This window comes from Undibacterium sp. GrIS 1.2, assembly GCF_040544435.1.
GTDB lineage: Bacteria > Pseudomonadota > Gammaproteobacteria > Burkholderiales > Burkholderiaceae_D > Undibacterium.
Window position 1 is genome coordinate 1 of sequence record NZ_JBEONP010000036.1, and the last position, 51,559, is coordinate 51,559.

48 protein-coding genes and 1 pseudogene are annotated in these 51,559 nt (G+C 46.0%); 17 read left to right on the forward strand and 32 right to left on the reverse strand.

Annotated features, from left to right (window positions below; genetic code table 11):
* Positions 1–170: 170 nt before the first annotated feature.
* Complete coding sequence (locus AAKU61_RS15275; RefSeq protein WP_354333603.1) at positions 171–752, forward strand: malonic semialdehyde reductase; 582 nt, start codon at positions 171–173, stop codon at positions 750–752.
* 263 nt (positions 753–1,015) lie between these two features.
* On the opposite strand, the gene nth is transcribed toward AAKU61_RS15275, so the two are convergent.
* Positions 1,016–1,663 (reverse strand): endonuclease III, encoded by a 648-nt coding sequence (nth, locus tag AAKU61_RS15280; protein ID WP_354333605.1) that lies wholly within the window; start codon positions 1,661–1,663, stop codon positions 1,016–1,018.
* Between the two features lie 50 nt (positions 1,664–1,713).
* Positions 1,714–2,412, reverse strand: a complete 699-nt coding sequence (gene rsxB / locus AAKU61_RS15285; RefSeq protein ID WP_354333607.1) for an electron transport complex subunit RsxB — start codon at positions 2,410–2,412, stop codon at positions 1,714–1,716.
* Between the two features lie 514 nt (positions 2,413–2,926).
* On the opposite strand from rsxB, the gene AAKU61_RS15290 reads away from it, so the two are divergent.
* Entirely contained in the window at positions 2,927–3,526 is a 600-nt protein-coding gene (locus AAKU61_RS15290; RefSeq protein ID WP_354333609.1) for a DUF4114 domain-containing protein, read from the forward strand.
* 203 nt (positions 3,527–3,729) lie between these two features.
* On the opposite strand, the gene AAKU61_RS15295 is transcribed toward AAKU61_RS15290, so the two are convergent.
* The 6 genes from AAKU61_RS15295 to AAKU61_RS15320 form a co-directional block, all read right to left on the reverse strand.
* The gene (locus tag AAKU61_RS15295) at positions 3,730–4,074 is read right to left on the reverse strand and encodes a ComEA family DNA-binding protein (protein ID WP_354333611.1); all 345 of its coding nucleotides are present in this window, start codon (positions 4,072–4,074) and stop codon (positions 3,730–3,732) included.
* 130 nt (positions 4,075–4,204) lie between these two features.
* Positions 4,205–5,050: a peptidylprolyl isomerase gene (locus tag AAKU61_RS15300; RefSeq protein WP_354333683.1), complete on the reverse strand. Its 846-nt coding sequence runs from the start codon at positions 5,048–5,050 to the stop codon at positions 4,205–4,207.
* A 178-nt stretch (positions 5,051–5,228) separates the two neighbouring features.
* On the reverse strand, positions 5,229–6,644 hold the full coding sequence (gene moeA / locus AAKU61_RS15305) for a molybdopterin molybdotransferase MoeA (RefSeq protein WP_354333613.1): 1,416 nt from the start codon (positions 6,642–6,644) through the stop codon (positions 5,229–5,231).
* A 33-nt stretch (positions 6,645–6,677) separates the two neighbouring features.
* Entirely contained in the window at positions 6,678–7,337 is a 660-nt protein-coding gene (gene mobA / locus AAKU61_RS15310; RefSeq protein WP_354333615.1) for a molybdenum cofactor guanylyltransferase MobA, read from the reverse strand.
* A gap of 269 nt (positions 7,338–7,606) precedes the next feature.
* Complete coding sequence (gene moaA, locus AAKU61_RS15315) at positions 7,607–8,734, reverse strand: GTP 3',8-cyclase MoaA (RefSeq protein WP_354333617.1); 1,128 nt, start codon at positions 8,732–8,734, stop codon at positions 7,607–7,609.
* A gap of 308 nt (positions 8,735–9,042) precedes the next feature.
* Entirely contained in the window at positions 9,043–12,264 is a 3,222-nt protein-coding gene (locus tag AAKU61_RS15320) for an Rne/Rng family ribonuclease (RefSeq protein ID WP_354333619.1), read from the reverse strand.
* Between the two features lie 685 nt (positions 12,265–12,949).
* On the opposite strand from AAKU61_RS15320, the gene AAKU61_RS15325 reads away from it, so the two are divergent.
* The 4 genes from AAKU61_RS15325 (at position 12,950) to AAKU61_RS15340 (ending at position 16,297) form a co-directional block, all read left to right on the forward strand.
* Entirely contained in the window at positions 12,950–13,972 is a 1,023-nt protein-coding gene (locus AAKU61_RS15325; RefSeq protein ID WP_354333621.1) for an RluA family pseudouridine synthase, read from the forward strand.
* Positions 13,973–14,210: 238 nt separating this feature from the next.
* Entirely contained in the window at positions 14,211–14,870 is a 660-nt protein-coding gene (locus tag AAKU61_RS15330; protein WP_322118198.1) for an HAD-IIIA family hydrolase, read from the forward strand.
* Positions 14,871–14,905: 35 nt separating this feature from the next.
* The gene (locus AAKU61_RS15335) at positions 14,906–15,271 is read left to right on the forward strand and encodes a Rieske (2Fe-2S) protein (RefSeq protein WP_354333623.1); all 366 of its coding nucleotides are present in this window, start codon (positions 14,906–14,908) and stop codon (positions 15,269–15,271) included.
* 42 nt (positions 15,272–15,313) lie between these two features.
* Positions 15,314–16,297, forward strand: a complete 984-nt coding sequence (locus AAKU61_RS15340) for a S49 family peptidase (RefSeq protein ID WP_354333625.1) — start codon at positions 15,314–15,316, stop codon at positions 16,295–16,297.
* A gap of 501 nt (positions 16,298–16,798) precedes the next feature.
* On the opposite strand, the gene mnmH is transcribed toward AAKU61_RS15340, so the two are convergent.
* Both mnmH and AAKU61_RS15350 read right to left on the reverse strand, forming a co-directional pair.
* A complete protein-coding gene (gene mnmH, locus AAKU61_RS15345; protein WP_354333627.1) occupies positions 16,799–17,863 on the reverse strand; it encodes a tRNA 2-selenouridine(34) synthase MnmH in 1,065 nt (354 codons plus the stop codon).
* Between the two features lie 4 nt (positions 17,864–17,867).
* On the reverse strand, positions 17,868–18,746 hold the full coding sequence (locus tag AAKU61_RS15350; RefSeq protein ID WP_354333629.1) for an arylesterase: 879 nt from the start codon (positions 18,744–18,746) through the stop codon (positions 17,868–17,870).
* A gap of 34 nt (positions 18,747–18,780) precedes the next feature.
* Here AAKU61_RS15350 and AAKU61_RS15355 point away from each other — a divergent pair, with 34 nt between their 5' ends.
* Positions 18,781–19,485, forward strand: a complete 705-nt coding sequence (locus AAKU61_RS15355; protein ID WP_354333685.1) for an ABC transporter ATP-binding protein — start codon at positions 18,781–18,783, stop codon at positions 19,483–19,485.
* A 210-nt stretch (positions 19,486–19,695) separates the two neighbouring features.
* Here the strand turns inward: AAKU61_RS15355 and AAKU61_RS15360 are convergent, their stop codons facing one another.
* The 14 genes from AAKU61_RS15360 to fliF all read right to left on the reverse strand — a co-directional run bounded on the left by AAKU61_RS15360 (position 19,696) and on the right by fliF (position 33,512).
* A complete protein-coding gene (locus AAKU61_RS15360) occupies positions 19,696–21,363 on the reverse strand; it encodes an NAD(P)H-hydrate dehydratase (RefSeq protein WP_354333631.1) in 1,668 nt (555 codons plus the stop codon).
* Between the two features lie 43 nt (positions 21,364–21,406).
* Positions 21,407–22,192: a flagellar biosynthetic protein FliR gene (gene fliR / locus AAKU61_RS15365; RefSeq protein WP_354333633.1), complete on the reverse strand. Its 786-nt coding sequence runs from the start codon at positions 22,190–22,192 to the stop codon at positions 21,407–21,409.
* A 63-nt stretch (positions 22,193–22,255) separates the two neighbouring features.
* On the reverse strand, positions 22,256–22,525 hold the full coding sequence (gene fliQ / locus AAKU61_RS15370) for a flagellar biosynthesis protein FliQ (protein ID WP_322118204.1): 270 nt from the start codon (positions 22,523–22,525) through the stop codon (positions 22,256–22,258).
* Between the two features lie 40 nt (positions 22,526–22,565).
* Complete coding sequence (fliP, locus tag AAKU61_RS15375) at positions 22,566–23,297, reverse strand: flagellar type III secretion system pore protein FliP (protein WP_503012622.1); 732 nt, start codon at positions 23,295–23,297, stop codon at positions 22,566–22,568.
* A 125-nt stretch (positions 23,298–23,422) separates the two neighbouring features.
* A complete protein-coding gene (gene fliO / locus AAKU61_RS15380) occupies positions 23,423–23,932 on the reverse strand; it encodes a flagellar biosynthetic protein FliO (RefSeq protein ID WP_354333635.1) in 510 nt (169 codons plus the stop codon).
* Positions 23,929–24,363, reverse strand: coding sequence for a flagellar motor switch protein FliN (gene fliN / locus AAKU61_RS15385; RefSeq protein ID WP_322118206.1), 435 nt, complete (start codon positions 24,361–24,363; stop codon positions 23,929–23,931). The genes fliO and fliN overlap by 4 nt, the downstream gene beginning before the upstream one ends.
* Before the next feature lie 12 nt (positions 24,364–24,375).
* On the reverse strand, positions 24,376–25,371 hold the full coding sequence (fliM, locus tag AAKU61_RS15390; protein WP_354333637.1) for a flagellar motor switch protein FliM: 996 nt from the start codon (positions 25,369–25,371) through the stop codon (positions 24,376–24,378).
* 29 nt (positions 25,372–25,400) lie between these two features.
* The gene (gene fliL, locus AAKU61_RS15395) at positions 25,401–25,913 is read right to left on the reverse strand and encodes a flagellar basal body-associated protein FliL (RefSeq protein ID WP_354333638.1); all 513 of its coding nucleotides are present in this window, start codon (positions 25,911–25,913) and stop codon (positions 25,401–25,403) included.
* A 461-nt stretch (positions 25,914–26,374) separates the two neighbouring features.
* Complete coding sequence (locus AAKU61_RS15400) at positions 26,375–27,799, reverse strand: flagellar hook-length control protein FliK (protein WP_354333640.1); 1,425 nt, start codon at positions 27,797–27,799, stop codon at positions 26,375–26,377.
* 78 nt (positions 27,800–27,877) lie between these two features.
* Positions 27,878–28,315 (reverse strand): flagellar export protein FliJ, encoded by a 438-nt coding sequence (gene fliJ, locus AAKU61_RS15405; RefSeq protein WP_354333642.1) that lies wholly within the window; start codon positions 28,313–28,315, stop codon positions 27,878–27,880.
* 35 nt (positions 28,316–28,350) lie between these two features.
* Positions 28,351–29,664, reverse strand: coding sequence for a flagellar protein export ATPase FliI (gene fliI / locus AAKU61_RS15410; RefSeq protein ID WP_503012623.1), 1,314 nt, complete (start codon positions 29,662–29,664; stop codon positions 28,351–28,353).
* 429 nt (positions 29,665–30,093) lie between these two features.
* Positions 30,094–30,792: a flagellar assembly protein FliH gene (locus tag AAKU61_RS15415; RefSeq protein ID WP_354333646.1), complete on the reverse strand. Its 699-nt coding sequence runs from the start codon at positions 30,790–30,792 to the stop codon at positions 30,094–30,096.
* Positions 30,785–31,780, reverse strand: a complete 996-nt coding sequence (fliG, locus tag AAKU61_RS15420) for a flagellar motor switch protein FliG (protein WP_322118213.1) — start codon at positions 31,778–31,780, stop codon at positions 30,785–30,787. The genes AAKU61_RS15415 and fliG overlap by 8 nt, the downstream gene beginning before the upstream one ends.
* Positions 31,773–33,512, reverse strand: a complete 1,740-nt coding sequence (gene fliF, locus AAKU61_RS15425; RefSeq protein WP_354333648.1) for a flagellar basal-body MS-ring/collar protein FliF — start codon at positions 33,510–33,512, stop codon at positions 31,773–31,775. The genes fliG and fliF overlap by 8 nt, the downstream gene beginning before the upstream one ends.
* 324 nt (positions 33,513–33,836) lie before the next feature.
* Between fliF and fliE the strand changes: the two genes are divergently transcribed.
* Entirely contained in the window at positions 33,837–34,202 is a 366-nt protein-coding gene (fliE, locus tag AAKU61_RS15430) for a flagellar hook-basal body complex protein FliE (RefSeq protein WP_354333650.1), read from the forward strand.
* 600 nt (positions 34,203–34,802) lie between these two features.
* Complete coding sequence (gene katG / locus AAKU61_RS15435; protein ID WP_354333652.1) at positions 34,803–37,004, forward strand: catalase/peroxidase HPI; 2,202 nt, start codon at positions 34,803–34,805, stop codon at positions 37,002–37,004.
* A 43-nt stretch (positions 37,005–37,047) separates the two neighbouring features.
* Here the strand turns inward: katG and AAKU61_RS15440 are convergent, their stop codons facing one another.
* The 8 genes from AAKU61_RS15440 to AAKU61_RS15475 all read right to left on the reverse strand — a co-directional run bounded on the left by AAKU61_RS15440 (position 37,048) and on the right by AAKU61_RS15475 (position 44,634).
* Positions 37,048–37,809 (reverse strand): flagellar brake protein, encoded by a 762-nt coding sequence (locus AAKU61_RS15440; protein WP_354333654.1) that lies wholly within the window; start codon positions 37,807–37,809, stop codon positions 37,048–37,050.
* A gap of 40 nt (positions 37,810–37,849) precedes the next feature.
* Positions 37,850–38,200, reverse strand: a complete 351-nt coding sequence (locus AAKU61_RS15445; RefSeq protein WP_354333656.1) for an EscU/YscU/HrcU family type III secretion system export apparatus switch protein — start codon at positions 38,198–38,200, stop codon at positions 37,850–37,852.
* Entirely contained in the window at positions 38,187–39,350 is a 1,164-nt protein-coding gene (fliK, locus tag AAKU61_RS15450; protein ID WP_354333658.1) for a flagellar hook-length control protein FliK, read from the reverse strand. The genes AAKU61_RS15445 and fliK overlap by 14 nt, the downstream gene beginning before the upstream one ends.
* Positions 39,351–39,358: 8 nt before the next feature.
* Complete coding sequence (locus tag AAKU61_RS15455; RefSeq protein ID WP_503012621.1) at positions 39,359–39,700, reverse strand: flagellar protein FliT; 342 nt, start codon at positions 39,698–39,700, stop codon at positions 39,359–39,361.
* The gene (gene fliS, locus AAKU61_RS15460; protein WP_354333662.1) at positions 39,700–40,179 is read right to left on the reverse strand and encodes a flagellar export chaperone FliS; all 480 of its coding nucleotides are present in this window, start codon (positions 40,177–40,179) and stop codon (positions 39,700–39,702) included. Before fliS ends, AAKU61_RS15455 begins: the two co-directional genes overlap by 1 nt.
* 76 nt (positions 40,180–40,255) lie before the next feature.
* Positions 40,256–42,265, reverse strand: a complete 2,010-nt coding sequence (gene fliD / locus AAKU61_RS15465) for a flagellar filament capping protein FliD (RefSeq protein ID WP_354333664.1) — start codon at positions 42,263–42,265, stop codon at positions 40,256–40,258.
* Between the two features lie 107 nt (positions 42,266–42,372).
* Positions 42,373–42,750 (reverse strand): flagellar protein FlaG, encoded by a 378-nt coding sequence (locus AAKU61_RS15470; RefSeq protein ID WP_354333666.1) that lies wholly within the window; start codon positions 42,748–42,750, stop codon positions 42,373–42,375.
* Positions 42,751–42,837: 87 nt separating this feature from the next.
* The gene (locus tag AAKU61_RS15475) at positions 42,838–44,634 is read right to left on the reverse strand and encodes a flagellin N-terminal helical domain-containing protein (RefSeq protein ID WP_354333668.1); all 1,797 of its coding nucleotides are present in this window, start codon (positions 44,632–44,634) and stop codon (positions 42,838–42,840) included.
* A 694-nt stretch (positions 44,635–45,328) separates the two neighbouring features.
* Here AAKU61_RS15475 and AAKU61_RS15480 point away from each other — a divergent pair.
* The 8 genes and pseudogenes from AAKU61_RS15480 (at position 45,329) to AAKU61_RS15510 (ending at position 51,490) form a co-directional block, all read left to right on the forward strand.
* Positions 45,329–45,982 (forward strand): tetratricopeptide repeat protein, encoded by a 654-nt coding sequence (locus tag AAKU61_RS15480; protein ID WP_354333670.1) that lies wholly within the window; start codon positions 45,329–45,331, stop codon positions 45,980–45,982.
* Positions 45,937–46,209, forward strand: a pseudogene (locus AAKU61_RS22660) (tetratricopeptide repeat protein); the annotation flags it as partial. The gene AAKU61_RS15480 and the pseudogene AAKU61_RS22660, both read left to right, overlap by 46 nt.
* 63 nt (positions 46,210–46,272) lie before the next feature.
* A complete protein-coding gene (locus AAKU61_RS15485; RefSeq protein WP_503012624.1) occupies positions 46,273–47,931 on the forward strand; it encodes an O-linked N-acetylglucosamine transferase, SPINDLY family protein in 1,659 nt (552 codons plus the stop codon).
* 54 nt (positions 47,932–47,985) lie between these two features.
* Complete coding sequence (gene vioA / locus AAKU61_RS15490) at positions 47,986–49,104, forward strand: dTDP-4-amino-4,6-dideoxy-D-glucose aminotransferase VioA (protein WP_354333674.1); 1,119 nt, start codon at positions 47,986–47,988, stop codon at positions 49,102–49,104.
* Positions 49,104–49,805 (forward strand): WbqC family protein, encoded by a 702-nt coding sequence (locus AAKU61_RS15495; protein WP_354333676.1) that lies wholly within the window; start codon positions 49,104–49,106, stop codon positions 49,803–49,805. Before vioA ends, AAKU61_RS15495 begins: the two co-directional genes overlap by 1 nt.
* Positions 49,802–50,440 (forward strand): class I SAM-dependent methyltransferase, encoded by a 639-nt coding sequence (locus AAKU61_RS15500; RefSeq protein ID WP_354333678.1) that lies wholly within the window; start codon positions 49,802–49,804, stop codon positions 50,438–50,440. Before AAKU61_RS15495 ends, AAKU61_RS15500 begins: the two co-directional genes overlap by 4 nt.
* Positions 50,433–51,092: an acetyltransferase gene (locus AAKU61_RS15505; protein WP_354333679.1), complete on the forward strand. Its 660-nt coding sequence runs from the start codon at positions 50,433–50,435 to the stop codon at positions 51,090–51,092. Before AAKU61_RS15500 ends, AAKU61_RS15505 begins: the two co-directional genes overlap by 8 nt.
* A gap of 8 nt (positions 51,093–51,100) precedes the next feature.
* Positions 51,101–51,490 carry a hypothetical protein gene (locus AAKU61_RS15510; RefSeq protein WP_354333681.1) on the forward strand — a complete coding sequence of 130 codons (390 nt, stop codon included), beginning with the start codon at positions 51,101–51,103 and terminating at the stop codon, positions 51,488–51,490.
* Positions 51,491–51,559 lie beyond the last annotated feature (69 nt).

Genomic DNA, 51,559 nt, shown 5'->3' on the forward strand with positions numbered 1-51,559 from the left:
ATGTCACATGTGCCGCTTCAAACAAGAAAACCAATCGCAACAGTGGCCACACCCATGCTCGACTTTACTGGTTTGGGTATTTTGCAAGAAGCTCACTTGTCTCACTTAATTGCCTCAATCACGCATCTCAATTAAGTCATCCCTTTGTATATCTAAACAGGAGAAACACCATGCTGACAACAGAACATCTGGACACCTTATTTACCAAAGCCCGCACCCATAATGAGTGGTTGGATAAGCCGGTTAGCGACGCTCAATTGCAGCAGATTTATGATTTGATGAAATGGGGCTCGACCTCGGCAAACTGCTCACCGGCACGGGTGGTTTTTGTGAAAAGCGCAGAAGAAAAAGTCAAGTTGCTCGCTTGTATGGCACCGGGTAATGTTGATAAAACTAAGGCCGCACCAGTGACCGCCATCATCGGGATGGACATGGCGTTTTATGAGCAATTGCCAAAGTTATTTCCGCACGCAGATGCACGGTCTTGGTTTGTTGGTAATCAGGGATTGATTGATGCGACTGCGTTTCGCAACTCGTCTTTACAAGGCGCTTATCTGATGCTGGCGGCACGGGCAATTGGTTTAGACTGCGGCCCGATGTCGGGTTTTGATCCGGATAAAGTCAATGCGACCTTCTTCGCTGGGACCGAGGTCAAGGCCAATTTCATTTGCAATCTTGGCTATGGCGATATGGCAAAAGTATTCCCACGGTCGCCACGTCTGGATTTTGATGAGGCTTGCAAGATCGTTTAAAGAGTCGGTTGGTGTGGCAAATATCACCGTCGTTACGGGATAGTGAAAAAGGCGCAGGCGGCACAATACTAATGTGTTACCTGTGCTTTTTTATCTCTGGGAATTGAAATACTCTCTATTAGTATATTTTAATCGTCAATGAAATCATTGGGTAATTAAGGGTTTTTATTAGAATTGATGGGGAGTATATGAAAAATAGGCTATCTTCGGATTGTTTAGCCCGGACTTCTTATGGCTCCAAGTAGGGCGTATTTTGTGTTCCTTTACGCCCCTTTTGGCTGCGGCGTCTTTTGTTTGTAGTCGCATAAATCAGCAATCATGCAGTTCCAGCATTTAGGCGTGCGCGCCAGGCAGGTATAACGGCCATGCAAAATCAACCAGTGATGCGCATCGAGCTTGAATTCTGCCGGAACAAATTTGAGTAATTTTTCTTCGACAATATCGACGTTTTTACCTGGCGCAATGCCAGTACGATTACTCACGCGGAAGATGTGCGTATCTACCGCAATTGTGGGCTCACCAAAAGCGGTATTCATCACGACATTCGCCGTTTTTCTGCCGACGCCTGGCAATGCCTCTAATGCAGCACGTTCTTTTGGTACTTCACTGCCATGTTGCTCAATCAGGATGCGGCAGGTGGCGATCACATTTTTAGCTTTGGTGCGAAACAAACCGATGGTCTGAATGTAGGGGATCAGACCATCGACATCTAGCGCCAATATTTTTTCTGGCGTATTCGCGACCGGATACAGCTTGCGCGTGGCCTTGTTGACCGACACATCGGTGGCTTGCGCCGACAACAGCACGGCAATCAAGAGTTCAAACGGACTGGTGTATTCCAGTTCGGTGGTTGGATGCGGATTTTGCTCTTTGAAACGGCTAAAAATGATCTGGCGTTTGGCTGCGTTCATGTCGGTTCTGGATTTATGTTTTGATCTGAGTTTAGGACTTAGTTTAGGACTTAGTTTGTCTCTAGCTTTTTAAGCCGCGCGCGTTCTATCGCAGCGGTGATGATGGCTTTTTTGCGATCACGATCAGCGATTTGTTCGGGAGTTAACGCGGGTTCGTCCATCAAGGCATTTAATTTGGTCGTTGCTTTGGCGGCGAGTCTGTCGTCGTTTTCTTGTTGTTCTTTTTTGAGTCTAGCCTGACGAAAGTGATAGGCCTCGCGTGCCTGATCCGCCTGTTCTGACGACCATGCATCCCAGCCTGTCTTGCCTGGCGTAAGCTCGACCATGCTGATGCAATCAACCGGGCAGGGCGCAACGCACAGGTCACATCCGGTACATAGCATAGGCAATACTGTGTGCATCTGTTTGGCCGCGCCCATGATGGCGTCGACGGGGCAAGCTTGGATGCAGAGCGTGCAGCCGATGCAATAGGCTTCATCTATCAAGGCGACAGGTCGTGGTCTTTCATGTCCGTGGCTGACGTCTAGCGCGATCACGGGCTTACCGAGTAAGTTTGCCAAGCGCCGTATGCCTTCTTGACCACCGGGTGGGCATTGATTGTAATTGGCGCTGCCATTGGCGATCGCCTCGGCATAGGGGCGGCATGCGGGGTAGCCGCACTTAGTACACTGAGTTTGCGGCAGTAAGTCTTCAATCTGATCGGCGAGTGTGTGTAGCATTTCTGATTTATCTAAGGCAGAGGCGATCATTATCCTAGATAACTCGGCTGCGCTGGTGGATTGATGCGCATTGCTGGAATTGTACGATTTGGACGCGATGAAAATGCATCTTGACTGGTTGTCGAAAACTTTTACATCTCAAGAAATTAAAGACTTTTTTCTGAAAAGATTGAGATTTTGAATAATTTTTATCGATCATTTATAAATTGAAATAAAAATAGAAATTGCCCAAGAGAATAATTGAATCTCAAGCAAAGGTCTTTTAGAATCCAAAAAACTGAACCATGTCCTTGGAGAGCTAAGCCAGGCAACGGTTGTTAGATATTTTCGAATCCCACTCGCAGAAAAAAATAAGGCGGGGTTATGTACTGCCAGGATTTGCGAGAGTGTCGCAGGCAATATTTTGATGAAAAGCTTTTACAGAAGAAAAAATGGTACAAAAATTGCGTTGCCTCCATAGTCTTTTCGTATTTCATCCATTTGTTGTTCATTTGCCTAATTAACCAGTTGATCGCTTTATCTAATATTTGAAATGGGAGCTTTAATGAAACTTAAATCTTTATTTGCCGCTTTGTGTATTAGCGTCGGATTTGCCAGTTCTGCATTGGCTGTTCCTACCACCTATACCAACATAGGTACACAGAACCCGATTTTGTATACTTTCGTCGCTACTTCGGCGGGTGATGTAATGGCGTATTTTGCAGGTTCTACTGCTGGTTATACCAACACACTCAGCTTGTTGGTCAACGGCGTTGATACCGGTATCTTTGGCTTGAATAATCACACGTCTAACTACGGCGACTTGCTGAATTTCGGCGCTGTCAATGCGGGTGATAATTTAGTATTTCGTTTGAATGTGCTAAACAATGGCGATACTTGGTATTCGCAAAAATCGTCTAACTCTGATGGCGTAAATCATGTTTACTCCAACTCTTATGGCGGCGATGCGTTTGTTCCTGCTGGGGTTTATGTCGCTTTTGAAGATTTACGTAACGGTGGCGATTTTAATTACAACGACGAAAACTTTGTTTTTACCAATGTCAGCAACGTGTCTAACGATGTTCCACTGCCAGCAACACCATTGCTGCTTGGTTTAGGTATGGGCATTCTGGCCTTGGTTGCCAAGCGTCGTAAGCAAGTATAGGCGTAGGAGCGGTGTGGAGGTAGCTTAGAGGTTCCCAAACGGTTGTGAGGGATTTTTCTGAGGAGCTATAGCGATAAAATTTGTGATTCGCTTTAGCGAGTTTGCAGTCACCCGAGAATAAAAAAGCTAGATGCATTGCATCTAGCTTTTTTTATTGGCGCAGCATAAGTCTTTGCTTACTTATGATGGATTGATGATCTAAGTTACTTCTTTTTTGCATCCGGTTTTTGTTTGGCAATGATCAGATCTTTGATGCTGTTATACGCATCCGCCGGCAAAATCTTTTTGTTCAACAAATCATCTTTACCGTTATACGGGCGACCTTTGATGATTGCATCAGAACGTGCATCGCCAATCTTAGGCAATTCGGACAATTCTTTTTTAGTCGCACTATTGATATCCAACAGCTCCACCTTGGCCGAGGCCGATACCGTAGCTGACGCAGACGCAGATGCAGAGGCTTTTTTAGGCTCGTCTTTGGCTTGGGCTGTGCTGATGATGAATAAGGATGAGGCGACTAGCAGTATTGATTTCAACAGTTTGTTCATGATTACCCTTTGTATGATGCCCAGTCTAGTAGTCTGGGTAGTTATTAATTTCTAAAATAACGATATAAAACAAGCGAGGAAAAACCAAATTACAGTACAAACCAGGAATAGCTGCTAGAAGGCTATCATATTATTGTGTTTGCACTGCTGAATTAATCACCACTGGGGTAACGGGTAAATTAGTGAAACTACCGCTGGTCGTCGTTGGAACCGTACTAATCTGATCCATGATAGTAAGCCCGGTCACAATCTTGCCGAAGACGGCATAACCCGGATTAGTGGCGTTGCTGTAATCCAATGTCGTGTTATCTACGACGTTAAAATAAAACTGAGATGTCGCAGAATTTGCCACAGAGGTACGCGCCATGCCGATACTGCCACGAAGATTACTTAAGCCATTGTTGGATTCCAGCGCAATGGCGGCTAATGTCGCAGGTTGTTGTAAATCGCTAGTGTAGCCGCCGCCCTGAACGACAAAATTGCTGACCACTCGATGGAAAATCTTATTCACATAAAAGCCACTTTCTACATATTGTAAAAAGTTGTCGACCGTGATCGGCGCTTTGGCCGGGTTAAGCTCAATCACAATCGTACCCATTGACGTCAGCATTGTGACTTGCGGTTGTGCAGCCAGAGGAATGGTTAAACTACCGGAGTAAAGTGATGATCCGTTGCCCGCCGTGATGGACACCGCTACCGTTCCGACCGCAACGATTTTGCAAGTGAATACTCGTTGCGTTGCGCTGCCTCCGGCGACTTCGGTAATCGTCAGGCATGCTGGATTGGAGATGTTAATGCCTTGGTCGAGATTTTGACCTTTGATGGTCATATTGCTGGTCTTGCGATACACCAGTTGATCTGTCGTGACACTGGTAATAGATACCGTTGGAGTGTTGCTAGCAGAGTCGCTACCGCCCCCACCACAAGCAGTAAGTAGGCTAAGGCTTGCGCAAGTAAGAGCGGTCCAGTTGAGCACTTTCAAATTCATCTCCTGAGAAATAATCACATGTTTAAAACGCTGATTATAGCCCGTGAAAGAGGGCGTATTTTCGGGCGCAATACTTTGTTACTTACGTGAAGTATCCACTCTTGATCCACGAAAAAACGAAAGTGATTGCGTCTTTGATTGACGTCGGGCATTGGACGGACGCAACTCAGATCAATCCTTCAAACAATAAAATATCGACTTTTTCACCGGCGGCGATATCGGCTTGATCGTGGTGTAGTACCACCATGCAATTGGCTTCTGACATTGACCGCAGAATTCCTGAGCCTTGTGAGCCGGTGATACTCACTTGTAGCTGTCCATTGGTAGCGACCGAGACGATGCCGCGCTGGTATTCGGTGCGACCAGCGCGCTTGCGCAGAGCGACGCTTGAGATGGCTGGTACCAGCGGTAGCGATGTTGATGATGTTGTTGATGTTGATTCTGCTGCCCCAGCACCCATCATGTGCAACAGTGCGTCGCGGACGAAAAAATAAAAACTGACCATTACTGCAACTGGGTTGCCCGGTAGACCAAACAGATACGCGCCTTTTCCATTAGCCTGATCAGACTTATTTGACTGAATTTTGCCAAATGCCATTGGTCTGCCTGGACGCATAGCGATACTCCAGAAGGCGACATCACCTAATTTTTCCATCATCTGTTTGGTGTAATCCGCTGCGCCGACCGACACGCCACCAGAGGTAATGATGGCATCTGCGTTTTCGCCAGCGGAACGAAAAGCGGCTTCCAGCGATATCGGATCATCTTTGATCACGCCCATATCGATGATCTCGCAGCCGAGCCGAGTGAGCATGCCATATAAGGTGTAGCGGTTGCTGTCATATACGCAGCCTAAATCGAGGGTTTCTCCCAGCGATCGCAGTTCGTCACCGGTTGAGAAAATAGCGACACGCAAGCGGCGTTGTACGGCCACTTCAGCTACGCCTAATGACGCTAGTAAACCAAGATCGGCAGGCCGTAAAATTTTGCCTTTGCTTAGCGCTGTTGTGCCAATCGCTAAGTCTTCGCCTTTGAGGCGACGGTTATCGCCAGCATTTATTTGGGCCGCTGGTATGCGGATTTGCTTTAAGTTGCCGAGATTGCTTTGCTTTGATTCTGTCGCTTGCTTACTGTCGCTTATCTCAACAGTCCATTCTTGTGGAATCACTGTATCGCAGGAGCTTGGCATCACCGCGCCGGTCATGATGCGTACACATTCCCCCGGTTGTACTGCGCCTTCAAAGGCGCGTCCAGCATAAGCGGCGCCGACAACTTTTAATGTGAGGGTTTGGTTTGTTGGATCGCTATTGTCTGTAGCTTTTTTTTGTAAATCACTACCGATAAACGCGTAGCCGTCCATGGCAGAATTATCATAAGCAGGGACGTTAATACCAGACAGAACATCGGCGGCAAGCACGCGTCCAAGTGCTTGGCGTATGGCGAGTTTTTCTACCGAGTCAATTGGCGTCACAAACAGCTGGATGATCTGCTGTGCCTGCGCGACGGGCAGGGAGTTAGGGTCGTAATCCGACAAACAGCTAAGGAGATGATGTAGGTTTGCGGCTGGGGTGTTGGCGCTCATAAAATAGTTTGATTCGACTTAGTTAGATTCGACTTAGTTAGATCGGGTCAGGTTGGAGTGTGAATTTAGTCCGGTTTCAAATTGTCGCAAATCTTGCAGCGTATTGATATTACGGAAGGCGGCGACATCTTCAAATACGACTTCGACACAATGCAGGCTTGCATGCCAGGCATCTACTTTACGCCCGCCATGTCGTAAAAAATCACTCAGCTGCGGTAGCAAGGAAATTTTCATTAAAGAAAATACCGGGTGCGCCTGCTTGGCAATGACGTTGCCATTGGATTCCATTGTGACAGCGACGGCAAGATCCGCGTTTTCTTGCAATAACGCTGCTGCCAGATGTTCTACTAGATTGACGGGTAAAAATGGCGAGTCGCATGGCACACTGGCTAGATAGGGCGTTTTGCAATGGGTCAGGCCGGTTTGTAATCCGGCTAAAGGACCTAAAAAGTGATTATCATCATTCTCCGCGTGATCTGGCCAGACTGGCGCACCAAAGCTCTCGTAAGTAAGTAAGTTTTGGTTGGCATTGATGAGCATATTGCCAACTTGTGGCGAGAGGCGCTGCAACACGTGCATCGCCATCGGCAAACCGCGAAAAGTCTGCAAACCTTTGTCCACGCTGCCCATACGTGTACCACGACCACCTGCGAGTATCAGTCCGGTAATGAGTTGCTTATCTATGCTGGTCATGTCTGCGAGCCATGGAATGTGTTGCGATTTGAGTTCTGGAAGTTACTGGAGCTTATGCAAATAAGCTTAAACCCAGAGACATTCTTATCCCTTGTTATAGATCAAATAATGGTGGTGTGCGAATATACTCCCCATTATTTTTATGGAATATGCCTTATTGTGCAGAGAACATATGGACAATAAAAATATACATGGTAGGAGTATATTTTACTTATCCTTAGCCGCCGAAGTCGGTTATCGAATTTAGCCACCGAATTTAGCCACCGAAGTTAGCCGCCAATATAAGACATCTCCACTTTTTTCCTGGTGATCTGAAGTTCATCTGTATTTTGGCTGCGTAATTCCGAATAACGATCAGTGCGTTGCTGCCATAGTTGTTTGATGACATTGGCGATGGCAAGATCACTGTGCTGCTTGTCATCATCTCTGATTAAGGCGCGTAAATCATGACCATGGCTGGCGAACAGGCAAGTGTACAGCTTGCCCTCGGTAGATAGCCGGGCGCGGCTGCAATCGTGGCAAAAACTTTGTGTGACGCTGGAGATCAGGCCGATTTCACCGCTGCCATCGGCATAGCGCCAACGGGCGGCGGTCTCGCCTGTGTAATTTGCATCGATTGCCTGGAGCGGCATGCCGGCAGCGTTGATGCGCCTTACTACCTCTGCCGATGGGATGACTTCATCTAACTTCCATCCATTTGAGGCACCCACGTCCATGTATTCTATAAAGCGCAAAATATGTGGCGTGTTTTTAAAATAGCGCGCCATGGGAACGATCTCCTGATCATTTAAACCCGCTTTAACAACCATGTTAACTTTGATTGGACCAAGCCCCGCCTGATGCGCTGCTGCGATGCCATCAAGCACATCGGACACCGGGAAATCGACATCATTCATTTGTTTGAAAGTGGCATCATTGAGCGAGTCCAGCGATACCGTGACACGGGTTAAGCCAGCGTCTTTCAGACTTTGTGCTTTGCGCGCCAGCAACGATCCGTTGGTGGTCAGGGTCAGATCAAGATCGCGTCCGTCCAGTGTTTTTAAACTGCTTAACATGGCGATCAGCTTTTCGATATTTTTACGTAACAAGGGCTCACCGCCGGTCAAGCGGATTTTACTCACGCCGTGGGAGATAAAGATACGGGCGATGCGGGTTATTTCTTCAAAATTGAGCAGCGATGTATGCGGTAAAAAACGATAGTCTTTATCAAAAACTTCTTTCGGCATGCAATACACGCAGCGGAAGTTACAACGATCTGTTACCGAGATGCGAAGGTCATGCAAAGGGCGTTGCAGGCTATCAAGCAACTGTCCATTTGGTTGCTCCAATAAACCTGGAACGATCAGCGTTGGCTGTCGTTGCCGGAAGTCGGCTAGTGGGATAAATTTTTCAGACATTGAATTCAAAATAAGTGGTGCAGTGTTAGCGAATCAGAACCTGTGAATCAAATCAGCCAAACACAATTAGTCAGGCACAACTGGCTGGGCAAAATCAGCGAGGCAGAATCAATTCAACCGGGTGATCAAATGATGTTTAGAGCAAAAAGATACCACGAGATGGAATAACTGGTTGAATACAAAAAAACGACCCAACAACATTGCTGTTATCGGGTCGTTATTTGTATGCATTTAGGTCTGTATTAAGCGCCGTATCCAGTACCTGAATTTAGACGCTAATGAATACGATAAAAATACAAACAGCGCATTTACGGTGCAGGTGTTTTCTTAGTTTCCATCATTACTAAGGGTTCTGATGAGACTGGCACTACCGGTTTGCGTTCGCGTGGTACACGCGGTGCAACATTAACGGTTGCCGCTGCCGCTTGTGCCGCACGCAATTTTTCTGGATCGGTGCTCGCCAAAGCTAAACCTGCTTGCTCTAACATAGTGTTTAAGCTTTCTACAGGCATAACGACAGGTGCAACGGGTTTCATAACAGGCGCACTTGGTGTTGCTGCTTCGACCGAAACCGCCTGATGTAACGCAGCCGGCGTTGCAATGTCAGCTTTAACATTGCTTGCGACCTCAGTTGCCACATCAGAGCTAGCGGCACTGACGATAGTTTCAGCTGGCTTGGCAGGCGCTGGCGTTACTTCAGTCGCCGACGCTGCTGGCACTAACAATGCCGGTGCTGATACAAGATCAAGACTAGCTTGCACCGGTGCAGGAGTCTCAGGTGTAGGTACTGCTTCAACTGGCGCAGCTTCAGCAGTAGTCACAACATGATTGACGATCGCTGGCTCTGCTGCTTTGTCTGTAGCAATCGTTGCGACAGTAACCGGCGCAGACGTGACCGCTGTTACAGGTTCCGTTGTAGATTCTGGCACAGAGACGGGTGTTGAAACAAGATCAGGTGCAGGAACCGGAGTAGTTGCAGGAGTGGCAGCAGGAGTAGCTGCCATACCAGATGCCGTACCAAATACAGCAACCGGCGCTGTAACAATTTCAGACACCGCAGTTGGTGATATCGCTGGCGTTACCAATGACAATATTGGTGCAGGTGCTTGCTCAACCTCGACATGCTGACGGGTCTTATGCGCCTCATGCACTTCATGATGGTCAGTTGCTTCTTGGTTATCATTGCTCTCGTTAGTATCCGTATTGTCGCCAGCTTCACGATCACGACGATTACGATTGCGACCACCGCGACGACGACGACGACGGCTTTCACCTTGCTCGCTGGTCTCGGCGTCAACCGGATTGCCGTTGGCGTTTAAGGCGAGATTGGTGTTGTCCACAGCTTCATTATTAACCGCTACTGGCGTAACTACTACCGGTGCTGCTGTTTGGGTATTGGCAGTTGTATCCAAAGACATTGTTTCAGTAGCTACGCTATCTTTGCGCTCACCACGCTGGCGTGGCTGACGATCCCGACGTCCTTCCGGTTTGCCTTCTTTAGCTTCAGTGCGGCCTTCTTGCGGCTCGCGGTCTTCACGTGGAGGACGCGCTTGCTTTGGTTGGCGTTGTTGTTGTGGCTGAGCTTGTTCTGGCGCGGCAATTTTTGTCGCTTCGTCTTTTACTTCTTTATCGGCACGTGCATTGACCGGGCGTTCTTCTTTATCATCACGATCACGTCCACGATTATTGCCGTTGCGGTTGCCATTGCGATTGCCATTACGATTGCCACGATTATTACGATCGCGCTCACCACGGTCTGAACGCTCGCGAGTTTGTGTTGCATCCGCTGTTGCAACGCTAGCGACAGCAGGTTCAGCCGGTTTGGCGCGGAACAGATTCAGGAACTTAGTGAAGAAGCCTTCACTTGCTGCTACAGGTGCGACAAGCACTGGCGCGACGACTTCCTTACGTTCTACGATAGGTGCAGTGTCAGGTGTAATACTCTTGACCATCGCTTCCTGACGCGGCTTGATGTCTTCTTTCTGACGCTTGCTATAGCCAATATCAGTATCTGCCTGCTCTGCCATAGCGTAACTGGCGTGAGATTCTTCCAAGCGCGGATCGTCATGTTTCAGACGTTCTAACTTGTAGTGGGGTGTTTCCAGATGCGTGTTCGGGATCAGGATGATAGTGACGCGATGACGCGTTTCTATCTTTAGAATTTCACCACGTTTTTCATTCAGCAAGAAGGCCGCAACATCAACAGGCGATTGCACATGAATCGCTGCTGAGTTTTCTTTCATTGCTTCTTCCTGGATAATGCGCAGGACTTGTAAAGCAGATGATTCGGTATCGCGAATATGACCTGTGCCATTGCAACGCGGGCAAGTAACATGGCTGCCTTCAGACAAGGAAGGCCGCAGGCGTTGACGGGACAATTCCATCAGACCAAAGCGCGAAATTTTCCCCATCTGGACGCGTGCGCGGTCATAGCGCAGGGCATCTTTTAAGCGGGTTTCGACTTCACGCTGGTTTTTGGCGTTTTCCATATCGATAAAATCGATCACGATCAAACCGCCCAAATCGCGCAAACGCAGCTGGCGCGCTACTTCTTCGGCTGCTTCGCAATTCGTATTGAAAGCCGTTGTTTCGATATCGCCACCACGGGTAGAGCGCGCAGAGTTGACGTCAACTGAGACTAAGGCTTCAGTGTGATCAATCACGATTGCGCCGCCCGATGGCAATGGTACTGTGCGGCTGTAAGCGGTTTCGATCTGATGTTCGATTTGGAAACGTGAGAACAGCGGCACGTCGTCACTGTAACGCTTAACACGGTGCACCATGTCTGGCATAACGTGGCTCATGAACTGCTGAGCTTGTTCGTAGATTTCGTCAGTATCGATCAGGATTTCGCCGATATCCGGTTGGAAATAATCGCGGATCGCACGAATCACGAGTGAGGATTCTTGATAAATCAGGAAGGCGCCAGCAGAAGATTTGCCTGCGCCTTCAATCGCACGCCAAAGTTGCATCAGGTAATTTAAATCCCATTGCAATTCATCGACATTACGACCAATACCTGCGGTACGAGCAATCACGGACATACCACCTGGCAGATCCAGTTTGTCCATGGTTTCACGTAGTTCTTGACGATCTTCGCCTTCAACGCGACGGGACACACCACCGCCACGCGGATTATTTGGCATCAGAACTAAATAGCGACCTGCCAAGGAGACGAAAGAGGTAAGAGCAGCGCCTTTATTGCCACGCTCTTCTTTTTCGACCTGGACCATGATTTCCTGGCCCTCACGTAACGCATCTTTGATGCTGGTGTTACGGACGTCGATACCTTCTTTAAAGTAGCCGCGGGCGACTTCTTTAAAAGGCAAAAAGCCGTGACGTTCTTCGCCGTAATTGACAAAACAGGCTTCAAGTGAGGGTTCAATACGGGTGATAACGCCTTTGTAAATATTGGACTTACGTAATTCACGTCCGGCGGTTTCGATATCGATGTCGATGAGTTTTTGCCCATTGACGATGGCGACGCGCAGTTCTTCTTGCTGCGTTGCATTAAATAGCATGCGTTTCATTTTTTACTCCGTGACCTTATGGTCATCTTTTGTTGCTACCTCTGTAGAGTGAGGCTGGCAACTTGCTTACATTGGGGATGTATGCGAGAACGGAGAGTTTGAGGGGGCGGGAAATGCCTCAGGCGCAACAGAAATAAAAATTGCTGGGCGAGTAGCTAAACGAGTGAGCGAGGATATTTTTCGCTGCATCTTTTCAGTACTGCCATCATTCTTCTCATTGTTCTATTGCGCACTAGGCGCGGATAGTTTCAACCGTGGATCGAGTGCACATGTCCCCCGCGTTATCTGATTCCTATTTTTTGTTGCAACAGGAAGACAACGCCAGGCGATGAGCAACTTGATGAGCGCCAAACCATCTTTAATAAAATTGTGTTTGGCAGGATCGATCACACTGGATTAAAACTATCAACCTGCAAGCACATCTGTAATAAATATACAGATATCTCTTGCTGGACTTATCCTTACAATTCAAACCTTCTGATCCAAATCATTACACAAAATCCGATTACCACAATTGGTTGTAACCCTGACCAGCATAATGATGTGCATACACATCTTTTCCATCGAATTTGCAAATTGGCGAGGCCGACGGACATGCCCCTGTGTAGAATACGCGTTTGTTCCACCATTTATTTCTACACCTACTACAGCCTAAAGCTGAAGCGAAAATGATTATATATTCAAAATGAAGGACTTAGCGATAAATAATAGGAAGCCACCTGAAAAACAGGCGCAAGAAAGTGCTTCCAACCATCCCTCACAGGCTTCATCGCAAGTTCAGCCGCAGGTTCAGCTCGTTTCTATCGGAGAAGAGGACGCAGGTCAGCGCATCGATAACTATTTGATACGCATCTGTAAAGGCGTACCAAAAAGCCATGTGTACCGGATTTTGCGCTCGGGTGAGGTCAGAGTTAACAAAGGTCGTATCGATCAGCTATATCGCCTGAAAGAGGGTGACGTGGTGCGTATTCCGCCAGTCCGTATTGCAGAAACATCAACGCAAGTCGTACCGGGGGCAGAATTTACTATCTTGTTTGAAGATAAACAGCTCTTGATTATCGACAAACCCGCTGGCGTTGCCGTGCATGGTGGTTCTGGTGTTAGTTACGGTGTGATTGAGCAACTGCGCGCTTCTCGCCCGGATGCTAAATTCCTGGAGCTAGTTCACAGACTGGATAGAGAAACCTCAGGTGTTTTACTGTTAGCAAAAAAACGGTCGGCCTTGACTAATTTGCATGAGCAAATGCGTGAAGGCAGCACCGACAAGCGTTACCTGACCTTAATCCATGGCGACTGGAAAAATGCGCGTCAGCATATTAAGCTGCCACTACATAAATACACGACCGCAGAGGGTGAGCGACGGGTTCGGGTACAGGCTGATGGCATGGAGTCGCATACGGTATTTTCTCTAAAGAAAAAATATCAAGACTACGCATTATTAGAGGCTGAATTAAAAACCGGACGCACACATCAAATCCGCGTGCATTTATCCTTTAGCGGTTTTGCGATTGCAGGTGATGATAAGTACGGTGACTTTGCGCTAAATCGTGCTTTATTAAAGCCAACCGCAGATCGCGGCGTTTTGAAGAGAATGTTTTTGCATGCGCATCAGATTACTTTTATGCACCCAGAAACAGGCGAGTCAATGACGCTCAATGCCAAGTTGCCAAAAGACTGTGAGGATTTTTTGAAAACGCTTAAAAGCTAAAATAAAAGCTGATCATAACTTCATAAACCCAATAAACTTAATATTTTATTATTATTGAAATAATTTAATAGTAAAATACTTACTTCCACAACATCAAATAGTCGGCAGAAAAGCTTATTCATTTCTAAATTATTAGTCCCATTGTTGTCTTCGTCTTGCTGCCTTAAGTTCAGTAGCCTGGTACTTCAATGTTGATGATTTGCAAAAAGAATTATGCGGTTTGCGGTGAATAAAGAATATGGCAAAAAAGCAATTTGATTTTATCGTGTTTGATTGGGACGGTACTTTGATGGATAGCACGGCAACCATCGTTCACTGTATCCAGGCGTCAGCAAAAGATCTTGGTTTGCCCGTACCCGACGAGAAAGCAGCATCCTATGTGATTGGATTGTCGCTCATGGACGCCATGCAATCGGCGATGCCTGATATTGATCCTAAATATTATCCCCGCATGGTTGAGCGTTATCGTCACCACTATCTGGCAAAAGATCACGAGTTGCCTCTGTTCCCCGGTGTACGGCAAATGCTGACGGAATTGTCGCAAGAAGGTTATTTCCTTGCGGTAGCAACGGGCAAAACGCGCGTAGGTTTAAGCCGTGCTTTGCACACGGCGAATTTGCTGTCGGTATTTGATGCGACTCGTTGTGCTGACGAAACGTTTTCTAAGCCGCATCCAGCGATGTTACAAGAGCTGACCCGGGAGTTAGGGCAAGACATGCAGCGCACCGTCATGATTGGTGACACATCACATGATTTGTTGATGGCGAGTAATGCAGGTGCTGCGGCAATTGCAGTGGAATATGGCGCGCATGATGCAGCATCCTTACATTCTTTAAACCCCTTATATTCTGCAAAAACAGTTGGCGAGTTGCATGCATGGTTGAGCTGCAATGCCTAAACCTTATTATCTTGACGATCTGACAGGACGGAGTCATGACTGAAATTACGATTTGCGCCTCGGCTGATCTTAAAGACGGTGGCAATGGGATACGTTTTCCAGTGACTGCCGGTGGTCATGATGCGACTGGATTCGTGATTCGTTACAAGGGCGCTGCGCATGCCTATTTAAATCGCTGTGCGCATGTTCCGATTGAGCTGGATTGGAATCACGGTGAGTTTTTTGAATCCAGCGGTTTATATATTATGTGTGCTACTCATGGCGCAATCTATACGCCGGATACTGGCAATTGTACGGGTGGTCCATGCCGTGGTGGGCGCTTGAGAAAACTGAATATCAATGAGCAAGAGGGCAAAATTGTCTGGTACCCGGATGATTACGTCACACCAGTGATTGCCTGATTTTTTAAAACTATTCTTAAAAATTGTATGACAGAAAATTCTATGACTCCCGAAAATAACACCCCAAGTTCTGCGACAAGTAGCTTGTCTCAATCTGGCTGGGAGCGGACTTTGTTAGAAAAGCTGGCGAGCGAATCATTAAAAGAGCAACGCTTACGTCGCCGTTGGGGTATCTTTTTTAAATTGATTTTTGTCGCACTGATACTCGGCGGTTTCTATTTCTTTAGTGATTATCGTACTTCAGAAATGGACAATCCTGGCCGGCATACAGCATTGGTTGAGATTAATGGTGAGATTGATTCAGAAGGTAATGCCAGCGCACAAGCGATTATCCCCGCGCTCGACCGGGCTTTTTCTGACGAAGGTTCGGTCGGCATTATTATGCGCATCAATAGTCCTGGTGGCAGTCCAGTACAGGCCGGCATGATCAATGATGAAATTCAACGATTACGTAAGCTGTACCCACAGAAGAAACTATATGTGGTGGTGGATGAAATGTGCGCCTCCGGTGGTTACTATATTGCTGTTGCGGCAGATAAAATTTTCGTCAATAAGGCTAGTGTCGTTGGTTCTATCGGCGTGTTGATGGATGGTTTTGGCTTTACCGGATTGATGGAGAAATTGGGCGTAGAGCGACGCTTGATGACTGCTGGTGAGAACAAGGGATTTATGGATCCGTTTTCTCCTCAGACCACAAAACAAAGAGCGTTTTCGCAAGAGATGTTAAACGATATCCATCAGCAATTTATTGCAACTGTGCGTCAAGGTCGAGGATCTCGTTTGAAAGAAACGCCAGAAACTTTCTCCGGTTTATTTTGGATCGGTAGCCGTGCTGTTGAGATGGGTTTGGCCGACGATTTTGGCACAATTGACAGCGTTGCACGCGACGTTTTAAAAGCAGAAGATATTGTTGATTACACGCAAAAAGAAGGTTTGCCAGAACGTGTGCTGAAGAAGTTTGGTGCGTCTATCGGAAGCGGCGCAATGTCTGCAATGACCAAAGTGAAGGCGCCGGGTTTGCGCTGATACACACTTAGTAATTACCGACAAATTCAGATTAAAAACTCAGATCAATTTCAGCAATATTGTTTGGTTGATTTTTTTAATCTTGATTTGAAATCGATAGTTATTTTTATCTTCTTCATCGCTAAACCTTGTTATATATTAGGTGCGTAACTGGTTCAAAGAAGGAGGTCGATATCGACAAACGACAACAGCGAACGACAAGAACTTTTTCATACCCAAGTTGGATCGAGTGAGTTCCGGTTTTTTTTATCGTTCCGGTTATTATGAGGTGGAATGAGTAGTAATGCTCTATCGGGTTTCATGTAGTTTTTTTGAAATTGCAATTACCTTAGTAATACAAGTAACACCTACAATTTGTGTAATACCATTCCGTATTTAATAGCGGATCCGAGGTCTCTACGATTCCTCATAATGTCGCTGACACAAGGACAAAAAGACGGTGGTGCAATGCCACCGTTTTTTACGTTTAGAAATTTTTGTCAGCTCGCCATCAGTTTTAAATCAAACTACCTTCTCTAAAATACGGCTCGCAGTCGCCTCAAAATTTTGCGTTTCTATGCCCGTCTGCAAGATCGCATCTGCTTGCGGATATTGTAAAAAATTTTTATCGATAGACCGTAAGTAAGCTGGGTCGTAATGCTGTTGCAGCAGCTCTTCGACCAAATTTTCCATCTGGCCATTGCTTGCATAATGTTTCCAATGCTGGATTTTTTCTTTGCCGTGCAAGCTGACCAGACAATCCAGCTGGCGATTTAAATTTTCTGCATCCGTTACAAAGTGAGCATAGTCTTGCATCAACAACTGTACCCGGTCTGTAGTTGCCAAACTAAGTGCAATACAGGGTGCAGCACGCATAGTTTGTATGATTTGATCTGGTACGCGCAGGTTGCCAACTTTTTTACTTTCTGATTCCACAAACACCGGCTGCTCTGGATCAAAATATCGTAGTGTTTGCCATATCTGGCTTTCAAACATTTTTTGTGAGGGTTGTGGCTGGCTCGGTAAATGTCCTAAAACTGAGCCACGATGCATAGCTAGCTGTTCTAGGTCCAGCACTTGCGCACCTTGGGTTTTTAGGGTCTGTAATAAGCGGCTTTTGCCGCTGCCAGTAGTGCCACAAATCACTTGCCATCGTATCGTATCTGCTAATACTGGTAGCGCCTGGTTGACATGCTGACGATAGTTTTTATAGCCGCCGTCAAGCTGTACGACTGGCCAGCCTATCTTGGCAAATATATGTGCCATTGATCCGCTACGGTTACCGCCACGCCAGCAGTAGATCAAGGGTTTCCAATCTTTTGGCATGTTTAAAAAGTTGGACTCTACATGGTGGGCGATATTTTTTGCGACAAGGACTGCACCGATTTTTTTAGCCTCAAATGCACTGACTTGTTTATACATGGTACCAACGCGAATACGTTCTTCGTCATTTAAAACAGGACAATTGATGGCAGTTGGGATGTGATCTTCGGCAAATTCAGACGGAGTGCGTGCATCAATGATGGCGTCAAACTCACTAAGTCTGGGCACCACATCATTAAAGCTGATGAGTTCTGGATATTTCATTAAATTATTTTTTACCTGGTGTAGTCACTGGTGTTGTTGATTGCTTGATAGATGAACTAACTGATTGACCAATTAGGGGACTCAATTGAGGCCAGACATTGTCGAGTATCGCTGGATGTGCTGCAGCGACCATGTGAATGCGATCAGCCTGGAATAGCTCCGGCTTATCGGCCACGCCTTCTAATAGAAATGGGACTAAGGCGGTTTGCTGTTCTTTGGCGACTTTGGCATAGATAGAGAAAAATCGTTCTGTGTAATCACGACCATAATTGGGTGGAATTTGCATGCCAATCAGTACCACTTTGGCTTTTGCTTTTTTGCTGGCGATCACCATATCGCGAAAATTTGTTTCTGATGCACCCAATGCCAGACCGCGCAACGCATCGTTACCGCCAAGTTCGATCACCACCACGTCGGGATGATATTGGATCAGCAGTTTATCTAATCTAGCTTTACCACCGCTGGTGGTTTCGCCGCTGATACTGGCGTTGATGACGGTGGACGGAATTTTTTTCTCTTGCAAACGTTTTTCTAATAATGCGACCCAGCCGGTACCGCGTGTTAAGCCGTATTCTGCAGATAAGCTATCACCAAGCACGAGCACAGTTTTTGATGCAGAATGATTCGCTGCATGTACTATGGGTGCTGAAATTGCTATCACTGTTGTCGCTAGTAAGCTGATCGATAAAGCGGTCAATAAGTTGGTCAATAAGTTGGTCAATAAGTTGGTCGATAAGTTGGTCGATAAGTTGATCGATAAGTTGATCGACGAGCGGGCAACCACGTTGCGCCTTAACATGACGATCTCGCTAAATAATCTAGCTAATGAATGAGTCAATCTGCTGCATAATTCCAGCACATTTTTTTTATTTAAAAAAAGCATGAATCTTCCTAAAGAATTGCCTGTGGACCTAACAATGAATGCATCAGCGAATCAAAATACTAATTTACGACTCTCTATTGAAGTCAAACATTTGTCCAAGCAGGTCAGCGATGCAACCGGTACGCTGAATATTTTGCGAGAAATTGATTTTACCGCGCAAGAGGGGGAGACGCTTGCGATTGTTGGCGCTTCTGGCTCAGGTAAATCAACTTTGCTTGGTATCTTGGCTGGACTGGATACACCGAGCGAAGGTAAAGTAATCTTGGACGGGATTGATATTTTCGCCTTGGATGAAGATGGAAGGGCACAGTTTAGAAAAGAAAAACTGGGTTTTGTTTTTCAATCCTTTCAGTTACTAGCGCATTTGAGCGCGCTGGAAAATGTCATGCTGCCGCTGGAGTTACGTGGTGATTCTCAAGCACGGAATAAGGCAACTGAGATGCTAGGGCGGGTGGGTTTATCTAGCCGTTTGCAGCATTATCCAAAATATTTATCTGGTGGTGAACAGCAGCGGGTAGCATTGGCACGTGCTTTTGTGACTGAGCCACCGTTACTGTTTGCCGATGAACCGACCGGGAGTTTGGATGCCGTGACTGGCGAGGCAGTAATCCAGTTAATGTTTGCGCTCAATCGGGAACGTGGATCAACTTTAGTCTTGGTGACGCACGATTTGTCGATTGCGGCGCGCTGCGCCCGCACCATAAAAATCACCGCAGGCCGTTTAGATTTGGGAATTTGATGCTTTTATTTTGATGCGGTGACTTTGATACGGTAACTTTAATTCATAGTATTTTTGCAATAAAACATAGAATTTATTTTTGATGAAATAGGGGAGTATTTTTAATCGTCCAGAGATAATATGGACAATACCTATGATTATTGGTTATACTCTATCTGAGTATATTAATTTTCTCAGGTAATTTACCTCATTTCGACTGATGTCCTGAGTTTAGCCAAGACGGTTAATGCAGCGTCGTACCATCATGATGAGCTCGCTGGCGGTTAGTCCTACCGGACCTATACCTTGTTCTACCAGCAGATCAGCTGCTTTGCCATGGAGCCAGACTGCTAGCCCTGCCGCCGCTTGCGCCGTCAGTCCTTGCGCTAGCAATGCTCCGCAGATGCCTGCTAATACGTCGCCTGTTCCGCCTGTAGCTAATGCGGGATTGCCGCTGGTGTTGATGGTAATCTGTTCATCTGGTGTGGCGATGATGGTTCCCGAACCTTTTAAGATGACCGTGGCATTGAACTTATTCATCAGCTTGCGCGCGCTTTGAAGGCGGTCTGCCTGCACCGCTTCTACACTAATACCGAGCAGACGAGCGGCTTCTAGAGGATGTGGCGTGAGGATGGTGCGTACGGTCTGATCTGTTTTGTTTGAAGCGCTTAGTGCAGTTTTAGCAGTGAGGCCTGCTTTGCCCGATCTTGCATGGACGAGTAATTGCAGCGATCCGTTATTGGCAATTAAATTCAATGCATCCGCATCAATCACGATGGCGCTGGCTTCTTGCAGGCATTGTTCCAACAATAACCGGGCTTTATCCGATAGACCCAAGCCAGGCCCAATGACGATAGCGCAGTTTTTAAAATGCACATCGTCAGCGTTGCGGCACATTAACTCAGGATTGATCGGGTCATGCGTCAGCGGAGGTGTTGTCATACTGCCGATAAACACCCGACCCGCGCCACAATGCAACGCTGCACGAGAAGACAATAGTGCCGCACCTGCCATTCCATCCGCACCACCAATTACAAACACATCGCCAAAACTCCCTTTATGGCTATCTTGCTGCCTTGGACTGAGTGCCGCCATCAGCTCCGACGGGTGACACAAGCGTGCTTGGGGTGGCGGATATAGAGATGCATCAATACCCAGATCAGCAACTTTAACGATACCTGCATAATCTTTGCCAGCCGCGGTATGCAAACCAGGTTTGTTGGCGATAAAAGTAATCGTATGGGTTGCCCGCACTGCGATCCCATTTTTACCAATGACTTGCCCGGTGTCGGCATTTAGGCCACTAGGTACGTCGAGCGCCAGCACTGGGATTCTGGCGATTGTGGCATATTGATTGAGCTGCTCGATTAGCTTATAGGTTTTACCCTCGATCGGATGTCTTAGTCCAATTCCAAACAAACCATCGATTACCAATGACCAACGCTTACCCGATGTTTGGGCTAAATAATCTAAGCCAAAAAAGTGTGCCTGGCTTGATTGCGCCTGCACCAGACTGTCTTTTGCTTCTGGAGAATAGTGTTCGATTCCATGCGTAATAATGACGGATACCCGCTCGCCTGATGCAGCTAACAAATACGCCACTTGCAATGCGTCACCACCGTTATTGCCCGGACCTGCTAACACCAATATGTCAATTGAACTTGGCACCGAGCTTGACGCCGGGTTTGCTGTTAGTTCAAAGCTGGAAGAAGGCGCTGAATGATCTGCAATTAAGGTTTTCGCCAGTGTTGCGGCTGCCACACCAGCCGCACGCATCAGGCTGCCATCCGGTGAGGTCACAAGCGATGCAGATTCGATGGCACGGATTTCCTCCGTTGAATATAAGGCGCTGAAGGATGTCGACTGTGATGCGGAGGAGGGTAGAAGATCGGTCTGCATCATATAGATTTACACTAAAGAGGCGCTTGGGGAGATTATGAGATTAGGGATTTATCGGGATTCCCAAAGACAGTATAGCCTCAATCGTTTTTTGGAAAGCATTCTCGAACGGAATCATCCAATACGGCAATACCATACTCAGCATTAAAAATCCTACGCCGATCGTAATCGGGAAGCCGATACCAAACAAGTTAAGTTGAGGCGCAGCACGAGTCAAAATCCCCAATGCAATATTAGTGATCAGCAAGGCCGCAACAATTGGCAAAGATAAACGCATACCAATACTAAAAATTTCGCCACCCCACAACGCTAAACGTTGAAAGCTAAATCCCATCGTCAACGAAGTAGAAATTGGAATCGTCTTAAAACTATCGACCAAGGTAGCGATCAACGACAAATGTACATTTAAGGTTAAAAAAAGTAAGGTCGCCAGCAGCACCATAAACTGACTGATCGCCGATGAGCGGCCCTGCGTCTGTGGATTGAAGAAAGTCGCAAAGCCCAAACCCATAGTCAGACCTATCGCTTCACCAGCCATCTCAATCCCGGCAAACGTGACGCGCATCATAAAACCCATTGCGGAGCCGATCACAAATTGCTGCGTCAAAATCATGATTCCCGTGAGAGAGATCATGTCTACATTTTTAAGAGGGGGAATGATGGGAGCGACGATTAATGCAATCATAACGCCAAGCACTAGCTTAACTTGCACAGGGACGCTGTTATTGCCAAACGGAGGAGCGATCACAATCATGCCTAAAATTCTGGTTAAGGGCCAGATAAAAGAAGCGATTAATGCGATCAGGTCATTTCCTGAAAAGGAAACCATAGGACTATCTAATTCGTAGTTGTGCTGAACGATCTGCTGAGGGACTGGCTGATGTACTAAAACTTAGCTCGCCAGAGTAGCGATGCTGGTAAACATCTCACGCATGTAATCAGTTAAAACCGACAGCATCCAAGGTCCAGCAATAATCAGGGTGACAAAAATACCGACTAACTTAGGGATGAAAGACAAGGTCGTTTCATTGATCTGGGTTGCCGCCTGAAAAATACTGACGATCAAACCAATCCCAAGTGCGACTAATAACAGTGGCGCAGACACCATCAGAGTGACTTCCATTGCGTGGCGGCCGAGTGACATGACGCTATCTGGGCTCATACTTTTCCTCTTGTTTTTAAATTATTTTTAATGCGGTCTGCTAATAAAAACTCTGCGCCAGCGAACCAATCAATAACTGCCAGCCGTCGACTAATACAAATAGCATGAGCTTAAATGGTAATGACACGATAGCTGGCGACACCATCATCATCCCCATAGACATCAATACGCTAGCGACCACCATATCGATAATCAAGAAAGGAATAAAAATCGCAAAGCTAATTTGGAAGGCAGTTTTTAATTCGCTAGTGATAAATGCGGGGATCAAAATCCGTAAAGAAACGTCTTCCGGGCCTTGTAGTTCTGGTGTGTTTGACAGTTTTACATACAAGGCCAAATCACTTTGCCTGGTTTGTTTCATCATGAATTTTTTCAACGGCGCGACACCTTTGTCCATGGCCTCCGACATCGATATTTTATTTTCTGAAAACGGTTGATAAGCGTCTGCATAAATTTTATCGAACACCGGTCCCATCACAAATAAAGTCAAGAACAGTGCCAAGCCAACCATCACCTGATTCGGAGGCGCTGACTGTGTGCCCAACGCCTGACGCAACAAGGACAACACGATAATGATGCGGGTAAAGCTGGTCATCATTAACAACACTGCCGGTATAAAAGACAGCGCTGTTAAGAACAGTAATGTTTGAATACTTAAAGAATAATTCTGTCCGCCACCTGCTGCCGGCGTCGTGGTAATTGCTTGCAGACCGCCGGTAGTTTCAGCCATGGCATGTACCGGAAGCAGGAGTGCAATGCCCAACATCAGCATCAGAGTAAGACCCATGATTATCGTCGTTGGCTTAGACATTGATGTAGCAGTGCGATTGAATAAGCGAGCTATTTTCATACCGTATTGATCTTGTAACTTAGCTGGTAACTTAGCTGGTAAAAAAATCATTCTGACGCCTTATGGTTACTGCTGCCGCTAACACCGTTGTTGCGCTTTTCTATCGTCTTCGCTAACCATGCCGAAAATGGATTGGCTGCTTGGGTACTCATTTGTTTTGCCAATTGTTCTGCAACGATCTGCTCTTGTTTTGGCATGGTGGATAAGGTGGTGATCTGCTGTGCGGTTACACCGACAACTATCCACTGGTCGGCTACTTCCACCACCATAATGCGTTCGCGATTACCAACATTGACGCCACCGATAATATTCACCGGTATCTTATTTCCCGTCACTGCCGGGCCGATTCGTTTGAAGAGCCATGCGGCAAATAACATTAATGCCAGTACTGCTGCCAAACCCAATAAGATTTGCAAAAAACCAGTCGTCGGCGAAATCGCTTTAGTTTCTGCCGCCGCCCACGCCTGATTGCTGGCAGACAGTAGTCCAATAAAGGTGCCGCTTAACGAACCGTAAAAATATCGATATCGTTGCAAGTGAAAAGTGGAGCAGATCATTTATTGAGTTTGCGTATACGTTCAGCCGGCGTCACGATATCTGTCAGACGAATACCGAATTTATCATTCACCACCACCACCTCACCTTGCGCAATCAGACAGCCATTGACCAGTACATCCATCGGTTCGCCAGCCATACCATCTAATTCCACTACTGAGCCTTGCGCCAGTTGCAAAAGATTTTTAATGGCGATTTTGGTCCGTCCTAATTCCACCGTGAGCTGTACCGGAATATCCAAGATGAAGTCGATATCATTATGGGTTTCGGTATGCGTGCCCTTGCCACTAAATTCTTTAAAAATAGCCGCACCACCGCCAGCGGCAGGCGGTGCACTAGCAGCCGCAGCGGCTGCTGCATCTGCCTTCTCTTGTTCTGCAATTGCCGCGCCCCAATCATCTTCACTGATTGGTGTGTCATTAGTATCATCCATTTGTACCGTCCATTATTTTTCTCCCTGCGCTACTTCGCTGCCGCTGGAGCTAATTAGTTTTTCTACACGCAAAGCATATTGACCATTAAATACACCGTATTTGCATTCCATCACCGGTGTACCATCTACCTTGGCTGACACAATATCCGGTATCGAAATCGGGATCACATCGCCCTCTTTCATATTCAAAATATCGCCCAACGTTACCTTTGCCGTGCCCAGATCGGCTACGATTTCTACTTCGGCAATTTGGATTTGTTGCGTCATCAGACGCACCCAACGCTTATCGACTTCCAGCGTTTCACCTTGTAGGCTACTGGTCAGAATATCTCTGATCGGTTCTATCATGGAGTAGGGCATGCACATATGCATTTCGCCACTGACGGGGCCAAGTTCTATCGTAAATGTGGTCGAGACAACGACCTCATTTGGGGTCGCAATATTGGCGAACTGAGTATTCATTTCTGAACGAATATATTCAAATTCAACTGGGTAAACCGGCTCCCAGGATTTGGCATAAGTTTCAAAAATAATTTCTAAAATACGCTGAATAATCCGTTGCTCAGTTTGAGTAAAATCACGCCCCTCAACCCGGGTATGAAAGCGTCCATCGCCGCCGAATAAATTATCAACCAATAAAAATACTAAGCCTGGGTCTAGCACGATCAAAGAAGTACCGCGCAGGGGCTTCATGTGTGTCAAGTTGAGATTGGTCGGTACAACCAGATTACGGATAAATTCACTATATTTAGATACCCGCACGGTACCGACAGATACCTCGGCACTACGGCGTAAAAAATTGAATAAACCTATCCGCAACAAGCGTGCAAAACGCTCGTTGATAATCTCCAGCGTTGGCATACGTCCGCGGACGATACGCTCTTGGGTCGCAAGATTATATGGGCGGACACCTGAGGTGTCCTCCTGCGATTGAGAGTCATCCTGATCTCCCGTGACACCCTTAAGTAGGGCATCAACTTCTTCCTGTGAGAGAAAATTATCAGACATAGTTTATTGGCGTACTTTTAAAATGCTATTTATTGAATGACAAACGAAGTGAAGTACACATCACTTGCTTTTTGCGGCTCACCTTTTGGGGCGAATGGTAAATTAACTTGTTCGATAATTTCTTCAACCAGTTTTTTCTTGCCATCGCCAGTCAGTATCTCGTTGGAGTCTTTGCTGGAAAGTAGCATTAATAGTCTGCTACGCACCTGTGGCATATTAGTTTTGATTAAATTAACTTGTTCTTCGTCCGGCACTTTGAGCGTCATACTCACCTGTAAATATTTATCTCCAGCATCCGATTGGAGGTTGACCGTGAATGGCTCTAATGCCAAAAATACCGGTGCTTTTGCAGGTTCTGCTTTGTGTTCTTTTTCTTTAGACGGGGCATTCTTTTTCGCTAAAAATATGGCAGCACCGCCACCAATGCCACCCAATACCAAAACACCTGCGACGATCATAATGATCAGTTTTTTCTTAGACTTTGGGGCCGGTGGTGCATCTGCGGCGGCTGCCGCAGCGGGTTTCGCTGGTGCTTTAGACATTTTTTCCTCTCGCTTGATGTGTCACGGGTACATCTCGCATGTGTTGGGTCATTATCTGCAATTATCAGTCAATGTTATCTGAGAAAAAGAAGGCGTATTTCAGATCATCTCTTTCATTTCAGATTAAGCATCTGCCGGATAACTGGATATCTAACGGATTCAAGTAAAGCTTTTACAAAGTGGATTGTCATTTCAGACTAAACCAGAATTGAGCTATATCGGGTAGTTCTGCACAAATCCTAACTTAAATAAATCAGATTGAGGGATTGATGAATAGCATCAAGTCTTACTTGATCGCTTTTAATCAGTCTCATTGCAGCTGAATTGCAACTTCACTACAGATCAACAGCAGCTTGATTTATATTTTACATGTTTAGGGTCGGTGTTAGACCTTAGACCCCAGAACTTGCAAACAATCTGCTGATCGTAGACGAAGTAAGGCAAATTGAGCTTGGACAAATTTAGGCAAAGGTATCAACCATACCGATTTTGCTGATGACTTTGTCTGTGCTTGAGGTAACGCCAGCGATGGTCGTGTCAGTAGAAGATGTCTGCGCGCTGGACGATCTGCTTCCAGAGCGCCCGTCTTGAGGTGTGTTGCCTTGCTGGGAGGATTGCGTGCCAACAGAAAAGCCGGATAACTGTACGCCGGCATCACTCATCATCTGGCGTAGTTTAGGTAGCGCAGATTCTAAGGCATCTCTTACATCGGGATTAGCTGATGTGAATGTTGCATTGGCTTGATCATTGTTGACACTTAACACGACTTTTAAAGGGCCAAGATCAGGTGGATTCAAGGTTAATTCAGCTGTTTGTTGTCCGCCCGCCACCATCCAAACTACTTTTTGACCAACGGCCTGATCCCAAGCAGGGGTGCCGACGCGTGGTGCCAGATGCTCCACTCCCGGAGCATTTGCCGCTTGATTACTGCTGACTGCGAGTTGCTGGGCAAAGCTTTGTATCGTTGGTGTTGTAGCTTGTGCTGCGTCTTGTAATTTATCCAGGGCGGCAGTTTTGACGCCCGCACTGCCTTCTATCGCTTCAATTGCTTGTGGCATCGCCGATTTTTGAGATTTGTCGCCTGCCAGTGCGTTGGTCGTGTCTGCTGTTAAGCCTCCAGCTTGTTTTGCATCTTTGGAGGTCGTTGATGCGCTCGCCTTGTCGTCTGGCTGGAGTTCTTTGCTGGCATTGATTTTCCCAATCGCATCGCTTGCTGCGGCGATAACTTTGCTAGGAGCCGTGCCAGCATCTATAGTTGCTGTGTCTTTACCTGTCGTCGTTATATTTGCTGCATTTGTTTGGGCAAGTAAGGCTTTTGCCGCTTCAGTTGTAGAAACGTCTTTGTCGGCCAGGCTCAGAGCTGGGCTTGCAGCAGTCAGAGATTTTGTATCATCTTTTGAGCTGGCGTCTAGCTTTTTAGGATCAGTTGCAAGTTGCCCGATGTTGCCGACCAGCGCGATCAATTGCGCGTTATTGCTTGCATCTGAGGTAGATGCTTTGTCTGCGGTATCGGCCTGATCTTGCGTGGTTTGTTTGGTTTTGCTCGTGTCTTTTACTGACTTTGTGTCATTAGTCGCGTTGTTAGTTTGCGCTGTGGGTGTAGGCTGATCCGGCGTATTTGGTTTAGATACGTTTTGGCTTTGCTTATTGTTTTGATTGTTAGTCGTACTTTGCGTACTTTGCGTACTTTGCGTACTTTGCGTACTTTGCGCACTTTGCGTATTTTGTGAAGTCTGTGTCGCTTGCGTGTTCTGGTTATTTTGCTGCGAGATTTCTTTATTCAATACTTGATCGAAGGACGTACTTGGCGGCGGATTATTGGCGTTAACTGATTTGGCTGAACTCGGCAAATTGTCAGTTGAGGTAGAAATGATCGCAGTTTGCATAATGTCACCAAAAAATAGTACGAAAGTAAGGTCGTCAGAACCTATGTTGCCGGGTCAACTTAGAAGTTTCCTTCAGTCTCAGGGCTTATAAAAGAATGCTCTTGCTGCATGTTCATCTGTTTGCTTTTGATCTTGCTTGGCTTCTTTTTTCTGCGCGCTCAATTTAGCGCGTTTGTCTAAAATTCCGTAAGAGAGCCGTTTTTTTTCATGTTCTTGCCACTGATTACGCGCCATTTTGATTCTGTTGAACGCGTCCGCAACAATTTTCTTTTGCCCATCGACTGCCGTATCCAGTTTATTGATGAAGGATTGAAAATTGCTGTACTGGGCAATACTTAAACCTTGTGCTGCACTATTTTGAAACCGGTTAATGTAATCCTCCCGATACTGCGACAACAAGGCTAGCTGCTTCTCAGAGTCCTCATGAGCACGTATCGTTTTGCCTAAATATTTGGCAGCCTCTTCGGTATCTCTTTCCGCAATCTCTATGAGTGTGCTGATAGGGGATTTTTGCATTGTCTCTATTTATTATAGTCAGCTAAAACAAGAGTCTATCCCCCGAACAGAGCAGAAAGTCCCTGCAAGCTCTCGGGTATGGTGGATTTTTCATTGATATCTTGTTGCAAAAAAGCATTAATTTGAGGATACAGGCGAATCGCGTCGTCTAGCAGTGGATCTGATCCGGCCGAATACGCGCCGACGCTGATGAGGTCGCGGCTACGCTGGTATCTTGAATAAAGCTGTTTAAGACGGCGCGCTAACTTTTGATGTTCTGGCGAGGTAATGCTATGCATGGCGCGGCTAATCGATTGTTCAATATCAATTGCAGGGTAATGTCCGCTCTCTGCCAAACCACGGTCCAGCACAATATGGCCGTCAAGAATCGCTCTGGCTGCGTCGGCAATCGGGTCTTGCTGATCATCGCCTTCGGTCAATACGGTGTAAAAAGCGGTGATAGAGCCGCCGCCATCCACACCATTGCCAGCGCGCTCAACTAAAATCGGCAATTTTGCAAATACTGACGGGGGGTAGCCTTTGGTTGCCGGTGGCTCGCCAATTGCCAAGGCGATTTCCCGTTGTGCCATGGCATAGCGAGTGAGCGAATCCATAATTAGCAAAACACTTTTGCCTTGGTCACGGAAATACTCTGCAATGGTCGTCGCGTACGCCGCACCTTGTAAGCGTAGCAAGGGTGGTGCATCTGCCGGTGCGGCAACGACGACGGCGCGCGCGAGGCCTTCTTCACCTAGAATTTGCTCGATAAATTCTTTGACCTCCCGGCCACGTTCACCAATCAGACCGACCACGATAACGTCAGCAGTGGTGTAACGCGCCATCATGCCAAGTAATACGCTTTTACCGACGCCAGAGCCCGCGAACAAGCCAAGACGCTGACCGCGCCCGACGCTCAACATACTATTAATCGCGCGCACGCCGACATCGAGTTTTTCAGTAATTGGCGAACGTAATAAGGGGTTGTAAATCCGCGCGCCTAACGGAGCGGATTCGGTCGTCATCAGCGAGCCTAAGGTATCCAGAGGTTTGCCGTTACCGTCTAAAACGCGACCTAATAATTGCCAGCCGACAGGCAAATGCCGGGTGCGGTCACTAGGGCGGCGTCTTGGGTGCTTGGCGTCGCCGTGATACTGATCCTCTTCGGCATACACCAGTGTGCCTGGTGTGACGCCGCTCAGGTCGCTATGTGGCATTAAAAATAGACGATCGCCATCAAAGCCAACGACTTCGGCATCAATGATGGCGCCACCTTGTAAGTGAACAGTACAGGCGCTGCCGACCGGGAGCTTGAGGCCGACCGCTTCCATCACCAGACCGGTCACTTTGGTCACGCGACCGGACACCAGCATCGGCTTCACATCGGCAATTTGTTGTTTGCCGTTACTAAGCAGTTTTTGCCATGAGTCTGAAAGTGCTGCTTGCATGATGTTTTTATTGGCTGATGTAAGAGAGTGGTGAGCGGGGTGACGAATAGAGTGATGACTAAGCAATAAAACTACGGTTTATTCAAATACAGGGCTTACTCAAAACTGCCCTAGCTGCGTCGTTCGTACATAAAGGCGGTTTTCGTCGCCACTCCTTGCCGGAACAATTTTGCGTCAGTCCTGAGATAAATATTGAAGCTTTAAAAACAATCGTTTTAATATACTCCCCATTATTTTTATTAAAAATACCGTATTGTCCAGACTTTGTATGGACAACTAAAATATACAGAATGGGAGTATATATATTTACTCCATTAAATCTAAGTCCGAATTTAAGCCTTAATTTAAGTCAACCTATTCAGTCGTCGTTTTTTTCAATACGGCCGTCAAGCGATCCCAGCGTGTGGCTAAAGTCGCATCGACACTATTTTGTCCGGTTTCTAAACGGCAGCCGCCGCGTTCAATATGATGATCGGCAGTGACGCGCCAGCCAGTTTTGCTTAACTCCTCACCGATGTGATTTTTTAAGATGTCGGCGTCTTCTGGGTTGACCATAATTTGCGCCGGTTGCTGCACCGAGGGCAGTTGATCGATGGCTTCTTGCACGATGGGCAAAATCACTTCTGGATCAATCGCTATGCGCGCTTTTAACATCGCCTCTGCCAACTCGATCGCCAGACTCAGCAAGTCCTTACCCATCACTGCGCTGGCGGCAGAAATCTGCTCGGCAGTGCTGCTGATAAGTTGCTTCATCTGTTCAACCTGCACATCAATCTCAGCTTTACTGGCGGCAAAGCCAGCGTCTTTGCCTTCTTGCAATCCGACCAGATAAGCCTCCTGGTAACCGGCTGCATAGGCTTCGCGGCTCGTGATTTCTTTGAGCTTGGCCAGCTCTTCACGATTGATTCTGGCGGCCAGGTTGGTGGCTACTTGTTGCTCTGCTACATGAGCCGGACGCTCATCGCCAAAGGATGCCATTTCCCAGCGCTGGAAAGCGGACATTTGCCCCTTGGGGAGGTTTTTTGGCGGTATTTTTTCAGTCACATCAGACATACGAATCTTCGCCTTTTGCGCCTAACATGATCTGGCCTTCGTCCGCCAGACGCCGCACAATTAAGAGAATTTGTTTTTGCTGGGTTTCGACCTCTGACAGACGAACTGGCCCTTTGGACTCTAAATCTTCGCGCATCATTTCTGCCGCACGTTGCGACATATTTTTGAAGATTTTTTCCCGCATGTCAGGGTTGGCACCTTTGAGTGCGATGATCAGAGAATCGGACTGTACTTCGCGCAGCAGCAACTGTATGCCTTTGTCGTCAATCTCCAGAATGTTATCGAAGACAAACATCTCATCCATGATTTTTTCGGCCATATCGCCATCATATTTGCGTAAATTCTCCATCACCGAGGCTTCGTTATCGCCACTCATAAAGTTGAGAATTTCTGCTGCGGCACGCACGCCACCAATAGATTTTTTCTTCAGACTCTCGTTGCCAGTGAGGAGTTTAGTCAGTACATCATTTAATTCGCGCAGAGCTGCTGGCTGGATACCGTCCAGCGTTGCAATACGCAGTACGACGTCATTACGTAAACGCTCGGTAAAGTTATTTAAAATTTCGCATGCCTGATCACTTTCCAGATGCACCAGGATGGTTGCAATAATTTGTGGATGTTCGTTCTTGATCAGATCGGCGACTGACGGGGAGTCCATCCACTTCAGACTTTCTATCCCGCTAGCATCTTTGCCACCCAAAATACGGTTGAGCAGGGAGGATGCTTTGTCGTCACCCAAGGCCTTGGTCAGTACATTACGGATGTATTCATCCGAGTCCAGACCTACGGAGGAGCTAATGTCAGCTGCCGCTTTAAACTGCTCCAGCACTTTGGCGATACTTTCATGCGGAATGGCACCGATGGTCGCCATGGCGGCACCGATTTTTTGTACCTCGCGCGGGCCAAGGTACTTCATGACTTCTGCGGCACCATCTTCACCCAGTGCCAGCATCAGTGTTGCTGCTCTTTGTACGCCGTCGTCACTCATTGCTCACCCATGTTTTAATCACATTTGCTACGATTTTAGGATCACTGCTAGCCAATTGTTTTGCCATGTCCAGATTGATATCGTAACCAGAACTTTGTTTTGCTGCGTTGGCCGTCTCTTCATTTGATTTAGACAGCTTGACGATAGCGGCTTCTTCCTCTTCCTGAGCGGCTAATTCTGCGGCTTCTTCCCGCTCTTTTGCGCGTGCTTCTGCAGCTTTTTGTGCCTTGGTTTTGGTTTCTTTGCCCATAATTTTGTAGAGCATAGGGCGCAGATAACCAAAGAACAGATATAGCAGCACTAGCCCGGTCAATATATATTTACCGATATCTTTTGCCATTTGCAACATATCTGGCTGATTCCATAGCGGTGCTTCTACTATAGTTTCTTTTTGTGGTCCGGCAAATGGGCTGTTGACAACATTCAGCGTATCGCCACGATCTTTGTTGAATCCCATGGCTTCTCTGATCAGATCGGTCAATTGAGTTTTTTCGATATCGCTTAATGGTTTGGTCGTAACTTTGCCATTTTTGTCTGTCTCGCTCTTGTAGTTAATTACGACAGCTACTGAGATGCGCTTAACGCCACCCATAGGCTGTTGAGTGTAGCGCAAGGTTTTATCGACCTCGTAATTTACGGTCGAGTCTTTTTGCACTAGACCGCTAGCCGCCGCATTGCTAGCCGCTGCCGCTGCGCTGGCAGTAATCGGGGCGATTGCTGGTACTGGCGGTTGATTAGTCAACGCACCTGGAATACCCGATGCATTCGCGGTCTTGTTATAGCTTTCATTCGACTGCACGCTGCGGATGGTAGAAGCCTCTGGCGGTGAATTAGGGCGATAAGTTTCGGCCGCTTGTTCGGTGCGCGAGAAGTCGATATCGGCAGTTGCTTCTGCTCTGACATTGTTGGGACCAACGATAGGTGTGACAATAGACTCTATCCGCTTGATGATATTTTGCTGGAAATCTTGCACGTATTTTAGTTGTGCCGGATCAAGACCGTTATTGGCCATTTGCTTGTTAGGGTCAGAGAGCAAATTACCGTTTTGATCGACGATGGTGACATTGGCCGCGACCAGTTCAGGTACGCTGCTGGCAACCAGATGCAGTACCGCGCTGACTTGCTGCTGATCGAGAGTGCGCCCAGGGTATAAATTTAGTAAGACAGAGGCGGTTGGTTTCTGTTGTTCTCTGATAAAAACCGAGGATTTTGGCATCGCCAGATGCACGCGCGCCGCTTGCACTGCGGAAATGGCTTGAATCGAGCGTGCTAATTCGCCTTCTAGTGCCCGTTGAAAATTAACTTGTTCTAAAAATTGAGAAATACCTAATTTTTGGTTTTCCATTAATTCAAAGCCGACATTGCCCCCTTTGGGCAAACCTTGCGCCGCCAATTTTAGACGTGCATCATGGACTTGGTTGGCCGGAACCAGAATCGCGCCGCCGCCATCGGAATATTTATACGGCACGTTCATCTGTTGTAGTGAGGCGACAATCGCGCCGCCGTCTCTGTCAGTGAAGTTAGAAAACAAGACTTTGTAATCGGGAGTTTGGCTCCATAGCCAGACGCCAACCATGATTGCAAGCGTAATCGCCGCACCTACAGATAACAAAACGGTCCTCATCCCCGGTGTCTGTGGGATACCCAAAATAGTAGGGAATGCCGGTGACGCAGTTGCGGGCGCAGGGGAGATGCCACCGCCGCCCAGCATAGTTTCATTCGCGGTTGCCATGGCGTGCCTTGTAGTGAGCTTGGTTCAAAAAAATCTGCTGCATATCAAATCCGTTTAAATTTGTTTTAACCATAGATGAATATTTTGATGCATATATGGTTTTTTCCTTGATAGCGATTGTGCTGTTCTTTTTGAAAATCAATCTTAAGAAGAAGCTGTCTTTACACCTTCTTATCAAAGTTATGTGATTTGTAAGCGGTGTTAAGGTAACGCGGTGGATGATGTGGCCAGCCTACGCTGTTTTTACATCTTCTCAGGTTAGTACAGAATGAAGGACAGGATCAAATACGGATCTACTGTGGATGGATTGTTTGGGAGTCAGTGATGAAAATGGGTGGAATCGATAATAGCCAAATTACGGCAATGGTGGCGCAATTAAAAGCCGCCGCAGCACGGATGGAATCGTCTGCGCCGGTTGCTGGCGCAGGTGCGAGCGTAGGTTCGAGTGCAAGCACTGCTCCGGCAAAACTGGATTTTGCAGATGCTCTTAAAGGTGCTCTTGATCAAGTCAATGCTACTGGCGCCAAGGCGGAAGAAGTCGGTAAGCAATTTACGATGGGTAGCGACAACGTCGGTTTATCTGACGTCATGATTTCCATGCAAAAAGCCAATATCTCTTTTCAGGCGGCGGTGCAGGTCAGAAACAGGCTGGTTTCAGCCTATCATGACATTATGAATATGCAAATATAAGCTGGTGGATTTTGCTACATGCAAACTGTCGGTGGTGTATGCTAAACATAAAAATAAGGGGAGTATGTCGATAAATTGCCTCATTGACGAGGTTTTAATTGGACAATTAAATATACTGTATTGAGTATATTGAATTTAAATCGGACAATTTTAGCTTAAAAGTTGTCTGAGGAATCTTAGTTCTTAACATTCGCAATCCCAAAAATACATCCCTTAAATCCCCGTTTATGCGGGGATTTTTTTCGTTCGTCATCATTGTTTGGCGGTAGAAGTAGCATCAATAAACGCCTGAGTTGAATTTGGCATACTATAAATCGCTGTCAACAGTATTAGCTTTCTTATACTTAGGTCAATCAGCACAGCAGCTAATTAAGATTGTAAGAGGTGTTGGTAAGATGGTTCTGGTTTCTTTGAATGGCATAGCGCTATGAGTTTGAAGAGACGTGTCGAAAATTTGTCTTAATTGGTCTTAGTATGCCGTTAATCTAGTTTTCATAGTTAAAACTAATCTATTGCATAATTTAAATTGAGTTGACCTATCAAAATTCGATCTCTAGAATCAATTTGGTAGTAGATATTTAATCAATCAAGGAGATAACCATGTCAAATGAAGCAAAATGCCCGTTTTCGGGTGGCGCTGGCAAACACACCGTGGCTAAAGGCGCACCATCGAACTCAGACTGGTGGCCCAATCAATTAAAACTCAATATTTTGCATCAGCATTCTTCCAAGTCCAATCCTATGGATGAAGAGTTTAATTATGCTGAGGCGTTTAAAACGCTTGATCTGCACGCGGTCGTCAAGGACTTGACCGCGCTGATGACGGATTCACAAGACTGGTGGCCAGCGGATTATGGTCACTACGGTCCTTTCTTTATTCGTATGGCATGGCATGCTGCCGGTACTTATCGTGTGACTGATGGTCGCGGGGGTGCAGGCTCTGGTTCACAGCGATTCGCTCCATTGAATAGCTGGCCTGATAACGGCAATCTGGATAAAGCACGTCGCTTACTCTGGCCTATCAAACAAAAATACGGTCGCAACCTGTCTTGGGCTGATTTGTTCGTCCTGACCGGTAACGTTGCGTTGGAGTCCATGGGCTTTAAGACCTTTGGTTTTGCCGGCGGACGCCCTGATATCTGGGAGCCAGAAGAAGACATCTATTGGGGATCAGAAGGTAAGTGGTTGGGTGATCAGCGTTACACCGGTGACCGTGAGTTAGAAAACCCACTCGCTGCGGTACAGATGGGTTTGATTTACGTTAATCCTGAAGGCCCGAACGGCAATCCAGATCCACTCGGTTCGGCAAGAGATATCCGCGATACCTTTGCCCGCATGGCGATGAACGATGAAGAAACTGTCGCACTTACCGCTGGCGGTCATACCTTTGGTAAGACCCATGGCGCTGCTGATCCGGGCGAGTATGTTGGCGCTGAACCAGAGGGCGCAGGTATCGAGGAGCAAGGTCTGGGCTGGAAGAATAGCTTCGGTAGCGGCAAAGGCGTACACACAATTACCAGCGGTCTTGAGGGTGCATGGACACCTAATCCGATTAAGTGGGACAACGGCTACTTTGAGACCCTGTTCGGCTACGAATGGGAATTGACTAAGAGCCCGGCTGGTGCGCAGCAGTGGAAACCGAAGGGCGACACAGGCGCTGGTACTGTGCCAGATGCGCACGATCCAAGTATTCGTCACGCGCCAATGATGTCCACTGCGGACATGGCGATGCGTATGGATCCGGCTTACGAAAAAATCTCGCGTCGCTTTATGCAAAACCCGCACGAGTTTGCAGATGCTTTTGCCCGTGCATGGTTCAAGCTGACACATCGTGATATGGGGCCAATTACTCGCTACCTTGGTCCACTAGTACCGAAAGAAGAGTTGATCTGGCAAGATCCTATTCCCGCTGTCGATCACAAATTAGTCGAACAGCAGGACATCGTCGCACTAAAAGCGAAGCTGCTCAGTTCTGGTCTGTCGATTTCTCAGCTGGTAAATACCGCTTGGGCATCTGCCTCAACATTCCGTGGCAGTGACAAACGCGGCGGTGCTAACGGAGCACGTATTCGTCTGGCACCACAAAAAGATTGGGAAGTAAATCAGCCAGCTGAACTGGCGACGGTACTTGCTAAATTAGAAGCGATTCAGAATGAGTTCAATGCATCACAACCTGGTGGCAAGAAGATTTCACTCGCTGATCTGATTGTGCTAGGTGGCTCTGCTGCGGTTGAGGCTGCGGCTAAAAAGGCTGGTAACGATGTGACAGTTCCTTTTACGCCTGGTCGTATGGATGCTACTCAGGATCAGACTGATGTGGAATCTTTCGCTGTATTGGAGCCTGCGGCAGACGGTTTCCGTAACTACATCCGTAAAGGTATGGAAGGATTAGCGGCAGAGCTGTTGATCGATAAAGCACAGTTGATGAGACTGACTGCGCCAGAATTGACCGTGTTGATCGGTGGTTTACGGGTTCTGGATGCTAATGTCGGACATGCCAAACACGGTGTATTTACCAAGCGTCCTGAGACTCTAACGAATGATTTCTTTGTGAACTTGCTCGACATGGGCACGAAATGGCAGAAGTCCGCCGCATCGGCCGGCGTGTTAGAAGGTCATGATAGAGCAACGGGAGAGATCAAGTGGACAAGTACGGTTGTTGATCTTGTATTCGGCTCCAATTCCCAGCTACGCTCTTTAGCAGAAGTCTATGCCTCTAGTGACTCGCAGCAAAAGTTTGTAAATGACTTCGCTGCGGCTTGGACCAAAGTGATGAATCTTGATCGCTTTGACCTGGTATAAATCATGACGTGAGACACCTCGGTGTCTGCAAAGTGCAAAAACATTATCGCGTGCCGTTTATTTTAGAATTACGTTCTCTTTCCAACTTCATGATGTAGCGTTGAATACTTGCTAATACCGTGTTGGACATGTTTAAAAATTGGCAACCAAGTCGACGATTGGTCTTGCCATTGAGCAGGATTAAGTCCTGGGCGTTCCTGATTTGCAAAGTAGTGTCGATTAGGCCGATATCAGGGAAATCAACTTTGCAATGCTTATAGATCGTACCGATTTCGCTATCTAATAATTTTCTGTCATCCAGTATTGCAATACCACCACAACTGATATCGACCAGAGAAAACTTCGCAGTTTCAGTGCCAAGATCTGTATCTATGGAGATCGCACAGCGAATAGGGTTAGACAGTGGTGTGTTGATACGATAATACTCACGGCGTTGCAGGCGGATAACGCTAACAGGTATCGCAAACTGCAGAGCAGGGCGGTTGTCGAAAGTATCTCGTTGTACCCCGGAGGAGGAAAATTGGATACTTATTCTGTCCAACAAACCTTCAAACGATACCCTTGGCGCTTCGACAATGCGTTGATTAGCCAGTTGGCTCGGCGCACTATCAATAATCAAAGTGTTATTGCTATCATCTACCTCAAGAATGGACGTAATAAAAACTTCTGTACCGCCATTAATCATCATACTAATTAGCTGATTACCTTCTTTTAAACCACGCAACAATGCAATGATCTCGCGACGTGAGTCGACCTGGTAAGGACTCTGATTTTCGGTACCTAGTACGGGAGGTGAAGATTGCATGTTCTTAGTATAATTTTAGAGAGGAGGTGAGTTGCTTGCTTTACACTTTTGGAGGGACTAAAGCAGACGCCGATTTTTCAGATTCTATATGGTAAAGCCAAGCGAGCAGTTCTGCAACAGCGCGATACAGTGCTGGAGGTATATCTTGATCTAACTCGACTTTCATTAACAAAGAAACCAGCTCTTTGGATTGATGTACATACACACCGTGTTCTTTTGCGCGAGCAATAATTTGCTCCGCGATTAATCCCTTGCCTTTAGCTACAATTTTCGGCGCAGAACTGCCTGTCTCATACGCGATTGCAACCGCATTTTGTGTAGTTGGCTTGATCGTTGACGTCGCTGTTGGCACTGACACTCCCGATTTCGGCACAGATTTAGGCGTTGTCATCGTGTTTAATAGAGAAAGAGTCAAGCTGAGAGCCAGCTAGTTCAATAGAATCGGCCAGCGCACTGACATGGCTTTGTAATAACGTGGCGCTTTCTGGATTACTGGCACGTAAATAAAACTGTAAATGATTTCCTTGCAAACTGATTTTTGCCGAGATTGCTCCCAGTGTGGGTAGTTCAAAACGCACAGCACTTTGCCAGGACGGGACAGCCTCGGCTTGTCCTGATGTTTGCTGACTGTCATCCTTCACGATTTCCCACTCCATTGGCATGCCAGGTAATAAATTACCTTGCCACGCTATTTTTTGTTGTTCTAAGGTGTCCAGTTGTAAATGAATAATTTGTGCCAAGCTGGAATTGTCAGCCAGTTTGTTCATCAAAGTATTGACATCAGTTGTCTGACTTGTTTGCTGCGTCGCTTGTTGTGCCTGAGGTTCCCGCATCAGCTCACTGAGAGACATTTTGCCTTGTGCCCAATCAGCAACATGAGATTCATAAAATAAGCCGCTGGATGATATTGCTTGCTGTAAGTTGGCAGCTAATTTTTCAGGTGATGCTAAGGTGCTGGCGTCTTGTGCTAGTGCAGTTTTACCGACCAATGTGAGTGGCGTACCTTGTTGTAGGTTTTGTTGTTGCGCTGCTTGCAAAATACTATTAATCAGTTTTCCAGTGGTGCTTAAATTAGTGGGCGTACTAGTATATTGCTCAAGCAGTCCTAACGCGGCCTTGGCGGTATCTTCTGCTGTGACAGGTAATTTAGATGAGGTGGAAATCGAGTTTTGTTGCCCTACATCTTGCAACATTTTCCCGATTAAATCTTGCCTTGAGAATGAGGCAGTAGTCGTAATCGCATTATCGCCGCTACCAAGCAGGAAAGTTGGCCGCGGGTTCAGTGCGAGCAGAGTCAGAGCCAATTTGTCACCGGGCTTGGTATCGTCCGGCAACGCCATTCTCGCAGTAACACCTGCGATTTTGACAAAAAAAGTCCCGTCATTTAAACGGGACAGCGCTTCACCTTGCACTTGCTTGCCAATGACTAACTGATCTAGCTTAGAAACAACGTCTTGCTTGATTCCTCCAATGGAGCCCGCCGCAGATAGCGCCTCTGTGGTGGATACGGGTCTTGGCAGGTTATCGACCCCTGGCAACATGATAGTCGTTAGCTCGTTCGGCTAGCGCCGTATGCTTGTGACAGCTTGCGGCTAGATTCAGAACTTTTCATTAAATTGGCTAATTGCGCCATCCAAGGCTCAGTCAAATCTCTGATTTCTTTATCATCGGCCAGAATTTTTTTGATGATTTGAATTTTTTTATTTCTCAAATCTGGTGGAAGTTCTGTATTCACCTCATTCGCTTTTAAAGTCTGCACTTGGGAAGAGCAATCATTCTCTAACCTGGCCAATAAATCCCAGTCCCCGGTACGGGCTGCATTGAGCATTTGGTCCGTTATATGGGCAACATTTTCGTAAATCGACATCATTTTCATGCTATCCATCTGCATCAAGCCTCAAGAAATTTGGATGGGCGAGGAGCAAGTGCATCTACTTGCTGTGGTGGTCTTACTGTTTCTAATTCGGCGGTAGCTGATACCGGAGCGATTGCTTCCCAAGTACTTTTTAAGTCACGAAGTAAATCGCGTATTTCAATTAATATTTCTGCTTTATTTTTTAAATTGGCGACCACTAACTGATTGCCCATGTAGGCATAAAGCGAGTCAAGGCTGAGAGCAATTTCACCACCGACTTTTTTATCCAGACTTGCGCGCAAACCATTTTCGATAATCGAAATCGCTTTAGAAATAGATTGACCTTTGGCCGCAATATTGCCGGTTTCAAGATTTTGCAATGCGTTAGAAATTGCTGTAATAGCGCCGTCAAACAGCATAACAATCAATGTATGTGGGCTGGCTGCAATGACACCAGTTTCCATTCCAACTTTTGCGTAGGCATTAGCACCGCGAGTCTGTGATGAGCCAAACATAATGGTAGATTCCTCTTTTGAGCTTCGATTTATGCTTTGAATTATTTTTCGTTAAGCAAAAAAATTCGCGTAATAATTATTTTGAGCTACCCGTTAGTGCCGATAACTGCTGGGTCAAAAATGTACTGGTGCTATTTAAACTACTAATAATCGAATCCAAGGCCGTAAATTGGGCACGGTAACGCGCTTCGACATCAATCAAGCGACTATTAAGCGTATCCGTCTGTTTGCTAAGGTCTTTAAGGGTGCGATTGACACCGTCCGTGGTGCTTGCAATCGTTCCAGAACTTCCTAAAAAACCGTTGAGCAAAGTAGTTAATTTGCTGGCATAGCCGATTGAGTAGTTGACCGTACCACGGGCACCGACCGATCCACCCGCGACCAGGATTTTTAATCCTTCAGTGTTGGTTCCCACAGCACCAGTTAAGGTTTGTCCAGATCCACTTACTTGTGTCCCATTGAGTGTACCGGCTACATCGAGCCCGGCGGTACCGTTCAATTGTGTTCCAGCCAGACTTGATGCGCTAGTGCCGGTGCCATCCGCTAATGTCACGTTAGATGAAGAACCATAACTTGTTGACTGCAATACTAATTGACCGCTGCTATTGATACTGGCTTTAACAGAAGAACCTATTGCTGAAAACGCAGATGTGGTGTTAATCGCTGTTTGTACTGCAGTCGCTAATTGAGCTGGCGTGTAGCTACCGCTTGGAATGGCGACACTGGCATTCAGATTGTTGAGTGTTACGTTTAACGTCGTATTTGCATCAATCGTGGTCGTACCAGGCAAAGCTAAACTACCCGTCAAACTACCTTGAGTCGCAATTTGCGTCACATTAAGAGCGTAAGTACCTTCTTTGGTCGCTGAAGTTGAGCCAGCGATACTAGTCAAGCTATCGCTAGTCTTGCCGATAGAGGCAAACAAGCCGCCAACGTCACTAAAATTATTTGTTAAGGCCTTACTTAATTTTGTAGAGTCGACAGACAATGAGCCGTCTTTTTGAAAAGACACACCAATTTGGCTTAAAGTAGTTAAGCCACCACCCAAGCCGTTGACTGCAGCCGACAAAGAATTGCGAATTTGATTTTGTACGCCTTGAGTTGTTGAATCTCCCAGCAACAGGCCGCCTTTTTGCGTGCTGCTATTGTAGGAGGTGAGGCTGGTGATTGTCGCGTTCAGCGCATTGTAGGCTTGAACGAAATTAGTCACGCTATTTTGTACTGCGCCAGAATTTGTCGTTACCGAAATACTTGTCGTACCAGCTTTAGTTAAATTCAGAGTAACACCTTGTACGGCACTGGTTACAGTATTGGCGGCGCTGGTGATATTAATGCCATTCACTTTAAGACTGGCATTTTGAGCCGTACTGATTTCAGTAAAGTTCTGCGTTCCAGAAGGATCGTAATTCAGTAAATTAGCTACAGCAGAGTCACCTGTCGCGCTGATTTGTAAGCTAGAAGTCGCACCAGTTTTGGCCGAGCTAAGCACCAGATGATAAGGCGTAGCGCTACCGTCACCGACGATAGAGGCATTGACACCGATGCCAGCAGAGTTGATAGCGTCTCTGATGCCCTGCAATGAATTGTTACTACTATCGATCGTGACAGTGCCTGTCGTTTGCGTTGTATCTTGTGTAAATGTTGCACCACTTGGATAGGTACCATTCACTGCTGTGCCTGCAATCGTACCGAACTTAAAAGAAACGGTCGCAGATGTGCCAGTCCCGATGGCGTCAGAAGAGCTGACCTGGCCAGCACTTGAAATACTTTGATTTTGGGCAAGCTGGTTGACTGTAATGCTGTAGGTTCCCGCTGCTGCAGATACCGCAGCCGTTGCGGATGCAATCGTTGAGTCACCAGAGGTTGCAGTTAACGACTGGAAGACTGAGGGATTACTTAGGTTTGCAACAGCACTTTGAAATGAACCTAAGGCGCTATTGAGAGTTCCGTAAGCTGAGAGCTTGGCTTGGTAGCTCGTTTGTTTTTTCGCCAGACTGGTCAAAGGCTGACTTTCCACTTGCATCAGCTTGCTGACGAGTGAATTAACATCAAGACCTGAGCCTATACCTGTAGATTGAATGGACACCTGATTCCCCTTTACGAGACGATACTTTAACTAATTATCGGCAAAAGCAAACCAGACTTTAGAAGGGGATTTACCTGCCTATTTCAAAACTGAACGTTTTTAGCATTTCAGGCGCTTTGTTTAATCAATAGCCCCAGTAGTTTATCCAGGGATTTAGAAATTTCCAGTACTTCTTCGTTCGGTATCTGGCGTAAAACTTGTTTGGTCTGTTGATCAATTAGCTTCACAACGACATGCTTAGAATCAGGGTCAATACTGAATTCCAGGCCCTGTGAGCTAGATTGTAGTGCTTTGTTAATGTCTTTGACCGCGCTATCGACTTGATCTCTGGTTGCTTGTGTTTTGGCTGCCGGAGTGATGGCTTGCGCTGTTTCTGTCGGCGTTGATGCCTTGACGGTAGATGTGGTGGCAATATTTCCAGAGGTAGAGCGATCTGAAACAGTTTGCCCTGATGGTAGTTGATTACCAGTCGAAAGAGCATCCATGATTGTTTCCTTTAAGTAAAATTCCCCTGGTCAAAAAATGACCAGGGGATTGCACTTTTCAATGAAGAGTTAAACCCCTGCCATTGATTAACGCAACAGAGCCAACACACCCTGTGGCAAGGCATTTGCCTGTGCCAAGATCGCAGTACCCGCTTGTTGCAATACTTGACCACGTGTCAAGTTGGCAGTTTCAGAGGCGAAGTCTGTATCTTGAATACGGCTACGAGATGAAGTCAAGTTTTCCGAAGTTGTTTGCAAGCTGCTGACAGCAGAAGCAAAACGGTTTTGGTAAGCACCTAAGGAAGCGCGTGAGCTATTGACTGATGCCAGAGCAGCATCAATTGTTGCCAATGCTGAAGTCGCACCTGAAGCAGTAGTCAAATCTAATGAAGATACACCTGCACCAACCGTAGCCGTAGCCGCTGTATTACCAGCACTCAAGCCAGAAGCTGTTGCACCAGCACCCGCTACCGTTGTTGTACCTACTGCAAGACCGGTATTGGCTAATGTTGCATTGCCTTTAGTTGTAATAGTGAAGCCTGCATTCTGTGAGCTAGTAAAACTTAAAACACCAGCAGTATTCGTTGCAGTAACACCAGTTTGTGATGTTTTGGCATTAATTGCAGTAGCCAATGCAGCACCTTGCAACGTTGCAGTTGAGCCACCAGTAACCGCACCGATGTCAACACCATTAATAGTCAGTTCGCCAGCTGCAAGTGAATTGCCTGTTGTGCCTGTAATGGTTGTGCCGGATGTTGTGCCTGTACCGCCATTTGCCAAAGTGATACCAGAAGAGCTTGTCGACGACAATTTAACTGTACCAACTGTAGTAGTGACGCCAGCTGTTGCTGCTGCAACACCAGTAGTCAAGCCCGTTGTTGTGTCATTAGCGCCAGCATTAGCCGATTTAGTGATCGTGATATTTCGTGCATCGGCTGCGGCCAGAGATACGGCACCAGTTGTGCTGTCAAATGTTGCTGTAACACCTGTTTGGCTTGATTTTGCATTAACAGCTGCTGTTACTTGAGCGCCGCGTTCTGCTGCAGATCCTGCTGCTGCCAGTGCACCAATATCAACACCGTTGATTTTGATGTCGCCAGCAGCGACTGCAGTAGCGAAACCAGTTGCTGCCGTGCCTGCCAATGTTGTAGCTTGTGCCGTTGCAGTAACACCAGTCTGGCCGCTGACTGCATTAATCGCAGCAGCTTTTGCGATAGCGCTGCCGCTTGATGCTGTGTTAGACACGCCATCAGAGCTAGTTGCGCCAACATTAAAGCCGTTAATGACCAAATCGCCGGAGTTGAGACCACCAACTGCGTTAGTGCCGCCTGAAATACTAGCGGAGTAGCTAGAATTAGAGCCTACACCTAAGGATGACGTGTGAGCGCTGGCGATTGATGCAATGTTGATCTGATCGTTTGAAGTACCGTTTGCGCCAACTTGGAAAGTTTGCGCAGTGAAGCTACCATCAAGTAAGTGCACGCCATTGAAGTTAGAGGAGCTAGCAACACGGTTGATCTCAGAGATCAACTGATTGGATTCGTTATTGATCGCAGCACGATCAGATGCGCTGTTAGAGCCGTTGGCTGCCTGAACAGCCAGATCACGAATACGTTGTAAGTTAGTACCGATTTGGGCTAAATCACCCTCGGCCGTTTGCGCTAGTGAGATACCATCGTTCGCATTACGAACAGCTTGGTTTAAACCACCGATTTGAGACGTTAAACGTTGAGAAATCGCCAAACCCGCCGCATCGTCTTTTGCGCTGTTAATACGCAAACCTGAGGACAAACGTTGTAAAGAAGTCGCGAGGGAGTTTTGGGACGTTGTTAAATTGCGTTGCGCATTGAGCGAGGCAATGTTGGTATTGATGAATGAAGCCATGGTGATACTCCTTACCTAAGTTATTTGAATTGGCGAGTGGCCTTAAACTTTGGTCTGTCTTGTTAAGACTACAGGACCGCCGTTGCTATCAGGTATCGGACGGATAGCTAAAAAGTTTAATGAATTTCCCCAAGTAAATATTTTATTTAAGGTGTAAAGTTTTATTTACTTGCCCGCTAAACGGCATCAATTCAAATTACTTGAGGGTGAAATTGATCTTATTTTCGAGATAGATTATCAATAAATTTTGTTAATCTTGATAAAAATAAGACAACTGAGCATCCAAACCAGCGATGTCTGCAATAAATAAAAGTCTATTCTGGTAGTTACTTAATGTCACGTTGATCTCTCCAATACACGCATAATTCATCGGAGTGGATTGAGATAAGGCAGTTTCATTGTAAAAAATACTATGATGCTGCTAGTCGTGTGGACTAATTTATTCGATTATTTTCATCGTTTTATCCTAATTTTTTTATACTCTATATGAGTATTTTTAGGTGTCCATATATTCATTGGTTAGTAAGGGGTTTTTGATGAAAATATGGGGGAGTATATGGAAATAGAGCGTTTTCACATGTCGTAATGATCGCGCTGTGTCTTATTTACGATTGCTATTCGTTTTCTTTAGTACTAACGAGTTGCACGTTATCGCTGGCATAAAAGGAAATCAAACCATGAGGTTAGTCGTGTCATGACCACGGAACACCAAGTCTTGGAGAACCAGCTCTCTTCGCCTGCACAAGCACTTGCGGCAATAGATCAATTGTTGGTCATGGCCAAGCAATACATGCAAGGCGGTAATCATTTGAAAGCACAAGAGTGCTATGAATTAATCCTGACGCATGTCCCGGAGCATGATGATGCCAATTTTCAATTGGGGCAATTAAGCTTATTACAGGGCGAGCAATTGACTGCGCTTACATATTTTGAGCGCGCGATTCAAGCTTCTCCGACCACGGATAGCTACTGGTCTGCCTACATCGCTATCTTGCAGTCGCTAGGTGATGACAATGTTGTTGCAGAGGCTATCAAGTTGCGTGAACAGTTTTTTAGCAGCAATATAAATAGCAATACGGCGCCGGCGCCAGATCAAACCGAGAACAATTCCTCTTTAACAGCATCTACTCAGAATCGATCTAGTACAAAACTGAGGCCGCTGACGTCCAAAAAATCGGTGGTGTTTTCAGAGGGCGTCGATCAATTGGTCAAGTTGTATGAGAAGGGTGCGTATAAAGAAGTAGAGCGTTTAGCAAATAAGCTGACAAAAAAAATCCCCAGCATGGTTTTGCATGGCGGTTTTTGGGGATTGCACTGCTTGAGCTTAATCGTAAAGAAGAGTCGTTGACGTCGATGCAGCGAGCGTTGCGTATTTTGCCTGATGATCCAATTGCGCATTTCAATCTGGCACTCGCTTACACGCAAATGAAGAATTTCTCTTCTGCTGAGCAGCACTATAAGCAAGCGATCCAGCTAAATCCTGAGATGCTGGAGGCTTACAATAATTTAGGCAATCTGCTCGCAGCCCTATCCAAATTTGAGGAAGCTGAGTCTTGTTTTCGAGACTTGATTCGATATAAGCCAGAGTTTGCTTTAGCTCATCTTAATTTAGCAAACGTACTCAAACAGAGGGCGCGTTTGCCAGAAGCAAAAGCTGAGGCGATCCTTGCAGCATCACTTGCGCCTGATATGGCGGATGCGCACAATTGTCTGGGAGGCATTCTATTTCTATTGAAAGAATTAGATTTGGCTCTGTTGCATCTGCAAAAGGCTGTCGAGTTGAGGCCAGATTTTGCATCTGCCTATAACAATCTAGGTACGGTGTATGTAGAAAAACGCCAATATATCGAGGCTAAGGCCAGTTTTAATAAAGCCTTGCATTTTGATCCCTTGATTAGCGTCGCATACCGTAGCTTGGGCATTCTTGGTAACTTTCTTGCTGAACCAATAGCGGATTCTGAACGACTACTTCGTAGAGCCATTGAGCTTGATCCCAAAGACCATGGTGCCAATACAGCCCTATTATTTTTATTGAGTGAGGCGGGTACTCTTACCGCAAAAGAATTGTTTCAAGAACATTTACTTTTTGCAAAACGGTTTGAATCAGCTCTAATCTCTCATTGGCCCGTCCATACCAATGATAAGACCAGTGATCGCTGCTTGCGAATAGGCGTTGTCTCTGGCGACTTTTATAACCACGCAGTAGCCACATTTATTGAGCCCATACTAAAACATTTGTGCAAGTATGACCTTGTCGAGCTATATGCTTACTATAACAATCAAGAAGAAGATCAAGATACCGCTCGCTTGAAGTCGTATTTTTCTAGCTGGGAAGTCATACAGTCAAAAAATGATGATGAGGTTTTTAAACAAATCTTAGAGCATAAAATTGATATTTTGGTCGACCTCTCTGGGCATACGTCGATGAATCGCCTGACACTGTTCGCCAGAAAGCCTGCACCAATTCAAGTTACCTGGATTGGCTATCCTGGCACCACAGGTTTGTCAGCAATGGATTATTTTATTGGGGATCATTACTTATTGCCTAATGGGCAATTTGATTCTTTATTTTCAGAGAAAATTGCCAACATTCCATGCAGTGCGCCATTTAACCCTAGTACTGTTGCATCCGATGTCGCTCCACTTCCGGCAATTGAAAAAGGCTATATTGTGTTTGGAAGTTTTAACCGGATTGGGAAAATCAATGATGCGACGATTGCACTTTGGTCGAAGCTAATGGCTCGATTACCGACATCAAAGATTTTATTAGGCTCTATGCCTCAGACGCTGAATCCAAGTGCGATTACAGATAAGTTTGCCGCCCACGGGATATCGTCAGACAGGATTAGTTTTTACGGCCGTTCAAATATGACTGATTATCTCAACTTGTATCATCGTATTGATATGTGTCTTGATACCTTTCCCTACAACGGCGGTACGACAACGCATCATGGACTTTGGATGGGAGTGCCAACCTTATCTTTGATCGGTGACACCGTACCGTCACGATCTGCCGCAGGCATTATGGGGCAGGTAGGTTTAGATGATTTTCTTGCGACCAGTGAGGAAGAGTTTATTCATAAGGGATTGTTCTGGTGTGCGAATCTCGATTTACTCTCTACCATCCGATCCACGCTTCGCACTAGGTCTGAAAACTCAATCAAGTGTCATCCAGAGCTACTTACTGATTCTGTATATCGCGCTTTCAGGTATATGTGGGAACGTTGGTGTAACAACTTGCCAGCCTGTTCTTTTGATCTCGCAGAATTAGATGATAAGAAAAAGCAGGCTGATTGATGAGACACTTTATTCAACATGGCTTTTGTCACATTTATTTTAAGTGGGCATAAAATGATCAATAAAATTCCTGATGAGCCAATTTATGTCACCCAGCCAGTGCTGCCGCCATTGGAAGAGTTTATTCCTTACCTGGAGCAAATCTGGAAAAATAAATGGCTGACAAATAACGGTCCTTTCCATCAGCAGCTAGAGGAAGAGTTATGCAAGTACCTCGGCGTCCAGCATATCTCTTTGTTTACCAACGGGACGATCGCTTTGGTGACTGCGCTCCAGGCGTTGCGCATCACTGGCGAAGTGATTACAACGCCGTATTCATTTGTAGCGACTTCTCATTCACTATTGTGGAACGGTATCAAGCCGGTCTTTGTGGATGTTGATCCTATTTCCTTAAACATGGATCCAGATAAGATTGAAGCCGCAATTACTCCGCAAACTACGGCGATCATGCCAGTCCATTGTTATGGACATCCATGTGATGTCGAGCGAATTGAAAAAATTGCAGACAACTATGGACTGAAATTAATCTATGACGCTGCCCATGCCTTTGGCGTTAAATCTAAACATGGAAGCATTTTGAATTACGGTGATTTATCTGTTTTAAGTTTCCACGCAACGAAGGTCTTTAATACCTTTGAGGGCGGAGCAATCATTTCACCTACGGCAAAAGCGAAATTACATATTGATCATTTAAAAAACTTTGGCTTTGTTGACGAAGTTACGGTTGTCGCCCCAGGTATTAATGGCAAGATGAGTGAGGTCAATGCCGCATTTGGTTTATTGCAATTAAAAGGGATTGATGCCGCGTTAGAAAAACGTAAGGAAATCGATTCGATTTACCGTCGCAAGTTAGCAAATGTAAAAGGAATCAGATCATTGTCCTTTACCGGCGAGCACGCCGCAAATTTTGCCTATTACCCTATCTTAATCGAGCAAGACTACCCAATGTCACGCGACGCGTTGTTTCAAAAGCTTCGTGATCATAATATTTATGCCAGACGATATTTCTATCCTTTAATTAGCGATTTTCCTATGTATCGGGGTTTGCCATCTGCGGCCCCAGCTAATTTGCCTGTCGCTAGAAAAGCATCTCAGCAGGTACTTTGTTTGCCGATTTTCCCTTCGCTGACTATTGAACAACAAGATTTTGTGATTGATTTGATCGCTGAATAATGACAACAATTGCCATCATGCAGCCTTACTTTTTTCCGTACCTTGGCTATTTTCAACTGCTAGCCTCGGTAGATAGATTTGTAATCCTTGATGATGTCAACATGATTAACCGCGGTTGGGTCAATCGTAATCGTATTCTGGTTAATGGCGAGGCGCACACGATATCAATACCACTTATCGGAAATAGTCAGAACAAATTAATTTGTGAGTTATCTATTTTTGATGAATCTAAATGGCGTGAAAAGACCTTAAAAACAATTACTCAGTCTTATTCGCGTGCCCCATATTTTCGTTCTGTAATGTCTTTGATTGAAGAGATTTTTGGCTATAACGAGAGTTCTCTGGATAAATTTCTACTTCATAGTCTAGGTAAATTTGTCGATTATCTTGGTATCTCAGTTGAAATTATTTCCAGCTCAAGAAAATATGGGAATAATCATTTGAGAGCGCAAGATAGAATTATTGATATCTGCCAAAAGGAACAGAGCCAGAACTATGTTAATCCTATTGGTGGCGTTGATCTTTATTCAAAAGAGTCATTCGCTAAACATGAGCTTTGTCTGCATTTTTTAAAAATGAGAGAGATCGAATACAAACAATTTCAATCTAAGCACTTACCATTTTTATCCATTGTTGATGTGTGTATGTTCAACAGTAGTAAGGAATTAACTGCATTGCTCGCAGAGAAGGAGTTGTGTTGAGCCAAGCAAAATATAATTCGATTATTCGTCATTATGAAGAATGCTTTGAGCGTCATGGCGACACGCATCTTGGAGTTGATTGGCCGAACGAACTTGATGCTGCCAAGCGTTATTCTGTGATGCTGGATGTACTCAGAAATCCTTTGGATGGTATGAGCTTATTGGATTTTGGCTGTGGTGCTTCTCACCTTTATCCGATTTTAAAAAAGACTTTTCCATCGATTACTTATGCTGGTCTGGATGCATCACAAATATTTTGTGATTTTTCCCAAAAAAAATATCCCGAAAATACTTATTATTGCCTTGATGTGATACAGCAAGCTGATCAATTGCCTGGTTTTGATTTCATCGTAATGAATGGGGTGTTTACTGAAAAGAGGGGACTTGATTTTGATGAGATGTTTGATTATTTCAAACAACTTATCCGTATTGTTTTTTCAAAAGCACGGGTTGGAATTGCTTTTAACGTGATGTCGACGTTTGTAGATTGGGAGCGTGATGATTTGTTTCATTTGCCTTTAGATTTAGTCGGTACTTTTCTTACGCGTGAATTAAATCGTCATTTCGTTATACGTAACGACTATGGATTGTATGAATATACAGTCTACGTTTATAAGGAGTCTTGTTATGGCTAAAGTCATTATATTTGGGATAAAGGATTTTGCTGAGCTTGCTCACTTCTATTTGAAAAACGATTCTACTCATGAAGTCGTCGCCTTTAGCGTTAACCGAGAATTTCTACCTGAGGATAAAAAATTTAGAGGTTTACCCGTCGTTGCATTTGAAGACGTAGATAATATTTTTCCGCCTGAAGAATTTATGTTCTTTGCGCCCATGTCACCTAAACATATGAACGCTGATCGACAAGCAGTCTACGAGGCGATAAAGAAAAAAGCGTACCAATGTATAAGCTATGTCAGCACGAAGTTGACGATGTTTGACAACCCTATTGGAGAGAATTGTTTCATTCTTGAAGATAATACGATTCAACCATTTACTACGATAGGAAACAATGTTGTCCTGTGGAGTGGTAATCACATAGGTCATCACGGTGTGATCGCTGATCATGTGACGGTGACATCGCACGTCGTTATTTCTGGACATTGCAAGATCGATTCCTTTAGTTTTTTTGGCGTCAACTCAACTATTAGGGATGGCATCCATATCGCACAAGGTAGTTTTATTGCAATGGCATCCGCAATTACGGCTGATACCGAAGAATGGAGCGTTTATAAAGGCAATCCTGCCGTAAAGCAAAATATTCCCAGTACCAGAATTAAATTCTAAGAGTGATGATGAAACCATTCAAATGGGAAAAACATGGTTTGATCTATTGTCTTGATGATCAAGTTTCGTGGGCAAAAGGCTATACACAAATGCCAACTGTTGATGCCATGTGTGACCGGGGTATTGATATTTTTTTTAGTAGCCGTGATCAGTTAAACAGAAGTTTGATCGGACGACTGACACTGGATCGTGACAATCTAAAACGTATCGTTGATGTGCAGCAGAGTCCCGTTCTGGAGTTAGGCGATCTTGGTACTTTTGACGATTGCGGAGTAATGCCATCTTCCCTGGTAAATTTTGAGGGGAGAAAGTATTTGTACTATATTGGTTGGAACGTCCGCAATACAGTGCCATATCATAATTCGGTTGGTTGTAAGCCCTCCATAAACCCCAGATAGCGAGCAGATTTCGTGATTTTTATCGATTTTCGTTCAAAGGTGTGATTCAGGAGAGCTGGCTTAATTTTC

Bases quoted from the DNA above. Each gene is read 5' to 3' on its own strand.
- AAKU61_RS15275 (WP_354333603.1), top strand. From the start codon at position 171: ATGCTGACAACAGAACATCTGGACACCTTATTTACCAAAGCCCGCACC.
- nth (WP_354333605.1), bottom strand. From the start codon at position 1,663: ATGAACGCAGCCAAACGCCAGATCATTTTTAGCCGTTTCAAAGAGCAA.
- rsxB (WP_354333607.1), bottom strand. From the start codon at position 2,412: ATGATCGCCTCTGCCTTAGATAAATCAGAAATGCTACACACACTCGCC.
- AAKU61_RS15290 (WP_354333609.1), top strand. From the start codon at position 2,927: ATGAAACTTAAATCTTTATTTGCCGCTTTGTGTATTAGCGTCGGATTT.
- AAKU61_RS15295 (WP_354333611.1), bottom strand. From the start codon at position 4,074: ATGAACAAACTGTTGAAATCAATACTGCTAGTCGCCTCATCCTTATTC.
- moeA (WP_354333613.1), bottom strand. From the start codon at position 6,644: ATGAGCGCCAACACCCCAGCCGCAAACCTACATCATCTCCTTAGCTGT.
- mobA (WP_354333615.1), bottom strand. From the start codon at position 7,337: ATGACCAGCATAGATAAGCAACTCATTACCGGACTGATACTCGCAGGT.
- moaA (WP_354333617.1), bottom strand. From the start codon at position 8,734: ATGTCTGAAAAATTTATCCCACTAGCCGACTTCCGGCAACGACAGCCA.
- AAKU61_RS15320 (WP_354333619.1), bottom strand. From the start codon at position 12,264: ATGAAACGCATGCTATTTAATGCAACGCAGCAAGAAGAACTGCGCGTC.
- AAKU61_RS15325 (WP_354333621.1), top strand. From the start codon at position 12,950: ATGAAGGACTTAGCGATAAATAATAGGAAGCCACCTGAAAAACAGGCG.
- AAKU61_RS15330 (WP_322118198.1), top strand. From the start codon at position 14,211: ATGGCAAAAAAGCAATTTGATTTTATCGTGTTTGATTGGGACGGTACT.
- AAKU61_RS15335 (WP_354333623.1), top strand. From the start codon at position 14,906: ATGACTGAAATTACGATTTGCGCCTCGGCTGATCTTAAAGACGGTGGC.
- AAKU61_RS15340 (WP_354333625.1), top strand. From the start codon at position 15,314: ATGACTCCCGAAAATAACACCCCAAGTTCTGCGACAAGTAGCTTGTCT.
- mnmH (WP_354333627.1), bottom strand. From the start codon at position 17,863: ATGAAATATCCAGAACTCATCAGCTTTAATGATGTGGTGCCCAGACTT.
- AAKU61_RS15350 (WP_354333629.1), bottom strand. From the start codon at position 18,746: ATGCTTTTTTTAAATAAAAAAAATGTGCTGGAATTATGCAGCAGATTG.
- AAKU61_RS15355 (WP_354333685.1), top strand. From the start codon at position 18,781: ATGAATGCATCAGCGAATCAAAATACTAATTTACGACTCTCTATTGAA.
- AAKU61_RS15360 (WP_354333631.1), bottom strand. From the start codon at position 21,363: ATGCAGACCGATCTTCTACCCTCCTCCGCATCACAGTCGACATCCTTC.
- fliR (WP_354333633.1), bottom strand. From the start codon at position 22,192: ATGGTTTCCTTTTCAGGAAATGACCTGATCGCATTAATCGCTTCTTTT.
- fliQ (WP_322118204.1), bottom strand. From the start codon at position 22,525: ATGAGCCCAGATAGCGTCATGTCACTCGGCCGCCACGCAATGGAAGTC.
- fliP (WP_503012622.1), bottom strand. From the start codon at position 23,297: ATGCTGATGTTGGGCATTGCACTCCTGCTTCCGGTACATGCCATGGCT.
- fliO (WP_354333635.1), bottom strand. From the start codon at position 23,932: ATGATCTGCTCCACTTTTCACTTGCAACGATATCGATATTTTTACGGT.
- fliN (WP_322118206.1), bottom strand. From the start codon at position 24,363: ATGGATGATACTAATGACACACCAATCAGTGAAGATGATTGGGGCGCG.
- fliM (WP_354333637.1), bottom strand. From the start codon at position 25,371: ATGTCTGATAATTTTCTCTCACAGGAAGAAGTTGATGCCCTACTTAAG.
- fliL (WP_354333638.1), bottom strand. From the start codon at position 25,913: ATGTCTAAAGCACCAGCGAAACCCGCTGCGGCAGCCGCCGCAGATGCA.
- AAKU61_RS15400 (WP_354333640.1), bottom strand. From the start codon at position 27,799: ATGCAAACTGCGATCATTTCTACCTCAACTGACAATTTGCCGAGTTCA.
- fliJ (WP_354333642.1), bottom strand. From the start codon at position 28,315: ATGCAAAAATCCCCTATCAGCACACTCATAGAGATTGCGGAAAGAGAT.
- fliI (WP_503012623.1), bottom strand. From the start codon at position 29,664: ATGCTGGTGTCCGGTCGCGTGACCAAAGTGACCGGTCTGGTGATGGAA.
- AAKU61_RS15415 (WP_354333646.1), bottom strand. From the start codon at position 30,792: ATGTCTGATGTGACTGAAAAAATACCGCCAAAAAACCTCCCCAAGGGG.
- fliG (WP_322118213.1), bottom strand. From the start codon at position 31,780: ATGAGTGACGACGGCGTACAAAGAGCAGCAACACTGATGCTGGCACTG.
- fliF (WP_354333648.1), bottom strand. From the start codon at position 33,512: ATGGCAACCGCGAATGAAACTATGCTGGGCGGCGGTGGCATCTCCCCT.
- fliE (WP_354333650.1), top strand. From the start codon at position 33,837: ATGAAAATGGGTGGAATCGATAATAGCCAAATTACGGCAATGGTGGCG.
- katG (WP_354333652.1), top strand. From the start codon at position 34,803: ATGTCAAATGAAGCAAAATGCCCGTTTTCGGGTGGCGCTGGCAAACAC.
- AAKU61_RS15440 (WP_354333654.1), bottom strand. From the start codon at position 37,809: ATGCAATCTTCACCTCCCGTACTAGGTACCGAAAATCAGAGTCCTTAC.
- AAKU61_RS15445 (WP_354333656.1), bottom strand. From the start codon at position 38,200: ATGACAACGCCTAAATCTGTGCCGAAATCGGGAGTGTCAGTGCCAACA.
- fliK (WP_354333658.1), bottom strand. From the start codon at position 39,350: ATGTTGCCAGGGGTCGATAACCTGCCAAGACCCGTATCCACCACAGAG.
- AAKU61_RS15455 (WP_503012621.1), bottom strand. From the start codon at position 39,700: ATGCAGATGGATAGCATGAAAATGATGTCGATTTACGAAAATGTTGCC.
- fliS (WP_354333662.1), bottom strand. From the start codon at position 40,179: ATGTTTGGCTCATCACAGACTCGCGGTGCTAATGCCTACGCAAAAGTT.
- AAKU61_RS15470 (WP_354333666.1), bottom strand. From the start codon at position 42,750: ATGGATGCTCTTTCGACTGGTAATCAACTACCATCAGGGCAAACTGTT.
- AAKU61_RS15475 (WP_354333668.1), bottom strand. From the start codon at position 44,634: ATGGCTTCATTCATCAATACCAACATTGCCTCGCTCAATGCGCAACGC.
- AAKU61_RS15480 (WP_354333670.1), top strand. From the start codon at position 45,329: ATGACCACGGAACACCAAGTCTTGGAGAACCAGCTCTCTTCGCCTGCA.
- vioA (WP_354333674.1), top strand. From the start codon at position 47,986: ATGATCAATAAAATTCCTGATGAGCCAATTTATGTCACCCAGCCAGTG.
- AAKU61_RS15495 (WP_354333676.1), top strand. From the start codon at position 49,104: ATGACAACAATTGCCATCATGCAGCCTTACTTTTTTCCGTACCTTGGC.
- AAKU61_RS15505 (WP_354333679.1), top strand. From the start codon at position 50,433: ATGGCTAAAGTCATTATATTTGGGATAAAGGATTTTGCTGAGCTTGCT.
- AAKU61_RS15510 (WP_354333681.1), top strand. From the start codon at position 51,101: ATGAAACCATTCAAATGGGAAAAACATGGTTTGATCTATTGTCTTGAT.